The 57,132-nt window shown below is 64.4% G+C and carries 46 protein-coding genes and 2 pseudogenes (2 of these 48 only partly in view); 22 read left to right on the top strand and 26 right to left on the bottom strand.

Annotated features, from left to right (window positions below; all coding sequences use genetic code 11):
* The 6 genes from L6D80_RS04100 to L6D80_RS04075 form a co-directional block, all read right to left on the bottom strand.
* On the bottom strand, positions 1-957 hold the 5' portion of the coding sequence (locus L6D80_RS04100; protein ID WP_176514301.1) for an LLM class flavin-dependent oxidoreductase. The gene continues 132 nt to the left of window position 1, outside the view; 957 of the gene's 1,089 nt are visible here — the first part of the coding sequence; it begins with the start codon at positions 955-957; its stop codon lies beyond the left edge, outside the window.
* Positions 958-986: 29 nt separating this feature from the next.
* The gene (locus tag L6D80_RS04095) at positions 987-3,563 is read right to left on the bottom strand and encodes a TonB-dependent receptor plug domain-containing protein (protein WP_176514299.1); all 2,577 of its coding nucleotides are present in this window, start codon (positions 3,561-3,563) and stop codon (positions 987-989) included.
* A gap of 147 nt (positions 3,564-3,710) precedes the next feature.
* The gene (locus L6D80_RS04090; protein WP_054899770.1) at positions 3,711-5,264 is read right to left on the bottom strand and encodes an ABC transporter substrate-binding protein; all 1,554 of its coding nucleotides are present in this window, start codon (positions 5,262-5,264) and stop codon (positions 3,711-3,713) included.
* A 4-nt stretch (positions 5,265-5,268) separates the two neighbouring features.
* Entirely contained in the window at positions 5,269-6,468 is a 1,200-nt protein-coding gene (locus L6D80_RS04085; protein ID WP_176514297.1) for an LLM class flavin-dependent oxidoreductase, read from the bottom strand.
* Positions 6,469-6,480: 12 nt separating this feature from the next.
* Positions 6,481-7,704, bottom strand: coding sequence for a lipase family protein (locus L6D80_RS04080; protein ID WP_176514295.1), 1,224 nt, complete (start codon positions 7,702-7,704; stop codon positions 6,481-6,483).
* Between the two features lie 11 nt (positions 7,705-7,715).
* Positions 7,716-8,789, bottom strand: coding sequence for an ABC transporter substrate-binding protein (locus L6D80_RS04075; RefSeq protein ID WP_176514293.1), 1,074 nt, complete (start codon positions 8,787-8,789; stop codon positions 7,716-7,718).
* Positions 8,790-9,124: 335 nt separating this feature from the next.
* On the opposite strand from L6D80_RS04075, the gene L6D80_RS04070 reads away from it, so the two are divergent.
* The 6 genes from L6D80_RS04070 to nhaA all read left to right on the top strand — a co-directional run bounded on the left by L6D80_RS04070 (position 9,125) and on the right by nhaA (position 15,236).
* Positions 9,125-10,189: a sigma-54 interaction domain-containing protein gene (locus tag L6D80_RS04070; RefSeq protein ID WP_176514291.1), complete on the top strand. Its 1,065-nt coding sequence runs from the start codon at positions 9,125-9,127 to the stop codon at positions 10,187-10,189.
* Between the two features lie 144 nt (positions 10,190-10,333).
* A complete protein-coding gene (locus L6D80_RS04065; RefSeq protein ID WP_054899766.1) occupies positions 10,334-10,930 on the top strand; it encodes a paraquat-inducible protein A in 597 nt (198 codons plus the stop codon).
* Positions 10,927-11,571, top strand: a complete 645-nt coding sequence (locus L6D80_RS04060; protein ID WP_176514289.1) for a paraquat-inducible protein A — start codon at positions 10,927-10,929, stop codon at positions 11,569-11,571. Before L6D80_RS04065 ends, L6D80_RS04060 begins: the two co-directional genes overlap by 4 nt.
* On the top strand, positions 11,555-13,195 hold the full coding sequence (locus L6D80_RS04055) for a PqiB family protein (RefSeq protein WP_176514287.1): 1,641 nt from the start codon (positions 11,555-11,557) through the stop codon (positions 13,193-13,195). Before L6D80_RS04060 ends, L6D80_RS04055 begins: the two co-directional genes overlap by 17 nt.
* A gap of 21 nt (positions 13,196-13,216) precedes the next feature.
* Positions 13,217-13,747: a PqiC family protein gene (locus tag L6D80_RS04050; protein WP_176514285.1), complete on the top strand. Its 531-nt coding sequence runs from the start codon at positions 13,217-13,219 to the stop codon at positions 13,745-13,747.
* A 130-nt stretch (positions 13,748-13,877) separates the two neighbouring features.
* The gene (gene nhaA / locus L6D80_RS04045) at positions 13,878-15,236 is read left to right on the top strand and encodes a Na+/H+ antiporter NhaA (RefSeq protein WP_176514283.1); all 1,359 of its coding nucleotides are present in this window, start codon (positions 13,878-13,880) and stop codon (positions 15,234-15,236) included.
* 57 nt (positions 15,237-15,293) lie between these two features.
* On the opposite strand, the gene L6D80_RS04040 is transcribed toward nhaA, so the two are convergent.
* The 4 genes from L6D80_RS04040 to L6D80_RS04025 all read right to left on the bottom strand — a co-directional run bounded on the left by L6D80_RS04040 (position 15,294) and on the right by L6D80_RS04025 (position 20,653).
* Positions 15,294-16,808 carry a nucleobase:cation symporter-2 family protein gene (locus L6D80_RS04040; RefSeq protein ID WP_176514281.1) on the bottom strand — a complete coding sequence of 505 codons (1,515 nt, stop codon included), beginning with the start codon at positions 16,806-16,808 and terminating at the stop codon, positions 15,294-15,296.
* Between the two features lie 128 nt (positions 16,809-16,936).
* Entirely contained in the window at positions 16,937-18,295 is a 1,359-nt protein-coding gene (locus L6D80_RS04035; RefSeq protein WP_176514280.1) for an 8-oxoguanine deaminase, read from the bottom strand.
* A gap of 415 nt (positions 18,296-18,710) precedes the next feature.
* Positions 18,711-19,718, bottom strand: a complete 1,008-nt coding sequence (locus tag L6D80_RS04030) for a zinc-binding alcohol dehydrogenase family protein (protein WP_176514278.1) — start codon at positions 19,716-19,718, stop codon at positions 18,711-18,713.
* 137 nt (positions 19,719-19,855) lie between these two features.
* Entirely contained in the window at positions 19,856-20,653 is a 798-nt protein-coding gene (locus tag L6D80_RS04025) for an SDR family NAD(P)-dependent oxidoreductase (protein ID WP_176514276.1), read from the bottom strand.
* A 105-nt stretch (positions 20,654-20,758) separates the two neighbouring features.
* Between L6D80_RS04025 and L6D80_RS04020 the strand changes: the two genes are divergently transcribed.
* On the top strand, positions 20,759-21,703 hold the full coding sequence (locus tag L6D80_RS04020; protein WP_176514274.1) for a GlxA family transcriptional regulator: 945 nt from the start codon (positions 20,759-20,761) through the stop codon (positions 21,701-21,703).
* A 100-nt stretch (positions 21,704-21,803) separates the two neighbouring features.
* A complete protein-coding gene (locus L6D80_RS04015; protein ID WP_054899756.1) occupies positions 21,804-22,049 on the top strand; it encodes a hypothetical protein in 246 nt (81 codons plus the stop codon).
* 48 nt (positions 22,050-22,097) lie between these two features.
* Here the strand turns inward: L6D80_RS04015 and L6D80_RS04010 are convergent, their stop codons facing one another.
* The 7 genes from L6D80_RS04010 to L6D80_RS03980 form a co-directional block, all read right to left on the bottom strand.
* On the bottom strand, positions 22,098-22,832 hold the full coding sequence (locus L6D80_RS04010) for a Crp/Fnr family transcriptional regulator (protein ID WP_054899755.1): 735 nt from the start codon (positions 22,830-22,832) through the stop codon (positions 22,098-22,100).
* A 54-nt stretch (positions 22,833-22,886) separates the two neighbouring features.
* Positions 22,887-31,523 (bottom strand): glycoside hydrolase family 94 protein, encoded by an 8,637-nt coding sequence (locus tag L6D80_RS04005; RefSeq protein WP_176514272.1) that lies wholly within the window; start codon positions 31,521-31,523, stop codon positions 22,887-22,889.
* 127 nt (positions 31,524-31,650) lie between these two features.
* Positions 31,651-32,142 (bottom strand): DUF1543 domain-containing protein, encoded by a 492-nt coding sequence (locus tag L6D80_RS04000; protein WP_176514270.1) that lies wholly within the window; start codon positions 32,140-32,142, stop codon positions 31,651-31,653.
* Between the two features lie 69 nt (positions 32,143-32,211).
* Positions 32,212-32,628, bottom strand: coding sequence for a low affinity iron permease family protein (locus tag L6D80_RS03995; RefSeq protein ID WP_054899752.1), 417 nt, complete (start codon positions 32,626-32,628; stop codon positions 32,212-32,214).
* A gap of 118 nt (positions 32,629-32,746) precedes the next feature.
* Positions 32,747-33,604 carry an SDR family oxidoreductase gene (locus tag L6D80_RS03990; protein WP_176514268.1) on the bottom strand — a complete coding sequence of 286 codons (858 nt, stop codon included), beginning with the start codon at positions 33,602-33,604 and terminating at the stop codon, positions 32,747-32,749.
* A 50-nt stretch (positions 33,605-33,654) separates the two neighbouring features.
* Entirely contained in the window at positions 33,655-34,989 is a 1,335-nt protein-coding gene (locus L6D80_RS03985; protein WP_176514266.1) for an SDR family oxidoreductase, read from the bottom strand.
* Between the two features lie 71 nt (positions 34,990-35,060).
* Complete coding sequence (locus L6D80_RS03980) at positions 35,061-36,263, bottom strand: zinc-dependent alcohol dehydrogenase (protein ID WP_054899749.1); 1,203 nt, start codon at positions 36,261-36,263, stop codon at positions 35,061-35,063.
* Positions 36,264-36,557: 294 nt separating this feature from the next.
* Between L6D80_RS03980 and L6D80_RS03975 the strand changes: the two genes are divergently transcribed.
* From L6D80_RS03975 to L6D80_RS03950, 6 genes are read left to right on the top strand one after another with little or no spacing between them, the layout of a single operon-like run.
* Positions 36,558-37,409: an STAS domain-containing protein gene (locus L6D80_RS03975; RefSeq protein ID WP_176514265.1), complete on the top strand. Its 852-nt coding sequence runs from the start codon at positions 36,558-36,560 to the stop codon at positions 37,407-37,409.
* Positions 37,410-37,412: 3 nt separating this feature from the next.
* Positions 37,413-37,775 (top strand): STAS domain-containing protein, encoded by a 363-nt coding sequence (locus L6D80_RS03970; protein WP_054899747.1) that lies wholly within the window; start codon positions 37,413-37,415, stop codon positions 37,773-37,775.
* A complete protein-coding gene (locus tag L6D80_RS03965; protein ID WP_054899746.1) occupies positions 37,772-38,176 on the top strand; it encodes an anti-sigma regulatory factor in 405 nt (134 codons plus the stop codon). Before L6D80_RS03970 ends, L6D80_RS03965 begins: the two co-directional genes overlap by 4 nt.
* Positions 38,167-39,183 carry an ATP-binding protein gene (locus L6D80_RS03960; RefSeq protein WP_176514262.1) on the top strand — a complete coding sequence of 339 codons (1,017 nt, stop codon included), beginning with the start codon at positions 38,167-38,169 and terminating at the stop codon, positions 39,181-39,183. The genes L6D80_RS03965 and L6D80_RS03960 overlap by 10 nt, the downstream gene beginning before the upstream one ends.
* Positions 39,176-40,051 carry a sensor histidine kinase gene (locus tag L6D80_RS03955; RefSeq protein ID WP_054899745.1) on the top strand — a complete coding sequence of 292 codons (876 nt, stop codon included), beginning with the start codon at positions 39,176-39,178 and terminating at the stop codon, positions 40,049-40,051. The genes L6D80_RS03960 and L6D80_RS03955 overlap by 8 nt, the downstream gene beginning before the upstream one ends.
* Entirely contained in the window at positions 40,041-41,993 is a 1,953-nt protein-coding gene (locus tag L6D80_RS03950; protein WP_054899744.1) for a response regulator, read from the top strand. Before L6D80_RS03955 ends, L6D80_RS03950 begins: the two co-directional genes overlap by 11 nt.
* 55 nt (positions 41,994-42,048) lie before the next feature.
* On the opposite strand, the gene L6D80_RS03945 is transcribed toward L6D80_RS03950, so the two are convergent.
* Both L6D80_RS03945 and L6D80_RS03940 read right to left on the bottom strand, forming a co-directional pair.
* Positions 42,049-42,315, bottom strand: a complete 267-nt coding sequence (locus tag L6D80_RS03945) for a FecR/PupR family sigma factor regulator (protein WP_176514260.1) — start codon at positions 42,313-42,315, stop codon at positions 42,049-42,051.
* Positions 42,316-42,406: 91 nt separating this feature from the next.
* Positions 42,407-43,798, bottom strand: a pseudogene (locus tag L6D80_RS03940) (FAD-dependent oxidoreductase); the annotation flags it as partial.
* Between the two features lie 30 nt (positions 43,799-43,828).
* On the opposite strand from L6D80_RS03940, the pseudogene L6D80_RS03935 reads away from it, so the two are divergent.
* A pseudogene (locus L6D80_RS03935) lies at positions 43,829-44,182 on the top strand (sugar phosphate isomerase/epimerase); the annotation flags it as partial.
* On the opposite strand, the gene L6D80_RS03930 reads toward L6D80_RS03935, so the two are convergent.
* Positions 44,179-45,513 (bottom strand): MFS transporter, encoded by a 1,335-nt coding sequence (locus L6D80_RS03930; protein ID WP_176514258.1) that lies wholly within the window; start codon positions 45,511-45,513, stop codon positions 44,179-44,181. The pseudogene L6D80_RS03935 and the gene L6D80_RS03930 sit on opposite strands and share 4 nt — an antisense overlap.
* Before the next feature lie 299 nt (positions 45,514-45,812).
* Here L6D80_RS03930 and L6D80_RS03925 point away from each other — a divergent pair, with 299 nt between their 5' ends.
* The 4 genes from L6D80_RS03925 (at position 45,813) to L6D80_RS03910 (ending at position 49,369) form a co-directional block, all read left to right on the top strand.
* Complete coding sequence (locus L6D80_RS03925; RefSeq protein ID WP_054899740.1) at positions 45,813-47,360, top strand: sensor histidine kinase; 1,548 nt, start codon at positions 45,813-45,815, stop codon at positions 47,358-47,360.
* A 178-nt stretch (positions 47,361-47,538) separates the two neighbouring features.
* A complete protein-coding gene (locus tag L6D80_RS03920; protein ID WP_054899739.1) occupies positions 47,539-48,138 on the top strand; it encodes a hypothetical protein in 600 nt (199 codons plus the stop codon).
* Complete coding sequence (locus tag L6D80_RS03915) at positions 48,138-48,566, top strand: phage holin family protein (protein ID WP_054899738.1); 429 nt, start codon at positions 48,138-48,140, stop codon at positions 48,564-48,566. The genes L6D80_RS03920 and L6D80_RS03915 overlap by 1 nt, the downstream gene beginning before the upstream one ends.
* On the top strand, positions 48,563-49,369 hold the full coding sequence (locus L6D80_RS03910) for a DUF3618 domain-containing protein (RefSeq protein ID WP_054899737.1): 807 nt from the start codon (positions 48,563-48,565) through the stop codon (positions 49,367-49,369). Before L6D80_RS03915 ends, L6D80_RS03910 begins: the two co-directional genes overlap by 4 nt.
* A 53-nt stretch (positions 49,370-49,422) precedes the next feature.
* On the opposite strand, the gene L6D80_RS03905 is transcribed toward L6D80_RS03910, so the two are convergent.
* A complete protein-coding gene (locus L6D80_RS03905) occupies positions 49,423-50,769 on the bottom strand; it encodes a cation:proton antiporter (protein WP_176514256.1) in 1,347 nt (448 codons plus the stop codon).
* 131 nt (positions 50,770-50,900) lie between these two features.
* Positions 50,901-51,542, bottom strand: a complete 642-nt coding sequence (locus L6D80_RS03900) for an HD domain-containing protein (protein ID WP_176514323.1) — start codon at positions 51,540-51,542, stop codon at positions 50,901-50,903.
* Between the two features lie 143 nt (positions 51,543-51,685).
* On the opposite strand from L6D80_RS03900, the gene L6D80_RS03895 reads away from it, so the two are divergent.
* Complete coding sequence (locus tag L6D80_RS03895; protein ID WP_176514254.1) at positions 51,686-52,657, top strand: GlxA family transcriptional regulator; 972 nt, start codon at positions 51,686-51,688, stop codon at positions 52,655-52,657.
* 8 nt (positions 52,658-52,665) lie between these two features.
* Here L6D80_RS03895 and L6D80_RS03890 read toward each other — a convergent pair whose 3' ends face one another.
* Entirely contained in the window at positions 52,666-54,453 is a 1,788-nt protein-coding gene (locus L6D80_RS03890) for a thiamine pyrophosphate-requiring protein (RefSeq protein WP_176514252.1), read from the bottom strand.
* A 175-nt stretch (positions 54,454-54,628) separates the two neighbouring features.
* On the opposite strand from L6D80_RS03890, the gene L6D80_RS03885 reads away from it, so the two are divergent.
* Positions 54,629-54,907 carry a hypothetical protein gene (locus L6D80_RS03885; protein WP_176514250.1) on the top strand — a complete coding sequence of 93 codons (279 nt, stop codon included), beginning with the start codon at positions 54,629-54,631 and terminating at the stop codon, positions 54,905-54,907.
* Here the strand turns inward: L6D80_RS03885 and L6D80_RS03880 are convergent.
* On the bottom strand, positions 54,889-55,413 hold the full coding sequence (locus L6D80_RS03880; protein WP_054899731.1) for a hypothetical protein: 525 nt from the start codon (positions 55,411-55,413) through the stop codon (positions 54,889-54,891). The two genes, L6D80_RS03885 and L6D80_RS03880, sit on opposite strands and share 19 nt — an antisense overlap.
* 195 nt (positions 55,414-55,608) lie before the next feature.
* On the opposite strand from L6D80_RS03880, the gene L6D80_RS03875 reads away from it, so the two are divergent.
* Positions 55,609-56,331 carry a DUF72 domain-containing protein gene (locus L6D80_RS03875; RefSeq protein ID WP_176514248.1) on the top strand — a complete coding sequence of 241 codons (723 nt, stop codon included), beginning with the start codon at positions 55,609-55,611 and terminating at the stop codon, positions 56,329-56,331.
* Positions 56,332-56,383: 52 nt separating this feature from the next.
* On the opposite strand, the gene L6D80_RS03870 is transcribed toward L6D80_RS03875, so the two are convergent.
* Entirely contained in the window at positions 56,384-56,848 is a 465-nt protein-coding gene (locus tag L6D80_RS03870; RefSeq protein WP_176514246.1) for a hemerythrin domain-containing protein, read from the bottom strand.
* Positions 56,849-56,941: 93 nt separating this feature from the next.
* A protein-coding gene (locus tag L6D80_RS03865; RefSeq protein WP_176514244.1) for a xanthine dehydrogenase family protein molybdopterin-binding subunit crosses the window boundary here: on the bottom strand, positions 56,942-57,132 show its final stretch. It continues 2,011 nt past the right edge of the window; the window shows 191 of its 2,202 coding nt (coding positions 2,012-2,202); its start codon lies beyond the right edge, outside the window; its stop codon occupies positions 56,942-56,944.

Below are 57,132 nucleotides of genomic sequence, written 5' to 3'. Positions count from 1 at the left end.
ATAATCGAGCAACGCCTGGGCCACCGTTTCCGGGGTGCCTACCAGTGCCGTGGTATCACCGTAGGCGCCTACCGCCGTTGCCGTGGGCATCCACAGCGCACGGTCATGCCGATCGGCGCGGGCGGCTGCGGCGAGCAGGCGTTCAGAACCGGTGCCCTTGATGCGCTTGTGCCAGGGGCTGTCCGCCGCGTACTGGGGGTTGGCCTTGATTTGCGCAAGAATCTGTTCGGCACGCTGCCAGGCCAGCTCTTCGGTGGCCCCCAGGATCAGCCGCACCGACAGGCTGACCCGCGGTGGCGCCACGCCAGCGGCGCTGGCGGCGGCCTTGAGCTTGGCTATCTGTTCGGCCACCCCCTTCAGCGGCTCACCCCACAAGGCATACAGGTCGGCGTGCTTGACGGCGATCTGGTAGGCGATGTCGGAAGAGCCACCGAAGGAGATCGGGATGTGTGGCTGTTGCAAGGGTTTTACCGGTGAGAATGCACCTTTGACGTTGAAGTAGCGGCCCTGGAAGTCGAACGGCTCCTCGGCTGTCCAGGTGCGCCGGACGATCTCCAGGTACTCGTCGGTGCGGCGGTAGCGCTCGGTCTTGTCCAGCAGGGTGTCGCCCTCCTGTGGCTCGGCGCTGATCCCGGTGATCGCGTGCAGGCGGATACGCCCGCCGCCGGTGGTGTGGTCGAGGGTAGCGAAGGCTCGCGCCGCCACCGTGGGCGCGGTCAGGGCGGGGCGGTGGGCAATCATGAAGCCCAGGCGCTCGGTGTGCGCGGCGGCATACGCGGCAATCTGCAGGCTGTCGGCGCTGCCGGGACCACTGGCGATCAGTACCCGGTCGAACCCGGCGTGCTCATGGGCGCGGGCATGGTGGCGGATGAACGGCAGGTCGAAGTCGGGCGTGCGCACGCCGCGGGTCTCGGACCATTGACGGGGGAAGATCATACCGACGAATTCAATGGGCATTGGCGGAGCCTTTCAGGTGAGGGTCAGGGTCAGAACTGATAATCGACCTGTGCCAGCAGGGTGCGGCCAGGCATCGGTTGCAGGAAGGTATTGGTCGAACCGGCCAGGCCACTGACGAAGTTCAGCTCGTCGGTGACGTTGAGCATGCGCAGGGTGGCCCCCCACTGGGGCTGGCGGTAATACACGGCGAGGTCGAGGTTGTATTCGTCCGGCACCTTCACCGTCTTGCTCAGGTTCAGGTACCAGCTGCTGGTCCACCAACCGGACAGCGCCACACCGAAGCCTGAGTCGAAGCGGTAGTCGACATAGCCGCCGGCGTTGTATTCGGGAATCTGCACGGCATCGAACTTGCCAGAAGGGCGCTGATTGAGGCTGTTGTTGTCGCCAAACACGGTGCCGTTGTCGGGGATGAAGCCGGCCGAGGCGAATCCGGCCTGGCTGGTGAACTCGTTATAGGCGCTGATACGGCTGAGGTTGAGGCCGCCGCGCAGGTGGTCATCCTGATAGCGCAACGTTGCCTCCCAGCCTTTGACGATCAGCCGGGCGATAGAGTTGTTGCTGTCTGGGGCCTGGTCGCGGGCTTGTCGGTAGGCGGCCAAGGTGAGGAACAGCTGGTCGGGCACCGCCTCGACTTTCAGGCCCACTTCATGCAGCACGCTCAGGCTCTCGAAGGCCAGGGGGTTGAGCTGGTTGGCGCCGGCGCCGCTGCCCCAGCCCAGGCCGTTGGTGAAGAAGCCGGTGTTGACCGCCAACGAGCGGTCGAAGGTGTAGTACAGGGTGCTGTTTTCGGTGGGTTTGACGTAGGGGCTGACCTGCACCGAAAAAAGCCGGTAGTTGTTGGCATCCTTGCGCGGGTTGCCGCCGGCAAGGACGAAGGGGTTCTCGATGCGGGCGTCGATCCAGCTGCGGCTGGCGCCGACGTTCAGGCCAAACCGTTCACCCAGGCGCAGGTTGTGCTGGCTGAACAGGGTCTTGGTGGTCCAGGTGCTGTCGGCGGTGTAGGGGGCCACCGATTCGGCATACAGGCCGTGGCCTGCCGGGTACATGGCCGGCAGGTTGAGCCAGCCGTAATAGCTGGAAAACTGCGGCACGCCCGGCTGCCCGATCCAGGCCGCATTGCCGCCGGCCGGGTTGCGCCCGGCCAGGCCCAGCAGGTCGCCGGGGTTCTTCAGGCTGGGGTCGAGCGTGAGGTCGTAGGCGTTGATGGTGGAACCGAAGTTGTTGTTGGCGGCGATCGACTCGTTGGACTCGCGGCGGTAGATGAGGCCGGTGTTGCTGTCATCGACCAACGTCAGGTTGCCCAATTGCCATTGGCCGCGGGCGCGGAACTCGAAGCGGTTGTCGAAGATGTCGTCCTTGCCCTGCACCTGGAAGGCGCCCACCGCGTCGGTGGTGTCGGTGGAATGCTGGTAGAAGGTGCTGTTGGCCAGGGTGATCGACGGGGTCAGCTCGCCTTCGACCCGCAGTTGCGTGGTAAAGCGCCGGGAGCGGTTCTGGTCCTCGGCACGCTGCCCGGTCTGCGACGACAGTGAGGTCAGGCCATTGCCTGCCAGCGAAGGGTCATAGACCCAGCCACGCAGGCTGCCGGGGCTGGCCTGGGTGTTGGGTGAAGTGCCCTGGAAGCTGCCGTTGACCACCGGGTACTGGCCCTGGGCATTGCGCTGGCGCTGTACCCAGCCCAGTACCTGGGCGTCGGCGGCGCCGGAGGACAGTACCGGCGACCATAACGTGTTGCCGTTCTGGATGATCGGTGTGGCACGCCCGGCGTAGTACTTGCCATGGTCGACCAGGTCCTGGCTGGCACGGTTCCAGCCGTGGGTGATGTTGTAGTCGTAGTAGTTGTCGTAGGCGGCGTTCCAGTCCACCCGCAGGTTGTCGTTGCGCCAGGCCAGGGCGCCGTAGAACGCGTCGAAGTTGTTTTCGACGTTGTCGTAGAAGTCTTGCTGGCGCTGGCGGGTGATGCTGACCCGGTAGGCCAGGCTGTCGCTGAGCGGGCCGGTGTTGTCGACGCTGAACTTGGTGGCATCGCGCGACTGGCCATCGGGGATCCAACTGCCGATTTCACCGCTGAGCTGGGTACGAAAGCGGTTGAAGTCGGGCTTCTTGCTCAGGTAGTTGACGTAGCCGCCGCTGCCGCTGACCGAGCCATAGCTGACCGAGGAGGGGCCGGCGACGATGTCGGCGCCTTCGTAGGCGTTGAAGTTGGCCGGGTGACGGACCCCATAAGCGCGCTGGCCGTCCTGGAACACCTCGGTGTTCTGCCCACGCATCTGCGGGGCGATGCCGGCGTTCTGGCCACCGCCACGGGTAATGCCAGGCGCGTACTTGACCAGGTCGTCGGCGCTGCGGATTGGGTCGCGGGCCAGCTGCTCGGCGTTGATCTGGGTGACCGAGCGTGGGGTGTCGAGCACCTTCGCTTCGAGGCCGCCATAGATCGAGGCGGGTGGGCGCGTGGGCAGGGCGTCGTCATCGACCTGCTTGGCCTGCACGGTCACTGTCTGCAGTTGAGTGTCCTGGGCGTGAGCCAGGGGTGTGCTGGCCGCCAGGATGGCCAGTGCCAGTGCGCTAGGCTTGAATTTCGGGTGCAGCAAGGCAACGGGGAGCATGGGGGCTGGGCCTCGTTCGATTCAGGGAAATGGGAACAGCGAGGGCGCAGCCGCGCCTGCGGTTGGTGTTGATTTAGGGGGGCGTCTGTACCGGCCCTGGCGCCCGTCCGGCTTTAGGGCGGGAGCAGGCAGTAGACCGTCTGTAGATCAACTCCTGAGCCACAGGCGCTCGAACCTCCAGGTACTGAACAGTGACTGCTCCGCCTGCGCCCCGCCGACCCGGGTGCTGACGCTGTCGAGCAAATCGGCGTAACCCCAGATCAGCATGCCGCCGCGGTCGTACTGGATACGCTGCGCGCGGTGGACCAGCGCCGTGCGCTTGGCCAGGTCCGGCTGGGCCATGGCCGCGAGGAATGCTTCGCTGAACTCGGGGTCGTGGAAGTGGGTCTTGTTGGCCACGGCGAACGGCGCATCGGTATGGATGGCGCTGGCCAGAAAAGGCGCGCCGATGCTGCCGCCGGTGCTCAGTGTCCAGTCGTCGCGCTGCGGGCCCTGGAAGGTCGCCAGGTCCACCTGACGCACCGTGATCGTGACGCCAATGCGCCGCGCCTGTTCGGCCAGCACCAACGCAGAGGCAAGCCCCGGCCCAGGCGTGGTCACCAATTCCACCTGCAGGCCTTCCTGGCCTGCCTCCTTGAGCAACTGCGCAGCCCGTTGCGGGTCGTGCGGGCGTGGGCCCAGGCTGTGATCGAAGGTTGGATCGAACGGCGCATACAGGTCGTTGGCGACCCGGCCCTGGCCATTGAGCGCCCGGCGCACCAGCTCCTCGCGATCGGCCAGCAGGCGAAACGCCTGGCGAACCCGTGGGTCGTCGAACGGCGCCTTGGCGGTGTTCATGTCGAACGACAGCCAGTTGCCGCTCACCGATTTGAGCAACTGCAGGCGCGGGTCGGCCTGGAGCACCTGCAGATGTTCGGTGGACATCACGTTGGCCATGTCGATCTGCCCGGCGCGCAAGGCTGCCAGGCGCCCGGTCTGGTCCTTGAAGTCGATGATCTCCAGTTCATCGGCATACGGCTTGCCGGCTTTGTAGTAGTTGTCGAAACGGGTGAACAGCGAGCGCTGGCCGGGGGTAAAACTCTTGAGCTTGTAGGGGCCGGCACCGACTGGGTTGGTCACCGGGTGGTAGTCCACCGGCACGATGCCACCGAAGTTGACCCAGGTTTCGGGCAGCGGCAAGTAGCTGCGGCCATCGCGAAAGCCCAGCCGTACAGTGCGTTCATCGAGCTTGACCAGGTTGTCGCGGTCCACCCAGTGCAGCAGCGCGGCATACGGCGAGGCCAGCTGCGGGTCGGTGAGGCGCCGGATGGAGAAGATCAGGTCGTCGGCATCGATGGTCTTGCCGTGGTGGAATTCCAACCCCGGCTTGAGCCGCAGGGTCCAGCCGCTGGCATCGGCGTTGGGTTCGGCGAACTCGGCCAGCGCCAGGCGCGGTTGCATCTGCTCGTCCCACTCCCACAGCTTGCTGTACAGCGCAAAGCCTCGCACGATGCCGCTGCCGACCGGTTTGTGGGCGTCCAGGTTACCGCTCTGGTTGCCATCGATGATGCCCAGGCGCAGCCGCCCGCCCTGGCGCGGCTGGTCGGCAACTGCGCTGCCAGGGCTGTCGCTGGGGCCGCAGCCGGCCAGCAGCCCGCCGGCCAGCACCCCGGCGTGGCCGAGGAAGCTGCGCCGGCTCAATGGGTAACCGTCCCTGGCCATGGGCTCAGCCTCCGTTGCTGGCGTGCAGTTGCACGGGGGAAACGGCCGCCCGGGCGAGGGCGGCGCGTTCGCTGCGAAAGTGCGGCAGAATGTGCTCGCCGATGCGGTAGGCTTCCTCCAGGTGCGGGTAACCGGCGAGGAAGAACAGGTCGATGCCGATGGCGTGGTATTCACGGATGCGCGCCACCACGTTGCTGTAACTGCCGACCAGCGCGCAGCCTGGCGGGATGCCGATATAGCCGAAACCGGTCCACACATTGGGATGGATGAAGAAGTCGTCGAACGATTGCGCGTCGTCCTGGTCGCTGTAGCCATGCTCGTAGCTCAGTTTGCGCGCCGTGCGCAGGCCGGCATGCGCGACGCGCGCCTTGACCGTGCCTTTGGCCACGCCTTCGTCGAAGAAGCGTTTAGCCTCGGCCCGTGCGGCGTCTTCGCTCTCGCGGGCAATCACATCGATGGACAGGCCGAAGCGGATATCGGTGCGCCCCCATTTCAGCGCACGGGCGCGGATGTCCGCGATCAATGCGGCGATCTCATCCGGGTGTTCGGCGCGCATCAGGTAGAAGTCGGCATGCTTGGCGGCGAACTCGCGTGCCGCCACCGATGAGCCGGCAGTGCAGATCAGCGGCAGCTCGGCCTTTTTCAGCGGGCCCCGTAGGCCGCCGCCCTCGGCACTGTAGTAAGTGCCCTGGTAATGGAACTGCTCGTTGTGCCAGTAGCCGCGCACCACGTCCATGAACTCTGTGGCGCGGGCATAGCGCTGGTCATGGTCTTCGAAATCACCGACCTGGCGCTGGATGGCGTCGGAGCCGCCGTTGATGATGTTCCACACCAGGCGGTTGCCGGTGGCGCGCTGGTACGTCGCGGCCTGTTGCACCGCCACCCAGGGCGTGTAGTGATAGGGCTGGAACGCGGTGACGAACTTCAGCGTGCGGGTTTCCCGGGCAAGCAGCGAGCAGACCGTCCAGGGCTCCTCGCCGCTGGGCGCGTTGACCATCAATGCACCGCCGAAACCGTTGATTTCCGCCGCCCGGGCGATCTGCCCGAGGTAGTCGATATAAGTGAAGTGATCGCCGACAGTGAAGCCTGACACCGCACCGGTGCTCGGGCCGCCGGCGTGCCAGTCGCCGCGGTTGCGCGGGTCGCCGGGCAGGAACTGGGTTTCGCCATGCAGCGGCAGACGGGTGAAGAATTCGATACTCATGGCCTGGGCTCCTTACTGGACGGTTGGGCTGCAGTTGGGCGTGACCGGCAGGCCGTTTATTACCTGGCGGGCGAAGGGGATCGAGTCCTTCAGCGAGGCATTGACCGTTTCGCTGTGGCCAAGGCCCTTGTAGAGGTGGCCCTGGACCACCGAGCCGGCCTTGCAGGCGTCCTGCATCAGGGCAACCTGGGTGGCGGCGGCAGGCGTCTTATCCTCAGCCCCGGTGCCGATGAAGATCGGTTGTGCCAGCTTGAGCGTGGGGTACGAGACCTGGGCCAGCCAGGGCTTGAGCTTGTCGCCCTGGTAGTCCTTCTTGGCGTTGGCCGGGGTGAGGCCAGTACCGACCACGTCGCTGACCAGCGACGACAGGCAGGTCGTGCGGGCCTGCTCGAACAGCGGCAGGGCCTTGTCGGTATAGAAGTCGCGGGGGTCGATGCTGGGGTCGTACTGTTGTGCGGCGAGCAGGGTGTAGAAGCCGTAGGCCAGCGCCGGGTCGACCTTGTTCGGGTCCTGCTCACCGACGTTCTTCGACCCCACGGTATAGATCACGCCGGTGCCGATGCTGCCCTTGACGACGAGGTCGGGAGCATAGGTGGCAGCATAGGCACCGGCGGCGAAGGCGCCGGCACCGCCCTGGGACTGACCGATGATCAGCACTTTGTCGGCCAGCCCCGGCACACCTGCAACCACAGCCTTGGCGGCGTCGAGGATGCCGTAGGCCGCCATGCGGTTGTTCAGCAGCGGGTGGCCACCGGGCACGCCCAGGCCCTGGTAGTCCGTGGCGACGATGGCATAGCCCTCCTCAAGCCAGCGGTTGAGGTACTGCACATCGCGGTAGGAGCGGCCGGCCCAGGACGGTGCGCAGATGTCTGCCACGCCCACGGTGCCGTGGCCCCAGCTGGCGACCGGCCAGCCACCGGCAGGCGCCTTGCCCTTGGGTATGAACAGTGCCCCGGACACCACGATTGGCGTCTTGCCGTCGATACCGTCCAGGGAGGTGTAGAGGATGCGCTGGGCACTGGCTGCGTTCGGCAGGCTCAGCGCCTGCTCCAGCGGTTCGCTGCGCAGCAGCTTGCCAGGCGTTGCAGGGATGGCCTTGGACCAGGTGTAGAAGCTCGACACACGGCCGTCGCCTTGTTGCGGGTCCGGCTTGGGGGCAAAGGTGTCGGCGGCCATCGCGCCGATGGAAAAGGCCAGGGCGCTAAGGCTGAAGGCGAGAGAAGCAGGCAGTTTCATGGGGAATACTCTTAAGGTTGTTGGCTGAGTTGGGCGTCCAGCGACGGCCAGTAATGAGTGAGTTGCAAGTCGACCAGCGCCTGGCGGGTGAAGCCGGTGGCCAGGTCGTTGCTGATGTCGTAGGGCGCGCGAATCAGGCGGTTGTCCAGGGCGTACTGGCCCAGGGCGTCGTAGTGGGCCTTGAGCTGGGCGTCGCTCTTGGGAGCCCAGCGGGTCTTCCAGGCGATCGGGTCGTCCTGGTCGTCACGGCGCAGCACGCTTTCGCTGACACCGGCACGGGAGGACAGCGCGTAATAGCCATCGCGGTTCTGCTCCTGAGAGATCCACCAGGCGGCACGAACCCAGGCCGTGGCCACCAGTTGCGTGAGCTGCGGGTACTGTTCGACGAACGTGTCGGTGCCCCACAGGTCCGAAACCAGTCGCCAGTCGGTGGCGCCCTGCTTGGTGGACCAGAGAATGCGTGCCACGCCTTTGTCTTCCAGGGCGTAGGCCTCGTTGAGCAGCACTGCCGCATCGACCTTGCCGGCCGCTACGGCCGCTGCGCCCACTTGCGGGTTGAGGTTGGCGATCTTGAAGTCGTCGAGCTTCAGCCCTTGGCTTGCAAGGTAATTGCTGAAGGCAAATTCCCATGGGCGACCGCGGTGCAGCGCCAGGCGCTTGCCTTTGAGGTCCTGGATGCTGTGCACGGAGGCGCCGGCGGGTACCACCAGGTAGATGTTGTTGCCGCTGCCACCGGGCACGATCAGCTTGCCCGGCACGTGGCCGGCCCCGGCGATGACCGAGGGCAAATCGCCGCGTACGGCGAAGTCGAGGCTGTTGTTGCTGAAGCCTTCGTTGATCTGCGGCCCGGCGCCGGCATGGGGCAGGGCGGTCCATTGCAGTTTCACACCGCGGGCCGCCAGTTGTTGCTCCAGCCAGCCGTCCTCAATCACGCGGCCGGGAATGCCGCCGAACACCGGCGCCCCGCCCTGGGTGAAGGCGACGATGGCAATGCGTACTGCGGCCGGTGAATCGGCGGCCAGTGCGCTCAGGCTCAGGAACAGGCCGCCCAGCAGGGCAAGGCCGTGACGCCAGGGTTTGATCATGTGCAGCTCCAGGCAGGGGTTCAACAGGCCCAGGCCGCATGTTTGAGCGCCCCAGGCATTTGCAGGGCCTGGAGCGAAATACATGCCATGTCGCGCAAATAAGGCTGTAGCCCTTGTGTGGCGAGGCTTGCAGTAGGGCGGGCGGTGCGATGGCGGGACGCTGGGTTGCTGATCGGCAGGCAAGGCACTGCTGCTCGATTGCTGCTCTGGCAGCAACCCGGTGTTGAAAATTCGAATAGTTCTGAATGGAATATTCAAATATTAATTAATACGTTTTTGATCTAATTTGTTTCATGCACTATGAGGGCGCGCTTCAACTGCCAGGAAAGCCCCCCATGTCGCTGATCACCCATCCCAATGCCCGCGAGCTGACCAAGTCGGTGCGTGCCACCGTGCTTGTGTTCAAGGACCCACGCTCCCAGGAACTGCTCAGCCGCATCGAGCGCCTGGCGCCAAGCGAAGCCAACACCCTGATCATCGGTGAGACCGGTACCGGCAAGGAGCTGGTGGCCCGTCATATCCACCACCTGAGCCGCCGGGGGCGCGAGCCGTTCGTTGCGGTCAACTGCGGCGCGTTCGCCGAAACCCTGGTCGAGAGCGAGCTGTTCGGCCATGAGAAAGGCGCGTTCACCGGTGCCACCTCGAACAAGGCTGGCTGGTTCGAAGCGGCCAACGGCGGCACCTTGTTCCTCGATGAGATCGGCGACCTGCCACTGAACATGCAGGTCAAGCTGCTGCGGGTGTTGCAGGAGCGCGAAGTGGTGCGGCTAGGCTCGCGCACGCCGATCCCGATCAATGTGCGCCTGGTGGCGGCGACCAACGTGAACCTGGCCGATGCGGTGGTGGCCGGGCATTTTCGCGAAGACCTGTTCTACCGCCTGCACGTCGCGACCATTCGCCTGCCGCCGCTGCGCGAGCGGCCTGGCGACATTCTGCCGCTGGCGGAGTTCTTCATCGAGGAGCACTGCCGTCGCCTGGGCTATGACCGCGCATCACTGAGCCTTGAGGCGGAACGCAAGCTGCTGGCGCACAGCTGGCCGGGCAACATCCGCGAGCTGGAAAACGCCATCCACCATGCCCTGCTGGTGTGCCGGCAGCAGGTGGTGGCACCGGGCGATCTGCACCTGGTGGACATGCGTCCGCAAGCGCTACCCCAGGCGGCGGCCGTGCCCGCCGGGCTGCCCGCGGCGAGCGCCGTGCCGCCCAGCCTGCAAAGCGCGCTGCACGCCCTGTTCGAGCAGAACATCGCCAACCTCTACGAGCACATCGAGGAAACGGTGTTTCGTGAGGCCTACCGCTATTGCCACGGGAACCAGCTGCAGACCGGGCGCCTGTTGAACATCAGCCGCAACATCGTGCGGGCGCGGCTGGAGAAGATTGGCGAGCTCAGCAAAGCCTGATGGGGCCAATACAGGCATGAAGCCTGGAAATTGACTAGTCTTGCCTGCCATGTAGCTGTCTTCTTGATGGACTCATTGGTGAATGCAGGCATTTGCGCTGCCATGTGCTGCTCGCATGGGCCGGGGTGCCTGCCAGGACTGGATATGGCCCAGGCGGATGACTTGATCATTTGCGAATACTGCGACGCGGTGTACCAGCGTGCGCCTTTGCAACGGCACCAAAGCGCGCTGTGCCTGCGCTGTGGCGGCGTGCTGTACCGGCACAACCCGCTGAATGTGCAGCAGCGCCTGGCGCTGTGCTTGACTGGGGGCGTGCTGCTGGTGTTCGCCAATGCCTACCCAGTGATGACCATCAGCATGGGGGGCTTGAGCAATTCGGCCACCTTGTGGGATTCGGTGATGATCCTCAGCCACGGCAGCATCACCTTCATCGCCCTGGTGCTGGCGCTGGCAATCATTTTCGCGCCGGTGCTGCAGATAACCCTGTTGTGCTGGGTGCTCTGTTTTGCGCTCAAGGGGCGCCGCGCACCGGGCTTTGCCAGCTGCATGCGCGCGCTGGAAGGCCTGCGCCCGTGGAGCATGCTTGAGGTGTGCCTGCTGGGTGCGATGGTGGCGGTGATCAAGTTGGCGGGGTTGCTCGATGTGATTCCCGGCATAGGGCTGGTTGCCCTGGCGGCCCTGAGCCTGCTGCTGATCTTCATCGCCGGTCGTGATATCCGTGACCTGTGGGTGCAGGTATGAGCGCGCCGGCGCTGGCCGAGGCGCTGCACCTGTGCCTGTGTCATGGGTGTGGCCAGGCCTGCAAGCTGCATGCGGGCATTCAGCAGTGCGGGCGTTGCGGCGCACCGTTGCACCGGCGCAAGGCCAACCCCATTGCCCGGGGCTGGGCCTTCCTGATCGCGGCATTGATTTTCTACGTGCCAGCCAATGCGTTGCCGGTGATGCGCACCGAGATGCTCGGGCAGGGCAGTGACAGCACCATCGTGGGCGGGGTACTGGAGTTCTGGGAAGCCGGTGCCTGGGACATTGCCCTGATCATCTTCATCGCCAGCATCGGCGTACCGGCAATCAAGTTCGTTTCCCTGGGGCTGTTGCTGTTCACCGCCCAGCGGCGCAGTCAATGGGCGCGTCGCCAGCGCTCGAAGCTGTTTCGTTTCGTCGAGCTGATTGGCTACTGGTCGATGCTCGACGTCATGGTGGTGGCGCTGGTAGCTGCATTGGTGCAATTGCGTGGCCTGGGCACCATCGAACCGCGGCCGGGTATTCTGTTCTTCGGCCTGGTGGTGGTGCTGACCATGCTGGCTGCCATGAGCTTCGACCCACGCCTGATCTGGGACGAACACCCACACGACAGGGAGCACGGTGATGGCGCTGGAAACTGAGAGGGGCGCCGAGCCCGGCCAGGCGCAGGTGCGCACGCGGCGCTTGAACGTGTCACTGGTGTGGATCGTGCCGGTCCTGGCGCTGCTGGTAGGGGCCTCGCTGGTGGTGCGCAACTGGATGGAACAGGGGCCGGTGATTTCAATCTCGTTTCGCACCGGTGAGGGCCTGGTGGCACACAAGACCCAAGTGCGCTACCGCAGCGTAGTGATTGGCGAGGTCAGCTCGGTGGAGCTGGCCCCCGATCGCAAGGGCGTAGTGGCCAAGGTCGAGCTGTCGAAGGAGGCGGAATCGTTCGCCACCGAAGGTGCGCGCTTCTGGGTGGTGCGCCCGCGAATTGGCGCGGGGGGCGTATCGGGGATCGATACCCTGCTGTCAGGGAGCTTTATTGGCGCCGATGCTGGCGAGTCGAAAGCCCCCGAGAAACACTTCACCGGCCTCGAATCGCCGCCGCCCATCACCTACGGCGAGAAGGGCAAGCGCTTCGTGCTCCGCGCCAGCGACCTGGGGTCGCTGGATATCGGCTCGTCGCTCTATTACCGCAGGATCCCGGTGGGCGAGGTGGTGTCCTATGCCCTGCAAGAGGACGGCCGTGGGGTGGACATCGATGTCTTCGTGCAGTCGCCCTACGACGCGTTCGTCACGCTCGATACGCGGTTCTGGAATGCCAGTGGCATCGACATGCAGATCGGCGCCAACGGCTTGAAGGTCGAGACTCAGTCGTTTTCCTCGATCCTGATGGGGGGCCTGGCCTTCGGTACGCCCGACTACGCCGCCACCGCCGCGCCTGCGGCCGACCAGCAGGCGTTCGAACTGTTCGCCGACCGCGACACGGCCCTCGCACCGCCCTCTGGCAAGGCCCAGTACCTGCGCCTGCGTTTCGACCAGTCGATGCGCGGGCTGTCGGTGGGCGCGCCGGTGGAGTTCAAGGGGGTGGAGTTCGGCCGGGTGACGTCGATCACGCTGGACTACGATCCGAAAAAGCAAATATTCCCGGTGGTGGTCGATGCGGCCGTTTACCCCCAGCGGTTGGGCCCGGTGCACCAGAAAATGCTCAAGGTGTTCAACCATACCGAGGGTGACACCGCCGGGGCCCGGCGATTGATCGGTACCTTCGTCGAGCATGGCCTGCGTGCCCAGGCCCGCAGTGGCAACCTGATCACCGGGCAGATGTTCATCTCCCTGGACTTTTATCCGGACGTGCCGAAGGTCGCCTTCGACAGGGGCGCCGACCCCATCGTCATCCCTACCGTGCCCGGCAGCCTGGAAAAACTGCAAGAGCAACTGCAGGGTGTGCTCGATCGCATCGCCAAGCTGCCGCTGGAGAGCATTGCCAGTAACCTGGACGGCACCTTGCGCGAGCTGCGCCGTACCGTCAAGCGCGTCGATGGGCAGACCCTGCCGGGGGTCACCCGCACCTTGGACGAGCTGCAGAAAACCCTGCGCACAGCCAATTCGGCGATCGCCGACGACTCGCCGCAACGCGAAAAACTGGGCGACACGCTGCAGGAACTGGAGCGCATGTCACGTTCGCTGCGCGACTTGGCGGATTACCTCGGCCGCCACCCCGAATCGATCATCCGTGGCCGGCCGAAGGCGGCAGGCGCGGACGATGTGAAACCCTGACCACGCCCAAGGAGAGAGCCGATGCGCACGCTGCCAACCCTGTTGCTGGCCCTGCTGGTGGTGCTGACCGCGGGCTGCAGCAGTGCGCCCAACAACTACCACACCTTGGTCGCAGCGCAGCCGAGCCGTGCAACGGGGGAAAAGTTCCAGGTCGAGCGCGTCAGCCTGCCGCCCCAGGTGGACCGCCCGCAACTGGTGATACGCCAGGGCGCAAGCAGCCTGGTAATCCTTGAAACCGAATGGTGGGGCGCCAACCTGGTGGATGAGTTTCGCAGCGCCCTGCAAGACCAGCTGGGCGGGCCGGTAGGCGGCCTGCCGCGGGCTGTGTTGCGCGTGGATGTGCAGCGTTTCGACACCGTGCCTGGCCAGTACGCGCTGCTGGATGCGGTATGGCGGCTCAAGCGCCAGGGCCAGGACGAACTGACCTGCCGGACCTCGGTGCAGACCCCGGCGCAGAACAGCATCGCCAGCCTCGTCGACGCCCAGCAGGTCAACCTGCAGAAGCTGGCCAGCGCCGTGCGGGCCAGCGCAGCGGGGTGCCCGGGGCCGTGAGCCGAGCGGGCGTCTGTTGGAGAAAGGGCAGGTTATCCGCTAGAATGCCCGCGGGTGCTAGCTGCATGATGCAGTGATGCAGGTTAAATAACTACGCAGGTCGGGCCGCCATGCGGGAGTGCTTGCGCCCATGCAAAAACATGTAATGCCCCGTGCCCAGCGAATCGCCCAACGCGCGTTGGCCAACTTTCAGCGTTTTCTGCACATCGAGGCCGTCAGTGGCATCGTGCTGCTGATCGCTGCCGTGGCCGCGCTGATCTGGGCCAACTCGCCAGCCGCCCACAGCTACGACGCCCTCTGGCATACACCGGTGACCCTGGGTGTCGGTTCCCTGGTGTTCTCCCAGTCCCTGCATTTTTGGATCAACGATGGCCTGATGACCATCTTCTTCCTGGTGGTGGGGATGGAAATCCGTCGCGAGATTCATGAAGGTGCGCTGTCCAGCCTGCGTCAGGCCACGCTGCCCATGGCGGCGGCCGTCGGCGGTGTGGCTGTACCGGCGCTGATCTACCTGGCGTTCAGCCATGCACCTGCCGAGCAGCAAGGCTGGGCAGTGCCCACGGCCACCGACATCGCCTTTGCGGTGGGTGTGCTGGCCTTGCTGGGCAAGTCGATCCCTTCGAATGTGCGGGTATTCCTGCTGGCCCTGGCGATCATCGATGACATCATCGCCGTGCTGATCATCGCCTTCTTCTACTCAGGTGGCCTTGATTACAGCGGCTTTGGCGTGGCCGCCATCGGCCTGCTGCTGGTGGTCGGCATGCAGAAGGTCGGCATTGGTTCGGCCTATGCCTATGTCATTCCAGGCGCCATCACCTGGGTGGGGATGTTGATGACCGGCGCCCACCCGACCTTGGCCGGTGTGATTCTCGGCCTCATGACACCGGTCAGGGCCATGCCGTTGGGCGAGCGCCCACTGGATGCCGTCAACCGATTCACCAACGAGCTGCTTGGCCACGCGAAAGCCCCACAGGCCGATGCCGGCGACCTGTTGAGCCCGTTGAAGCACCTGCGCCTGGCGCAGCGTGAAATGGTACCGCCGGTCATTCGCGTGCAGGGCAGCCTGCACCCGTGGGTGGCCTACGTGATCATGCCGGTGTTTGCCCTGGCCAACGCCGGCGTGGGGCTCTCGGGTGTCGACCTGAGTGCCGACGGCCCGTTCTGGGTAATGGTTGCTGTGGCCGTGGCGCTGATCGCCGGCAAGCCGCTGGGCATCATCACGGTCAGCTGGCTGATGGTGCGCCTGGGCTGGTGCGCATTGCCGGCAGGGGTGACCTGGCGCGGTATCACCCTGATCGGCCTGTTGGCGGGTATCGGCTTCACCATGTCGATCTTCATCGCCAACCTGGCCTTCGCTGACCCAGGCGCCTTGGGCGCCGCCAAGCTTGGCGTGTTGTCGGGGTCTGTGACCGCAGCGGTGCTTGGCCTGGCATGGGGCACCTGGAGCCTGCGCAAGGCCGCCAGCGCCGCGCGGGTGGAAGCGGGCTGATCCCCTGGAGGTTGCAGCGGTGGTAGAAAAGCGACGCTTGTGCGTCGCTTTTTTCGTTCAGTGCACCTGCTCGGGGCGCTTCCTGCGCGGCGTCGCGGTCTCTGGATGGTCATCATCGGCCTCCAGGATCGGCACCTCGTTACCGTCGCAGTCGAACAATTTGCCATCGCGGAAGAAATCACCTTCGTTGAGCCCGGCGATGTCGCGGTAGCGCAGGGTGCGTTCACTGGCGGCGACGAACACCGACTGCTGGTCGGAATTGCCGGCCCGCAGGTGGTTGAACAGCAGGTTGAGCAAGATGGCCATGATCGCTGCCGAGCTGATACCCGAGTGGAAAATGGTCTCGACCCAGGTCGGGAAGTGGTGATAGAAGCCCGGTGCCGCGATCGGGATCATGCCGAAGCCGATCGAGGTGGCGACGATGATCAGGTTCATGTTGTTGCGGTAGTCCACCTGCGCCAGGGTGCGGATGCCACTGGCCGCGACGGTGCCGAACAGCACCACGCCGGCACCCCCGAGCACGGCGGTAGGCACTGCGGCAATCAGCCGGCCCATCACTGGCAGCAGCCCGAGCGTTACCAGGATCAACCCTGTGCTGGCGACCACATAACGGCTTTTCACGCCGGTCACGGCGACCAGCCCTACGTTCTGCGCAAAGGCGCTCTGTGTAAAGGAGCCGAACAACGGCGCCAGGACGCTGGAAATCATGTCTGCCCGTAGGCCGTTGCCCAGGCGTTTGGCGTCCACCTTGGTGCCGATGATCTCGCCTACGGCAAGGATGTCGGCGGAGGTTTCGACCATGGTCACGATGATCACGATCAGCATCGAGATGATCGCCGCGATCTGGAACTGCGGTGCGCCCAGCGGCAGGACTTGCGGCAGCGCAACCAGTGGGCCATCGAGCACGCGGGAGAAATCAGTCATGCCGAACGCCGTCGCTACCAAGGTGCCGATGACCATCGCCAGGAGGATCGACAACCGCGAAATGCTGGCGCTGCCCAACTTGCTGAGCAACAGCACGGTGGCCAGGGTGAACGCCGCCAGGGCGATGTTCGACGTGCTGCCGAAGTCGGCGGCCTGGCTGTTGCCGCCCATGGCCCAGCGCGCGGTGACCGGCATCAGCGTCAAGCCGATGATGGTAATGACGATGCCCGTTACCAGCGGTGGGAAAAACTGGATGATGCGCGAGAATAACGGCGTGATCAGCAGCCCGATCAACGACGCCGTGATTACCGCACCGAACACCACCGACAGGCCGACCGAGCCGTTACTGCCGATGATCGCGAGCATGGTCGCCACGCCGGCGAAGGACACCCCTTGAACCAACGGCAGCTGGCAGCCGAAGAAGGGGATGCCCAGCGTCTGCAGCAAGGTCGCCAGGCCGCCGGCGAACAGTGAGGCAGCGATCAGCAGGCCGATGTCTGCCGCAGCGATGCCGGCTGCCTGGCCGAGGATCAGCGGCACGGCGACGATGCCGCCATACATGGTCAGCACATGCTGCAGCCCATAGGCCAGGTTGGCGCTGGCGCCGAGGTTCTCGTCTTCCGGACGAGGTGTAGCGGGAGAAGTCATGGTGGATAGCTCGCTTTTGTTTTTGTAATGCGTCTAGCAGCACGGTTTCAGTCGCGGTTGTGGAACGGTGTGTACACAATCGGCTGCGGGCCGTTGCGCCCGTGGTGGCGCGCACCGGCCCGCACCGGTCACTCGCCGGTAACCAGTTGCCGAGCCAGGCGGTTGTGGCGCTCCAGCACCACGGGCAGGTCAACCGTGGTGATGCGGCCACCTCTGACCACCACGCGGCCGTTGATCACGCTGGTGTCGACGTGGGTCGGGGTACAGAACACCAGGGCAGCGAGTGGGTCGTGCAGGGCGCCGGCATAGGCCACATGGCCGAGGTCGAAGGCCACCAGGTCGGCGACCATGCCCGGGGCCAGGGCACCGATGTCATTGCGGTTGAGTACCTTGGCACCGCCGAGGGTGGCGATTTCCAGCGCCTCGCGCGCGGTCATCGCATCAGGGCCGAAGCCTACCCGCTGCAGCAGCAGGGCCTGGCGCACTTCACCGATCATGCTGGCGCCATCGTTGGACGCCGAACCGTCGACCCCCAGGCCCACCGGTACACCGTGGTCGCGCATCTTGCGCACCGGCGCGATGCCCGAGGCCAGGCGCATGTTCGAGCAGGGGCAGTGGGCCACACCGGTCCCGGTCCGGGCGAACAGCTCGATGCCGTGCTGGTCAAGTTGCACGCAGTGGGCGTGCCAGACGTCGTGGCCGACCCAGCCCAGGTCCTCGGCGTACTCGGCCGGGGTCATGCCGAATTTTTCGCGGCTGTAGGCGATGTCATTGACGTTTTCGGCCAGGTGGGTGTGCAACGACACCCCGTAGCTGCGAGCCAGGACTGCGGCCTCGCGCATCAGGTCACGGCTGACCGAGAAGGGCGAGCAGGGCGCGACGACCACACGCAGCATCGAGCCATGGCTGGCGTCGTGGTAATCCTCGATCAGGCGCTGCGACTCCTTGAGGATCGCGCTTTCCGTTTCCACCACCGAGTCCGGCGGCAAGCCACCCTGGCTGCGCCCCACGCTCATGCTGCCGCGGGCGGCATGGAAGCGCATCCCGATTTGCGCGGCGGCATGGATGCTGTCGTCGAGCTTGCAGCCGTTGGGGTAGATGTACAGGTGGTCACTGGAGGTGGTACAGCCCGACAGCATCAGCTCGGCCATTGCCGTCTGGGTCGACACGGCGATCATGTCAGGGGTCAGCCGGGCCCAGATCGGGTACAGGTTGGTGAGCCAGTTGAATAGCTCGCCGTCCTGCGCGGCCGGCACCACGCGGGTGAGGCTCTGGTACATGTGGTGGTGGGTGTTGACCAGGCCTGGAATGACCACTTTCCCGGTCATGTCCAGTACCTCGTCGGCCTGTTGTGGCAGTTCGTCGCTGGGGCCGACCTGCTTGATCAGGTTGTCCTCGATGTACACGCCACCGTGTTTGATCTCGCGGCGTTCGCCGTCCATCGTCACCAGCAGTTCGGCGTTTTTTATCAGCAAAGTCTTGGGCATTGGTGTTCCTTTCCCGTGATGGGACGGGTTGCAATTCGTCTGTGCAGACGCCCGGTTTTCGATTTGGAGCCAAACCCTGGAAACCAGGCGCTGTGTGTAAACACGGCATGGGCAGCCGGGCCGGTCAGAGCCGCCGAGCGCGCGGCGGCGCCGAAGCACACAAGCTCGGTGCAAGGCGGCGGTGGGTGAGGCAGGAGAATGGGGCAACGGCGAATGCGGCGATTGGCGCACGGTGCTCAAAGGGGGCGAGCAGGTTGGGGAAGTGCATGGCTTGTGCCTGTCGCTATACGCAACGGCGATTACCGTTGTCGTAGGCGCGGCATAATGTAAACAGAATTACCTTGTTTTGTATACGATGAATCTGAAGCGAGCTCAGCGGCGCGCCGAACCTCTCAAAGGGCACGCCGCTGGGGGGTCAGAAACCTTCCAGCACGATCTTGCCCTTGGCTTTCCCGCTTTCGATCACGGCGTGGGCGCGCTTGAGGTTTGCGGCATTGATGGTGCCCAAGTGCTCACCCAGGGTGGTCTTGAGCACGCCGTCGTCCACCAGCGCGGCGACCCGTTCCAGCAGGCGGTGCTGTTCGATCATGTCCTCGGTCTTGTACAGCGAACGGGTGAACATCAGCTCCCAGTGCAGCGACAACGATTTGCGCTTGAGCGGCATCACATCCAGCTGCGCCGGGTCATCGATCAGGGCCAGTTGCCCTTGGGGGCGAAGCACCTCGACGATCTGCGGCAGGTAGGTGTCGGTGTGGGTCAGGCTGATGACATGGTCAACTGTGTCCAGCTGCAGCGCCTGCAGCTGCGGTGCCAGCAAGGCGCTGTGATCGATCACATGATGGGCGCCGAGTTCGCGCACCCAGGCTTGGGTTTCTGGCCGCGACGCTGTGCCGATCACCGTCAGCTGGGTAAGCTGGCGAGCCAACTGGACCAGAATGGAACCCACGCCACCGCCCGCGCCAATGACCAGCAGGTGCTGCCCTTTCCCACCGCCTTCCTCCACACCCAGCCGGTCGAACAGCAGTTCCCAGGCGGTGATCGAGGTCAGGGGCAGGGCAGCAGCGCTGGCGTTGTCCAGCGTGCGCGGCTTGTGCCCAACGATGCGCTCATCGACCAGGTGGAACTCGCTGTAGCTGCCCGGGCGATCGATAGCCCCGGCGTAGAACACTTCATCACCCGGCTGGAACAACGCCACTTCACTGCCGACCTGGCGCACGACACCGACCGTGTCCCAGCCCAGCACCTGGGGCTGGCCAGCGCTGCTGCGTGCGCGCACCTTGGTATCGACCGGGTTGACGGCGATGGCGTGCACTTCGACCAACAGGTCGCGGGCACCGGGCTTCGGTTGCGGCACGTCCACTTCGTACAGGGCCTTCGGGTCGTCGATTGGCAAGCCGGGTTGCTCGAATACAATGGCTTTCATGGGGCTAGATCCTTTACACAGCAGGGATGTTGTCAGCCTAATCGCCTTGGTCTATCGCAAAAACAGGGGAATCAGAGAAAGACTTTCAGTATTGGAGTGAAAATTGGCCGGCGGCCTTCCCTGGCAACGGTGGCTGTTCACTTACCGTTGTAGCGCGGTGCCAACTGGTTGTTGGAAAGCTGGCCGATCAAGGCCTGGCGGCTCGCTTCGTAGGTATTGAACGCTTGCAGGTCATGCAAGGAGGGGATGGAAATCAGCACACGCTCATCGAAGTCTTGGAGCGCTCCGTCAACCAAGTCCGTGGCCGACATCACGATCGCCGGGTCGAGGTTTTCCACCGGCAGGCCACCGATCTGCCAGAAGTCCGTGGCGGTCGCACCGGGCAGAACCGCCTGCACCTGGATGCCCAACCCGGCCAACTCCTTGTGCAGCGACTGGCTGAACGCAGTGACGTAGGCCTTGCTGGCGCCATACACGCCATTGAGCAGCTCGGGCGCCAGGCTGACAACGGAAGAAATGTTGATCACCGCGCCCTGTTGCCGGGCGACAAACCCAGGTACCGCCGCGTAGGTCAGGCGGGTGAGGGCAGTGATGTTGAGGCCGATCATCTGGGCCATGCGCTCGACATCGCTGTCCAGCAGCGGGGTGTGGGTGCCGATACCGGCATTGTTCACCAACAAGGTGATGCTGGCATCTTCGCGCAGTTTGCGCTCCAGGCGGGCCAGGTCCTGGGCATGGCTCAGGTCGGCAGGGAACACTTCGACGTGTTGCTGGGTGTCGTTGGTGATGCGAGTGGCAAGTGCGTTGAGGCGGTCGCGGTTGCGAGCGACTAACACCAGATCATAACCGCGGCGTGCCAGGGCTTGGGCATAGACCGAACCGATGCCGGTGGATGCGCCGGTGATCAGCGCGGTGCCTGTGTGAGTCTGCGTCATGGTCAAGCTCCGTTGTTGGGGTTGAAGCCATGATGCCGGGCATTGCGAATGTCTTGAATGACGCATAAGGTAGTGTTTCAGGACATTTGAAGTGGGAGCCCAGGCATGCACCGAGTCGGCTATCTGATCCCCGAGGGTTTCCAGATCATGTCACTGGCGACCCAGACCGTTTTCGAGCTTGCCAACATTGCCGCTGGCGCAGGGGTATACCGGGTCGAGAACTATTCCTTGCACGGTGGGCCGGTGCGTTCCTCCCTAGGGATGCACATCGACACATTGCCGCTCACCGCTGCTGGCCTTGCCGATACCTGGATGGTGGCCGGCACGCTCACGCCGCTGACGCCACCCAGCGATGAGGTGCTGCACCAGGTGCGCGGCTTCGTCGACAGTGCCCGGCGTACCGCCGGGCTTTGCACCGGCACCTTCGTGCTGGCCCAGGCCGGGGTCCTGGACAACCGCCGCGCAACCACGCACTGGGCGTATGCCAAGGCGATGCAGCAGGCGCACCCCAGGGTGGTGGTGGAAGAAGACCGCATCTTCATCGTCGACGGACCGGTATGGACCTCGGCAGGCATGACCGCAGCGTTGGACATGGCCCTGGGCATGCTCGAAACGGACTTGGGCGTGGAGCTTGCCCGTTCGGTCGCGCACAAGATGGTCATGCACCAGCGGCGCTCCGGTGGGCAGTCGCAGCATTCGGAGTTGTTGGCCCTGGCGCCGAAGTCCGACCGGATCCAACGCGCCTTGGATTACGCCCGCAGGCACCTGAACCGGCCGCTGAGCGTCGAAGAACTGGCCCAGGTCGTGCACCTGAGCCCACGACAGTTCGCTCGGGTGTTCACCGCCGAAACCGGGCAGTCGCCTGCCAGGGCCGTGGAAAGCCTGCGCCTGGAAGCGGCCCGCCTGATGATCGAGCAGAGCCGTCACAGCCTGGATACCGTGGCCAGAGAAACCGGCTTCAGAGACCGTCGGCATATGCGCGAGGTGTTCATGCGGGGCTTTGGCGTGCCGCCGCAAGCGGTGCGCCGGGATGCCCGCCGCGTGGTATAGCCCGGGCCGGGGCAGGTCAGTTGGTCCGATATAAAACCTACCGCGGTGGACAAGGCGCACACTCTAGGAGCTCAGGACTTCTGGGCATTGAGAGGTGCGTATGACCACTGGCAAGAGCTTCACAGAGATCGAGCCCCCAGTCGCCAAACCGGGTGAGGACGAAGACTGGCCAACCGGGGAAGACGATAGCGAGGAAGACCAACGCCCCCAGGCAGAAGACCGCGACGATCATGTAGACGACACACTGAGCAGAGAGAGCGAACGTGGCTCTGGCCACCCCGACCCGTCGCGGGCGTCTGAGGCGGAGCGGTACAGCTATCAGCCCTGGCAGAAAATGCGGCCATAAGGCGTTGGCGTCAACGTTTCGGGGCTGCACGGCAGCCCCTCGCAGGGTTCAGGAACGGGCAGGGCGCGCCGGCGGCAAGTAGGGCAGCAGGCGCTCGGTTTCTTTCTTGACCACCGCATAGCATTCGCAACTGAGCTGTTCCAGGTGGGCCCTGTCCAATACCTTGATGTGGCCGCGGCTGTACTCGATCACTCCCAATCGCTGCAGTTTGCCGGCGGCATCGGTCACACCCTCACGGCGCACGCCGAGCATGTTGGCGATCAGTTCCTGGGTCATGCGCAGCTGGTCGCCAGGCAGGCGATCCAGTGACAGCAGCAGCCAGCGACACAGTTGCTGGTCGATGGAATGGTGCCGGTTGCACACTGCGGTCTGCGCCATCTGGGTGATCAGCGCCTGGGTGTAGCGCAGCATCAGCATCATCAGCTCGCCATGGCGGTTGAACTCATCCTTCAGGGCTTGGGTGGGCAGGCGATAGGCGTGCCCGGCGCTTTGCACGATCGCACGGCTGGGTGTGCTTTCGCCGCCCATGAACACCGCAATGCCCACCAGCCCTTCATTGCCCACCACCGAGATTTCCGCCGAGGCGCCATTCTCCATCACATACAGCAATGAGACGATCGCATCGGTCGGGAAATAGACATGGCGCAGGGTGTCACCCGACTCGTAGATCGCCTCGCCCAAGGCCAGGCTCACCCGTTCCAGGTCCGCCTCCAGGCGGCTGAGCGTTTGCGCCGACAAGGCCGCCAGCAAGTGATTTTGTTGGAGTTTGCTGGCAGGTTGCATGCTCGGGACCCGGAAGGCAGCGATTGTCGCAACAAGCGTAGACCAGCAGGCGGTTCAGTCCATGGGCAAGGGGGAGGGCTGGCATTGGGCAATTACCCGGTGCAGTGTGCCGTCATCCGTCAATGGCAGTGTGGGCTGGGTAAGCAGATGGCCGTCCAGTGTCAGGGTCAGCGCGGTGTCGGCGCTGTTATGCACTTCGATGCGGTACGGGGTGTTACCAAAACGGTAATGCACGGTATACCCCGGCCAGCCCCTGGGCAGCAGCGGCTGGATACGCAGGGTGTCACCACTGCGGTGCAGGCCCAGCAGGCTTTCGATGATCAACCGGTACATCCAGCCTGCCGAACCGGTGTACCAGCTCCAGCCACCCCGGCCTGCATGGGGGGCCAGCGCATAGACGTCGGCGGCCATGACGTATGGCTCGATCTTGTAGGTGTCGATCAGCGCGCTGCACCCTTGGCGCACCGGGTTGATCATGCGCAGCAGCGCCCAGGCCTTTTCGGCGTCCCCCAGCTGGGCGTAGGCCATGCCAGCCCAGATTGCCGCGTGGGTATATTGCCCGCCGTTCTCGCGTACGCCGGGCAGGTACCCCTTGATGTAGCCGGGGTCGAGGCTGCCCTGGTCGAAGGGCGGCTCGAGCAGCTTGACGATGCCGATATCGCGGCGCACCAGGTACTGGTCCAGCGCGGCCATCGCAGTACGCGCACGTTCCGGCGAAGCAACCCCGGACAGCACCGCCCAGCTCTGCGCCAGGGAGTCGATGCGGCACTCCTGGTTGCTCGCCGATCCCAGCAGTTGCCCATCATCGAACCAGGCGCGACGGTACCAGCCGCCGTCCCAGGCATGCTGCTCAAGGTGTTCGGCCAGGGCGCCAGCCTGGCGCGTGCACTGTACGGCGAAAGCGCCGTCGCCGTGGCGCAGGGCAACGCTGGCAAATGCGCGTAACACCTCGTGGCCGAAGAAGCCCAGCCATACGCTTTCGCCGCGGCCCTGTTCACCGACCCGGTTCATGCCGTCGTTCCAGTCACCGCTGCCCATCAAGGGCAGGCCGTGCTCGCCGCATTGCAGGGCATGGCCCAGCGCGCGCCGGCAATGCTGGTACAAGGTCTCGACCAACGGGGAATGGGCGGGCAAGTCGTAATAGGACTCTTCACCGGCATTGAGCGCACGGCCCTCGAGGTAGCCTGCGGGTTCGTCCAGCACGCTGTAGTCACCAGTGATCGCCACATAACGGCTGGTGGCCAGCGGCAGCCATAGCAGGTCGTCCGAGCAGCGGGTGCGTACGCCGCGCAGCAGAGGGGGGTGCCACCAGTGCTGCACGTCACCCTCGGGATACTGGTGGGCGGCACAGGTCAGCAGGTGCTGGCGTACCAGCGCCGGCGCGGCGTGGACCATCGCCATGCTGTCCTGCAATTGGTCCCGATAGCCAATCGCCCCCCCGGACTGGTAGAAGCCGCTGCGCGCGAGGAATCGGCAGGCCATCACCTGGTACAGCAACCAGCCGTTGGCCAGCACATCCAGCGCCGGTTCAGGGGTTTCGATCTGCACCGTGTCCAGGGTCTTGCGCCAGTAGGCGCGCACTTTGTCGAACTCTTCCATGGCCGCGCGCAGCCCGCGGTAGTGTTGCACGCAGCGGCTGGCGGCCTTGGCGCCCTGTTCGGCGCCGAGGCGGAACACCACCTCGCCCCGTTCGCCAGGCTGCAGCAGCAGGCTGACCTGCAGCGCTGCGCAGGGGTCGAGCCCCGCGCCGGTACGCCCGGACAGGCGCGCCTGGCGCAACCCGGCCGGCGCCTGGCAGGTGCCGTTGCGGCCGAGGAACTCGCTGCGGTCACAGGTGATGCCCTGCACCGGCAAGTCGCAGTCGACAAAGGCCACATACCCGGAAAACTCCAGGCTGTAGCTGTTGCGGGCAAACAGCGCGCCGCTGACCGGGTCAGTCTCGCTGACCACGTGCATGGCCGCCTTGCTGCGCAGGTCGCCCAGCACCCACTCGACGAAGCAGGTCACACTCAACCGGCGCGCACGGGCCGAACGGTTGTGCAGCTTGAGCCGGTTGAACTTGACCGGTGCATCCAACGCCACATGTACCCACAATTCGCTGCACAGCTCGTCCTCGGCATACTCGAACACGCTGTAGCCGAACCCATGACGTGTGCGGTAGCGGCCGGGGCCGGGGCATGGCTGCGGGGTCGGCGACCAGTACTGCCCGCTGTCCTCGTCACGCAGGTAAAAGGCCTCGCCGCTGGGGTCGATGACCGGGTCGTTATGCCAGGGCGTCAAACGGTACTCGTGGGCGTTTTCGTGCCAGGTATAGGCACTGCCGGTTTCGGACACCACGCTGCCGAACCGTGCATTGGCCAGGATGTTGACCCAGGGCGCCGGTGGTGGTTTGCCAGGGGTATGGCCGATGATGTACTCGCGGCCATCGGCGCTGAACCCGCCATACGGGTTGGCAAGCCTCAGGGCAGGTGGTGCCGTCACCGCTGGGTTGTCGGCTTGCACCCGCGCCATCGCGGGCGTGGGCTCGAAGGCCGCCGGCGAGGCTGGCGGGCGGCGATGATGCAACTGCTCGGCCAGGGTACCGCGGCTGTCGCTGAGCACAAGGCGGGCCACGGAAAGGGTCAGGCAACGGTCTTCTTCGCACAGCTGCTGCGCAGGGCGCACGAAGATCCCGCCGGGGCGATCGAGCAGGGCGGCTTCGCTGCCGGAGGTGACGATGCCCATGATCAGCTCCTGCAACTGCTGGCGGTAACCGGCCTGGTCTTCGTTCCAGATCACCAGGTCGAGCACCAGGCCTTTCTGCCGCCAGTAGGCATGGGCCAGCACCAGTTGCTTGACCAGCTGGATGTTGGCCGGGTCACCGATCTGCACCAGCACGATGGGCAAGTCCCCAGACAGGCCCTGGCCCCACAGGCCGGACTGGCTGCGGCGGTTGCTGGCCAGCAGGTTGGCGCTGGCACGCAGGGCGGCGTTGGGGTAGATGACCGAGGCGGCCATCTGCTCGAACAGCCGGGCATCACTGAGCGAGCCGTTGAGCTGGCGCAACAGCACCTGGCTGTGCGGCCAGGCCAGGTCGAACACACGGTCGGCCAAGTGCCGGTCGCGGTATTTGGCGATCAGTTGCAGGCACGCTTCGCGGCTGTCGGCCACGCCGCTGACCAGGTCAACCGTGGCGGTCTGGCCCGGCGCCAGGACGATGCGGCAGCGGATCGCCACGATCGGGTCGAGTACCGCCCCGGCGGTGCCGGACAGCGCTTCGGTTTCCCGGTCCAGCGCTGCCGGGGCCGCCAGGGTGCGGTTGCGCCCGATGAAGCGGGCCCGGTCGGTTTCATAGGAGATGGCCTCGATATCGGCGCCATGCACCGCCAGTACATGGCACATCCAAGGCACGGCATCCTGCAGCGAGCGGGGTCGGCGGGTGCAGAGGATGGCTTGCAGCGGGCGGATCAGCTCGGTCTGCACGAACAGCTTGCTGAATGCCGGGTGCAGCGCATCGCTCAGGGCCGGTGCCAGGACCACTTCGGCGTAGCTGGTCAGCTCCAGAGTGCGCTGCTCCTCGCCATGGTGGGTGAGGTGCAGGCGCCGCAGTTCGATGTCGTCCTCGGGGGACACGGCTATTTCGCTATGGCAGTCAAAGCCACGCTCGCGCACGCGAAACTCGGCTCGGCCATCGCTGAAGATCGCTTCCTGGTGTTGGCTGCGGTGCCGGGTGGGTTGATAGGTCGTGGACCAGTACGCACCGCTGGCGACGTCGCGCAGGTAGCAGAAGTTGCCCAGCTCGTCGTGCGTGGGGTCTTCGCGCCAGCGGGTGACGGCCAAGTCGTTGCGCTGGCTGTAGCCGCTGCCAACGTGGTTGAGCATGACGTGGTAGCGGCCATTGGAGAGCAGTTGCACGGCGGGGTGGCGGCGGTTGGGTTCGCTGAACACGCGCAGCCGTGTTTCCCCTGCGCGACCGGTGCCCTCCAGGGCCGGCGCCTGCAGGGTGTGCAGATACGGTGCAGCGGTTTTCGGCACACGTTCCTGGAGCAGCAGCATGCTGGCCTGGAACTGCGGGTCCGAGGCGAAGCGCCGTTGCATGGGCTTGTCCAGCAGCAAGGCGGTGAGGGCCAGAAAGCTCATGCCCTGGTGGTGCGCCATGAACGAGCGGATTACCACCTTGTGCTGCCCAGGTGGGAGCCGAGCTTCGCTGTAATCCACGGCCTCATACAGCCCATAGCGCCCAGCCAGCCCGAGGCGGGCGAGGCGCTGCAAGTTGTGGCAGGCTGCGTTCGGCGCCACCAGCAAGGCGAGTGTGCTGGCGTAAGGGGCTACCACGCGCTCCTCGCCCAGACCGCGCTTGAGGCCCAGGCCGGGCACGCCAAAGGCGCGGTACTGGTAGTTGAAGTGGGTGTCCAGCGCGTTGTATGCCGATTCGGAGACGCCCCAGGGGATACCCAGCAGGTTGCCGTGCTCGATCTGCCGGTTGACCGCGGCCTGGCAGGTCTGGTCAAGCAAGGTGCCTTCGTAGCTGGGCATGACCAGCAGGGGCATCAGGTACTCGAACATCGATCCGGACCAGGACAGCAGCACCGGCACACCGGCATTGCTGGTCAGCAGCCGGCCCAGGGCGAACCAGCTGGCCTGGGGCACCTGGCCTTGGGCGATGACCACGAAATTGGTCAGGCGCATCTCTGAGGCCAGCAAGTCGTAGAACGACGTGTCCAGGCGGTGTTCATCGACGTTGTAGCCGATGGCGAACAGGTCGCGTTGGCTGTCGTAGAGGAAGGTGAAGTCCATGCTGGCCAAGGCTGCAAGGCGCAATGCCAGGCTCTGCGCCTGGGCGATGCGCTGGCAGGCCAGGGCGCGTACGGCAGTGACTGCTGCGCGTTCGGCCGGTGGCCACTGGCCGGGCTGCAGCTGTGCCAGTTGTCGCCAGCTTGACGCTGCCGGTACTGCCACCTCACTGTCCGGCGGCAGTTGCAACCCTTGCAGCTCGCTGCCCAGGTCCTCGCACTGGCCTCGCAGCGCATGCAGCCAGAACAGGCAATCGTCGCCCTGTAAGGCGTCGGCGGGTTCAGGTGCGCACTGGTCGATCAAGTCCTGCAACCGTTCGGCAAGCACTGTGAGCAACCGGGGCAGCGGCTGGTCGGGGTGCTCATGGGCTTGCAGCACCTGTTGCTGCAGGGCTTGGACATCGCGACTATCGCGCCCTGCGTTGGTAAACGCTTCGCGCAGGATATCAAAGGTGTCCAGCAGACCCTGGGTCAGCCGGTGGGCCGGCACCGGCACATCGGCCAACGCCAGCAGCCCTGGCCTGAGTGTGAGCAGCAGGGCGGCCAGGTTGCCGCTGTCCACCGCAGACACGTACAGCGGTGGCAGCGGTTTGAGTGCCTGGGTGTCGTACCAGTTGTAGAAGTGGCCCTTGTAGCGCTCCAGGTGATCCAGGGTGTCGAACATCCGCGCCAGACGCTCAAGCAGCCGACCGCTCGACAGGTAGCCGAAATCATAGGCCGCCAGGTGTGCGAGCACGGCCATACCGATATTGGTTGGCGAGGTGCGGTGCGCGATATTGGCGAACGGCGGCTCCTGCAGGTTGTCCGGGGGCAGCCAGTTGTCGGCGGGCCCGACATGGTGGTCGAAAAACGCCCAGTTACGCCGGGCCAGCCTGTGCAGAAAGCGTAAATCCTCCGGTAGCGGTGTGAACCCACTGCCAGCGCGCGGGCTGCTGAGCCACCACGCCAGCGCCGGGCCGAGCAGCCAGAGGATGAGGATCGGCGCGGCCACCAGCAGCGCAGCCGGGCGCATCAGCAGCAGGGCCGCCAGGCTGAGGGCCAGGGCCGGTTGTATCCATTGCTCGGTATACACTGCCTGAAGAGTATCGGCGCTGGTCCGTTCCTCGGCTTGTGAGGGGTTCCACTGCAACAGCCGACGTTTGCTTACGGCCAGGCGCCACAGGGTCCTGGCGATGGCGTCCAGGCTGTAGCGGGTCTCGAACGGCAACCAGGCCAGTGACAGCCCGGCCCGCAAGAAGTAGATGCCCGAGGTGCGCAGTGAAGCCCTCAGGTGTTCGCCCAGGGCGACCTCGGCCGTCTTGTGCAGCAATTGCAGCAGCGTGTCGAGCAGCGGTCGGGCCAACAACAGCCCCAGCAAAGCGAGGGTCCAGTAAGGCGCCGAGGCGCTGGCCAGCCAGCCCCACAACAGGGTGCACAGCAGCGCTGCCGGCTCCAGGCTGCGGCGCAGGTTGTCGAAGATTTTCCAGCGCGACAGCGCGCTCAGCGGGCTATGGGTATCGCCCTGCGGAGGCCTCCCCAGGCGCGGCACAAGCCACGGCAGCAGTTGCCAGTCACCGCGTATCCAGCGGTGACGGCGCTTGGCGTCGGCGCTGTAGCGTGCCGGGTACCCTTCGAACAGTTGCACGTCGCTGAGCAGGCCGGAGTGGGCGTAGCAGCCTTCGATCAGGTCATGGCTGAGCACCCGGTTATCGGCAAAGCGGCCATCCAGTGCGCGCTCGAACGCGTCCACTGCGTAGATGCCTTTGCCAATGAACGACCCGCTGAGGAACAGGTCCTGATAGACGTCGGAAACGGCCTGTGTGTAGGGGTCGATACCCGCATCGCTGGTGAACAGGCGGGCGTAGGCCGAGCGTGTGCCCGTGGGTAGGCTGATGCCAACCCGCGGCTGCAGGATCGCGTAGCCTGAGCGGATCCGGCCGGTATGTGCGTCGAAGCGTGCCCGGTTCAGCGGATGCTGCAAGGTGCCGACGAATTTTTGCGCCACATCGCGTGGCAACTGGGTATCGGTGTCCAAGGTAATCACATAGCGCACGCGGCCCAGCTTGCGCAGGTCGCCGACGATCCGCAGGAAGCACTCGGCACCGCGCCCGCGCAGCAAGGCATTGAGCTCGGCAAGCTTGCCGCGCTTGCGTTCGCGGCCCATCCAGCATCGCTCGGTGGCGTTCCACACGCGGGGGCGATGCAACACAAAGAAGCGTTCGCAGTCGGCGCTTGGATACTTGGCGTTCAAGGCGCGGATGCCATCGCTGGCGAGGTCGAGCAGGGGGATGTCTTCGCCGCAGGTTTGTTGCGCGGCATCGACGAAGTCACTCAGCAGGGCGAAGTGCAGGTGCGCATCCTGATTGGCCAGAAAGCGCACCTCAAGCCCTTCGACCAGCGCCTCCACATCGCTGCGGGTGCTCAGCATGCAGGGCACCACGACCAAGGTTCTGGCGCTGGCAGGTATCCCGGCGGCGTAGTCCAGGCGTGGCAGGAACGACGGTTGCACGGTCAGGGTTACCAGCCAGTTCACCAGGCCAATGGCCAGGCGGCTGGTGGTCAGTACCACCGGCAGGGCCATCAGGGCCAGAATCCACATCGCCCAGCCTTCGGCGGCCATGCCGGCGATGAAGCCCCAGGCCAGCACGCACGACAGCAGCGCAGAAGGCACCAGGTAGAACGCCAGCGGGGCACGGTGCAACAGACGCTGCCAGCGCTCGGCAAGGCTGACCCGTGCCGCCAGTTGCTTTTCGAGCAGGTGCAGGCCGCTACCTGTCAGGTAAAAGCCGACGTGCCGGGCTTGCTCGTCGGTCCCGGCACCTGCGGCTTGGGCAAGCTGAACTGCCTGGCGTGCCACCTGTTCTTCGCTGAATGCGCTGTGCCTCGCCAGGCGTTCGACGATGTGGCGGTAATGGTCGCGGCTGGCGAAGTCCATGGCCGGGTACACCGCTGCCGGGTCCTGGGCCAGTTCGTGCTCGACATGGCTCAGGTGCTCGACGAACAGCCGCCAGTCAATGCTCGACAGCAGGCGCAGACTGCCGATGCTGTTGCTGATGGACACCTGGTCGATCGCCTGTTGCTGCGCATCGAGCTGCACATTGCGCTCGATGCTCAGTGCCGACTCGCTGAGCATCTGCTCGATCCAGGCCAGCGGCTGAGTCAGGGTGGTGCTGTGGCCTTGCAGGCGCCTGGCCAGCTCAGCCACGAACGCTGCGTTCATGGGCGGTTCGGAGCGGGCCATGTCGGCCACCACCAGTACCACGCTCTTGGCATCGTGCTCGGCGGTTTCGATGAGGGTATCGGCCCAGCCATTGGCCAGGTCGCGGTCTGCCCAGTTGGCCATCACCCGGGCCGCCACCCGGCGCAGGTTCTCGATCAGCGCCAGGCGTAGCATGATCGGTATCGCCCAGAGCTCGCCGAGGGTGAGCGTGGCGGTTTGCTGATAGGCTTCGACCAGCTGGCTCAGGCTTTTGGCGTCGACCCGGCCATCACCGTGGCAGATAGTTTCCAGCGCGATATCGTAAACCCGTGGCAGGCCACTGGACGCACCGGTGTCCAGCCGTGGCAGTTGCAGGCTGTAGCCTGTGGGCAAATGGCGCTTGGCGATGCGGATATGCGACTCGACCAAATAGAAGTTGTCGAGCAGCCATTGCGCGGCAGGCAGCGCCGGGCGCGAGCCGGGCAGGGCACCGGCGAGGGCGGCGCAACTGGTGCTGAGCATGCGTTCGTTATCGGCCAGCCGCTCAAGCAGCGAATCGTCGGCCGGCAGCTGGCTCAGACGGTGCTGGCTGGCCAGCCAACTGCCGTGATCGGCCAGTTGTTCGGCGCTGTAGAGCTCTGAGCGCAGCAGGCTTTCGTAGGTGAACGCGTGCCGCGGTGCAGGCCAACGCTGAGCCAGGCGCTGAACGAAGGCAAGGGTGCGATGCCAGGGATTGTCCATGGTGTGCTGGGGTACCGTGAGCTGGCCGGTCAGACCCTCAGTCTGGGCGGCTGGCCCAGGATGGGTCTGTGCGCTAGCGAACAAAGGCGTGATTCGCTACCGCGCCTTTCAGGTCAGCCTCAGCCGCTTACAGCAGGATGTAGTCGCTGTATTGCCGGATACCGCGGTGGCTGCCCTCGACCAGGTGCACGTAGCGGCCCGCGATCAGGTCGACCGGCAGGCAGTCGTCGATATCCAGTACCGCGTCGGTGTGGGGCTTGAGCCAATCGGCCAACAGGTGCTGCTTGCCCAGGCGCTTGGCCTCGGCTTTGTCCTTGGCGACCACCAGGCGGTAATGGTGCGCTTCGCCGAAGCGCTGTGGCTCGTAACCCCCCAGGTTGATGAAAAACAGGCGTTGGGCAGTGGGGCCTGGGGCCAGGTGGCTGAGTTCGACGCGGTAGTGGTCGACGCCGTCTACAGCCAGCCAGGAATCGATATGCAACCCGGCGCGGCTGCCGAACCAGGCTTCGCGCAGTTGCGGGTAAGCCTGCTCCAGCGAAGGGGCCTCGACGAACACGACATCGTGCACTTCGATATTCGCCCTGGGGTGCCGACCGCCCAGCATTACAACGTACAGCATCTTCGCTCCTTGGTTCGATGTGCGGGCCTGCTCAGGCTACCCGCTGCACCTAGGGTATCAAGCCCGCCGCTAGCGCTGCAGGTTTTGGCCCTGTGCGGGGTCGCTCGCCGGCGCGGGCGGGCAATCGGCTTGACGCTCGCACTGGCTACCCATGGCCCGGTATTCCTTCCTGAGTTCACGTATCTGGCGGTTGTCCAACGCTTCTAGGTCAAGCACGGACTGCTCTGCGGATTGGGTCGCACGGATCAGCTCATCGAGTTTTACATGAATGATGTCGTTGTCCCGGTTCTGCGTGTTCTGAATCAGAAAAACCATCAGGAACGTAATGATCGTCGTCGTGGTGTTGATGATCAGCTGCCAGGTGTCGTTGTAGTGAAACCATGGCCCGGATATCGCCCACAAACCGATCAGCACCACTGCGACGAGGAACGTGCTGGGTTTGCCGGCCTGATTGGCCAGCCATTGGCAGAATTTTGCGAATTTCACGGTGTGCCTCCCTATGGACCTGAAAGGTCAGACCACAGCGAAGGCCGGACATCTTTTTTACATTCACCTGCTTAGCCACCCAAAGCCAGCCGGGGCTGGCCTCGGGTGGGGTGGCAGTTCAAAGGATGGGCTTGCCACCGGTAACGGCATAGCGCGAACCGGAGATGTAACTGGCTTCATCGGAGCCGAGCAAGACGTAGATCGGCGCGACCTCGACCGGTTGCCCCGGTCGCCCGAGCGGGTAGTTGGAACCGAAGTGCTTCACCGCTTCATCGGGCATGGTGGCCGGGATCAACGGTGTCCAGATGGGGCCGGGTGCCACGCTGTTGACCCGTATGCCGGTTTTGCCCAGCAATTGGGCCAGGCCGGCCGTGAAATTGGCAATGGCGCCTTTGGTCGTCGCATAGGCCAACAGCTTGGGCGATGGGTCGTCGGAGTTGACCGAACTGGTGTTGATGATCGAACTGCCTTTGGGCATCGAAGGCAGCGCCCGCTGGCAGATGCGGAACATGGCGGTGATGTTGACATTGAAGGTCATTACCCACTCGTCATCGTCGATTTCATCAAATGTCTCGTGGGACATCTGAAACGCCGCGTTGTTGACCAGGATGTCGATGCGCCCGAACTGCGCCACCGTCTTGTCGACGATGTCGTAGCAGTGCTGCTTGTGCGCCAGGTCACCGGGCAGCAACAGGCACTGGCGGCCAGCGGCCTCGACCCAGCGTGCGGTTTCCTGGGCGTCGTCGTGCTCATCCAGGTAGGCAATGGCAACGTCTGCACCTTCGCGTGCATAGGCGATGGCCACAGCCCGCCCGATGCCGCTGTCGGCGCCGGTGATCAAGGCGATCTTGCCTTCAAGGCGACCGTGGCCGGTGTAGCTTTGCTCACCGCAATCCGGGTACGGCTCCATCTTGCGTTGCGAACCTGGAACGCTTTGCGGCTGAGTGGGGAATGGCGGGGTAGGGTAGTCACGCATGGTTGAATGCTCCTGCAGTGGGGAAGGTCATGGCTGTTCGGGTGCAAGGTCTAATTGCGCCTGCGTCGCGTGCTGGCGAAGGCGAAGCCTGCAAGGATGCCTACCAGGGCGGCGCCCACCAGGAGCGGCGTCCTGTCTTTGGGGGGCTGCCAATCCCCGGTCACGCTGCGCCGACCGCTGGGCGGTTCGAACAGGTTGCCGGAGGAGATCGCGGCGCTGGGGCTTCGGCGCAGGCCCAGGCGGGTCAGCCAGCCCGACAGGTGAGGCAGCCCAGGAATGAGGTAACTGGCCAGATGGGCAATGCGTGCGGTGGCGCCCACGGTGGTATGAGCACGGGGTGAAATCGCGCAGGCCACCATCGCTTTGGCGACCCGCTCTGGGTCGTAGATCGGCCCCGGCGGCGTCAGGGCATGGCCAGTGTAGTTACCGCCATCCCTGAACCCAGGCGTGTCCATCACGGCGGGGTAGATGTCGCAGACGTGGATGTCGGGGAATTCGGTCAGCTCCCCCCTGAGAGCCTCGGTAAGGCCGCGCAAGCCGAACTTGCTCGCCGAGTAGGCCGCTGCATAGGGTTGCGCCACCCAACTGCCCAGGGACAGGGTGTTGATCAGCACGCCGCTGCCTTGTGCCTTGAAGTAGGGCATGGCGACGTAAGCGCCGCGCAGGTAACCGACCAAGTCCGTCTGGATAACCTGCTCATGCGCCTGCAGGGGCGTTTCCTCGAACGCGCCCACCGCGCCTACGCCTGCGTTGTTGATCCAGATATCAATACGGCCGTGGCCGAACGCTGCCGCACGCGCTGCCAACGCTTCGACCTGATCGCTACTGGAGACATCGGTTTTAACGGCGACAGCGTCTGTACCGCAGTCGGTGCACTCATCCAGCACCTCGAACAACGCCTCTTCATCCCGTGAAGCCAGCACCAGGCGTGCACCTTTGCAGGCAAAGGCATGGGCTGCGGCGCGGCCTATGCCACTGGAAGCGCCGGTGATCACCACCACTTTGCCGCGTAATGGGCCTTTGATGGGCGTTGCCGGGCCGACGACGGGGAGCGGGCCCTCTTCGCTGTGCGTGGGGAGTGTGTCCAAGGGGGGCAGCGCAGCGCTGGCCTCCAGGCGGGCGAGCTCAAGCACCGTGCCATCCACCAGGGTCAGGGTCAGCCCCTCGATGGTACCGGCCAGCCGGTCGGCAAACACCGGTTCGCCCTCGGCATCGAGGCTGTCATAGATGAACCGGGTGCCTTCCAGCCAGCCCACGGCGGTCAACAGCTCCGGGCCAAGGAAATACTTGCCGTCCAGGAAGAATCCTGGGAACTGATGGGCCCGCTCGACGTTTTCCACGCGGTAACGCTCGCCGGGTTTCATGCCTGTTGCTTGATCGATCATGGTTCAAGCCTCTGTGTGCTGATGTCTTTGGCCCTGGCCTTTGCCATGGGCCATGGCCTGTCTGCCGGGCTTCACACGTGGTCCGTGCCCAGGGTGCCGGGGGCAGCGCCTGGCACAAGAATGACCTTGCGGCAGTTGTCCTCTTTTTGATCGAACAGCTTGTAGCCCAGGGCGGCCTCTTCCAGTGCCAGGCGATGGGTAACGATCAGTTCGGGCTGAAGGCGGCCTGCCTCGATATGCTCCAGCAGTTCGGGCAGGTACTTCTGGACATGGGTCTGGCCCATCTTGAAGGTCAGGCCCTTGTCGAAGGCATCACCGAACATGAACCCATGAATGAAACCGGCATACACCCCAGGCACGCTAACCACGCCCCCGCGGCGTACTGCGGCAATGCTCTGGCGCAAGGCCTTGCCACTGCTGCCTTCGATTTTCAGCGCGGTCATGACCGTTTCGGCGGCGCTGCCTTTGGCTTCGAAGCCGACGGCGTCGATTACCGCGTCCACCCCACGCATGCCGGGTGTCTGGCGAATGATGCTGTCGGCAGGGTCGTCATCGCGCTCGAAATTGATAGGGATAACGCCGTAGGCGTCGCGTGCGTAGGCCAGGCGGTAGTCGTTGTCGTCGACCATGAAAACGGTCTGGGCGCCAAGCATCCGTGCACAGGCGGCACTGAGTAGGCCCACGGGCCCTGCGCCATAGATGGCCACCGACGAGCCTTGGCCAACCTCGGCATTGATCACGGCTTGCCAGGCGGTGGGCAGGATGTCGGACAGAAACAGCACCTTGTCGTCAGCCAGGGTGGTCGGCACCTTGAAGGGGCCGACGTTGGCTTTGGGTACCCTCACATAATCGGCCTGGCCACCGGGGATGCCGCCGTACAGATGGCTGTAGCCGAACAACGCGGCGCCAGGCGGGATTCCTTTCTTGTTGATGATCGAGCCGCGCCCGGTGTTGGTGGTTTCGCAGGCAGCGAACAGCGCGTGCTGGCAGAAGAAACAGCTGCCGCAGGCAATCACGAAGGGGATCACGACCCGGTCACCGACCTGCAGGTCGGTGACCGCGCTGCCGGTTTCTTCCACGATGCCCATGAATTCATGACCGAAGATATCGCCCGCTTCCGTTTGCGGGATCTTGCCCCGGTACAAATGCAGGTCCGAACCGCAAATGGCGGTGGCAGTTACCTTGAGGATGATGTCATCCGCTTGTTCGATGCGGGGATCGGCGACGGTATCTACCCTGACGTCGTTTGCTCCGTGGTAAGTCAATGCGCGCATGGGACCAACTCCTGCAGGCTGGGTTTTTTGGTGGTCTATGCAGGGGAAGCCGGCAGACGGGCCAAAGTTCATTGCAACTGGCCAAGTGGGCTCAATCACGGCTGCGGGCGTGGGGAAAATATTCACCAGGTTGCCCACACCCGGCGCTCGCGTGGCCTAGAGTTAGCGGGACGTGATATGGCGCAATGCAATTATTTGCCAACGGTCACAACTATTCACACCGGCAGCTGTCAGTTTTGCGAGCCGGTACATTCATTGGGGTACCGGCCACGTATTTTCAGGAGCGAATGTCACATGGCAGCACTGCAGAACAGCACGTTGGAAGCGATTGTCGGCAATCAGGTCCAGTTGCTGGGAGACTGGCTTGCTGCACTTGAAGCCAATGGCGCGACACGCAACATCCGGGAACAGGAGCTGCGCCAGGAAACACGGGAGTTTCTGCAATTGGTGGTTGATGGCCTGCGCAGTGAAAGTGGCGGCGACATTGCCACCGAAGGCTGGGAGCAGACCCGTCGCTTCCTGGAAAAGCTCTCTGCCAGCCGCGCCCAAATCGGCCAGGAGTCGCACCAGACCGCCTATTTCATCTTTGCCCTTAAAGGCCCGTTGTTCACGCTGTTGCAGGCTCATTACCGTGAACAACCGGCGCTGCTTGCCGAGCAGCTCTGGGAAATTTCTTCACTGTTCGATGCCTTCGGCCTGCATACCATCCGCACCTACCAGAAAAACCGCGAGGCGGTGATCAAGCGTCAGCAGGAAGAGCTGCTGGAGCTGTCCACGCCGGTGGTCAAGCTGTGGGAGGGGGTGCTGGCGTTGCCCCTGATCGGCACCCTCGACTCCCAGCGCAGCCAGACGGTGATGGAGTCGCTGTTGCAGCGCATCGTCGACACCGGGTCGGAAATCGCCATCATCGACATCACGGGTGTGCCTACGGTCGACACCCTGGTGGCCCAACACCTGCTCAAGACAGTCACCGCCATCCGCCTGATGGGCGCCGACTGCATCATCAGTGGCGTGCGCCCGCAGATCGCGCAGACCATCGTGCACCTAGGCCTGGACCTGGGCACATTGACAACCAAGTCCAACCTGGCCGATGCCCTGAAGCTGGCGCTGTCGCGCCTGGGCACTGCCCTTGGCGAGCGGGTGTGAAGCATGGAGCGTATTCCCATCCTGCAAATGGGCGAGTTCCTGCTGGTGACTATCCAGGTGGACATGCATGACCAGTTGGCCCTGCGCCTGCAGGACGACCTGACCGACCGTATCGACCAGACCTCCGCCCGTGGCGTGCTGATCGATATCTCGGCGCTGGACATGGTCGATTCGTTCATCGGCCGCATGATTGCCAGTATCTCGGGCTTGTCGCGGATCATGGACGCCGAAACGGTACTGGTTGGCATGCAGCCGGCGGTGGCGATCACCTTGGTCGAGCTCGGCCTGACCCTGCCTGGGGTCAGTACCGCATTGAACGTCGATCGCGGCATGAACCTGCTGCGTCAGCGGGTAGGGCGCACATGAGCATTCGCCAGAGCGGCAGCCAACCGGTGCGTATCGAACAGGACGTGGTACTGGCTCGCCAGTTGACCCGCAAACTTGCCACCGAGTGCGGCATGCGCTTGGTCGACCTGACCAAACTGGTGACGGCCGTGAGCGAACTGGCGCGCAACACGGTGGTGTATGGCGGGGGCGGCGACATGGACTGGCAGGTCCTCGAAGAGACCGGGCGGGTTGGCCTGCGCCTGGTGTTTCGCGACGAAGGGCCGGGTATTGCCGACGTCAAGCTGGCCCTCACCGACGGCTGGACCTCAGGCGGTGGTTTGGGCCTGGGGCTGACGGGTGCCAGGCGCCTGGTCGATGAGTTCGAACTGGACACCGCTCCTGGGCAAGGTACCCGGGTAACGATCACCCGATGGACATGAACCTTGTCGCTAGCCTGACCCAGGTCCTGCGCATTGATGATTCCAGCCAGGTGGGCCATGCCCGGCGGGTGGTACAGAAACTGGCCGAACAGCACGGTTTCGACGCTGCCGATGCCGGACGGGCGGCCATTGTTGCCACTGAGCTGGCCAGCAATGTGCTCAAGCATGCCGAGCACGGTGAACTGCACCTGCGGGCGCTCGTCCATGGCGCCCAGCAGGGCATCGAGTTGCTGGCGGTGGATCGTGCGCAAGGCTTCGATGTGCACAGTTGCCTGGTCGACGGCTATTCCACCGGTGGCACGCAGGGCATTGGCCTGGGGGCGGTCAGCCGCTTGGCGCAGGTGTTCGACGTGCATGCCGACGCACGCGGCGCCGTGGTGCTGGCGCGCCTGTACAAACATGGCGACAGCGCTCGGGATGTGCGGGTCGGGGTGAGCCAGCATTCGCTGCACGACGACCCCGCCTGTGGCGACACCTGGCACGTAACCCTCGGCGACCAGCGCCTCAGTGCCCTGGTGATCGATGGCCTGGGCCATGGGGTGGAAGCCGAGCGGGCCGCCAAAGCCGGGGCGCAGGCGTTCGCCGAAAGCCCTTTCAGTGCGCCCGAGCACCTGCTGGTCGCCCTGCACCACGCCATGGGCGGCACCCGGGGCGGCGCCGCCGCCATCGCTCAGTACGAGGGCGCCGGCGACCGCCTGGCGTTCATCGGCATCGGCAATATCGGCGCGGCCCTGGTCGGTGGCGATCGGTCACGAGGCCTGGCCTCGCATCCGGGCATCGTTGGCGGCCAATACCGCAAAGGCCAGGTGTTCGACTACGCTCACGTGAAGGGAAATCTGTTGATCATGTTCAGCGACGGCCTGCAGTCCCGTTGGAACCTTCAAGCTTATCCTGGCCTTGCGCGCCGCCACCCGGCAGTCGTTGCCGCCGTGTTGCACCGCGACTTCTGCCGCGGGCGGGACGATGTGACGGTGCTGGTCATCGACCTGGAGACTGTGCATGGCTGAGCCATCGCTCGACAATGGCGCCGAACAGGCCGCCTGCGTGGCACGCCTGCAGGCCGAGAACCAGGCCCTGCGTGCCGAACTGGAAGAAACCAACCAGGGTGTGCTGGCGCTTTATGCGGAGCTGGACATCCAGGCCGAACAATTACGCCAGGCGTCGGACCTCAAAAGCCGCTTCCTTTCCTATATGAGCCACGAGTTCCGTACGCCGCTGGGCTCGATCCTGAGCATCACCAGCCTGCTCGCCGACGAGGTGGATGGGCCGTTGAGCAAGGAGCAGCAGTTGCAGGTGGCGTTCGTCAGCAGCGCCACCCGCGAGCTCAGCGACATGGTCGACGACCTGCTCGACCTGGCCAAGATCGAAGCGGGACGGATCACCATCTCGCCCGCCTGGTTCGACATGCTCGACCTGTTCGCTGCCCTGCGCGGGATGTTCCGGCCGATCGTCGACACGGGGGCGGTGGACCTTATTTTCGAAGAACCCCAGGGCTTGCCGCAGCTGTATACCGATGACAAGAAGCTGGCGCAGATCCTGCGCAACTTCATCTCCAATGCGCTGAAGTTCACCACCCGGGGCGAGGTGCGGGTGTCGGCAAAATTGCATGGCAGCGACCAGATACGGTTTGCCGTGAGTGACACGGGCATCGGCATTGCCCCAGAGCTGCTGGAGGGGTTGTTCGAAGACTTTACCCAAGTGGATTCGCCGCTGCAGAAACGCCTGCGTGGCACGGGGCTGGGGCTGTCGCTGTGCAAGCGCTTTGCGGCGCTGCTGGGAGGGGAAGTGGGTGTAGACAGCGCGCCTGGGGTGGGCTCGTCGTTCTTCGTGATCATCCCCCTGGCGCTGGCCCAGGAGAGCGCAGATGAACCCTGACATCCGCCTGCTGATCGTCGACGACAACGCCGCGACGCGCTATGCGCTGCGTCGGCGCCTGGCGCTGCACGATTACCAGGTGCTGGAGGCAGGCACCGGTGGCGAGGGCCTGGCGCTGATTGGCAGCGAGCAGATCGATGCGTTGATACTGGATGTCAACCTGCCCGACATGAGTGGGTTCGACATCGTCCGGTTGCTGCGCGCCGACCCGGCCACGGCGCTGTTGCCAGTGATCCACGTCTCGGCGGCCTCGATCCAGACCGGCGATATCATCACTGGCCTGGATGCTGGGGCCGATGCCTACCTGGTACACCCCGTAGACCCGGATGTGCTGGTGGCGACGTTGCGCACGCTGCTGCGGGTGCGCGACACCGAACGTGCGCTGCGCGACAGCGAGGCGAGTTTCCGCGAGATTTTCACCAACGTTTCTGCCCCCATCGCGGTGCTGGATGCCGGGCTCAAGGTGCATGAGTGCAACCAGGCGTTCTATGCGCTGATTCAGGACAACCGCAACCCGCACGCGCTGCAGGAATGCTTTGCCGAGGGGCAACACAGTGCCCTGGCCACCTTGCGCGAGCACTTGGCTGGCGGCCAGCGCTGGCGCGGCAACCTGGCGATGACGGTAGAAGGCTTGCCCAGAGACACCGAATGGCAACTGTCGCCCCATCGCGTGCCGGGGCTGTGCCTGGTGTTTGTCGAGGATGTCACTGAGCACCGCCATCGCGAGCGCTCGCATCTGGCGCGCCTGGACGACGCCAACACTCAGCTGGCCCAGGAAATGGCGCAGCGGGCGCAGACTGAGGCGCAATTGCTGCAACTGCAGAAGATGGATGCCCTCGGCAGCCTCACCGGGGGCATTGCCCACGACTTCAACAATCTGTTGACCGGCATCATCACCAGCCTGGAGCTGATCCGCAAACGGGTGGCGCAAAACCGCCTGGAAAAGGTGCCGTGCTATGCCGACGCGGCGCTCAGCTCGGCGATGAGCGCCGCGTCGTTGACCCATCGATTGTTGGCCTTTGCTCGCCAGCAGCCGCTGGATACCCGCCCGGTGGACATCAACGAGCGGGTGCGGTCCCTGGAAGAGCTGATCACCCGCACCATCGGCGAGCGCATTGCCTTGAAGCTGGAGCTTTCCAGCCAGCCCGCGGTGGCGTTGGTCGACCCGATTCAGCTGGAGAGCGCGGTGCTCAACCTGGTGATCAATGCCCGCGATGCGTTGCCTAAGGGTGGGCATATCTGGGTGAACACCGGGGCGACGTGGTCCCATGCCGACCCGAACCTGCAGGACGGCCCGTATGTGGCAGTGACGGTGCGCGACGATGGCAGTGGTATCGAGCCGGCGTTGCTGGAAAAGGTATTCGACCCGTTCTTTACCACCAAACCGGTGGGGCAGGGCACGGGGCTCGGTTTGTCGACCATCTACGGCTTTGCCCGCCAGTCCGGCGGGCACGTGGCGATTCGCAGCGCACTGGGGCTGGGCACCGAGGTAACGTTGATGCTGCCGGCCAGCAATCACCAAGTGCCCCGCGAGGAGCGCCGGCCAAAGCCCGAAGAGCAGGGTAGCGGCGAGCATGTGCTGGTGGTCGAGGACATGGCCTCGGTGCGCCTGTCGGTGGCCGAAGTGCTGGCCGATGCGGGCTATCGTTGCACCCTGGCCGAAACCATTGAGCAGGCGTTGGATCATTTACGCGAAGACACCGGCATTGCGCTGTTGCTGACCGATGTCGGGCTGCCCGGCATCAGTGGCCGGGAGCTGGCCGACATGGCGCGTATCTATCGGCCAGGCCTGCCCGTGCTGTTCATGACCGGTTACGCCGAGCCAGCGCTGGACCGCCAGGCGTTTCTGGGCACGGGAATGGACATTCTGATCAAGCCGTTCCAGATCGGCGAGTTGCTGGAAAAGGTACGGCGGACCCTGGGTTTGCTGGCTGCAGGCTGAGCCTGTGGGTCCGACGCTGCCGGGCCCATATAGCAATATCTCCTACGCCAGGCGGCTAACTGTCCAGCGTCCCTTCCTTGCGGGGCGCAGGGTGGGTGAGAAGCTTCTTTGCGCTGGCCAGGTGGTTGGGAAGCTGGTCACTGAGCGCCCAGATCTCGAGCATCTTGGCGTACTCGAAGGCATGTAGCGGGTCGGCCTGGAGCCAGTGCTCGAACGCGGCATGGTCTTGTGCGGTGCATTCGTCGTCGTGCAGACGCAGGCACCACGTCGAGGCTTCGGTGATGGCGGTGTCGCTTGGCTGTGCGGGCGGGGGTGGTTTCATTTTCAGCTACCTGTGTGACTCGCAAGCCACACTAAGGAAGCGTTTGGCAAAAAAACGTTAAAAAAACATCATCAATTTCAACATCCTGCCATTACCACGCTGCCGGTGTCGGGGTGCTGGCGCCGGTCGTGGCCTGCACCCCGGCGATATGCCGCCCGGCCACATAGCCAAAGGTCAGCGCGGGACCAAGGTTGATGCCGCCGGAGGGGTACCAGCCGCCGAACACGCTGGCCATGTCGGTCCCTGCCGCATACAGGCCTTTGATGGGCTGCCCATCGGCGTCCAGCACCCGTGCGTGGCCATCGGTGCGCAGGCCGGCGAACGTGCCGAAGCACCCCGCCTGAACCTTCACCGCATAGAACGGCCCATGCTCGATTGGCGCGACGCAGGGGTTGGGCCCCTGGTGCAGCGGATCACCCTGTTTGCGCGCGAACGGTGTGGATCCGCGGCCGAATGCCGGGTCCTGGCCATGACGGGCATGGCTGTTGAACTCGGCCACCGTGGCGCGCAAGCCGGCCGGGTCGATACCGCAGGCCTGGGCAAGTTGTTCGATGCTGGCGCCGCGCTTGAGGTATCCGCTGCGCAGGTGCGGCCATACCGGCAGCGGGGCCGGGCGGGCATAGCCAAGGCCATAGCGGCGCAGAAAACGGTGGTCGCAGACCAGCCACGAACAAGCGTGTTCGCCCGCCGGTACGGCCTCGAGCATCGCCGCCACGTAGTCGTAGTAACCCTGGGCTTCGTTGACGAAGCGCTTGCCGTTGGCCAGGACGCCGATGATGCCCGGCTTGCCGCGTTCGATGATGTGCGGGAAATGGCCGATGCTGCCGTCACGGTGTCGCACCTTGGACACCGGCGCCCACGCCACCGCCGACTTCAGGTCGGTTGCGACGACACCGCCAGCGGCCTCGCCAAGGCGCAAGCCATCGCCGGAGCACGATGTCGGGGGCAGGGCGAGAAGGTCCTCGGCGGCGGTGCCGCCGGCAAGCAGTTGCTGGCGCCGCACAGCGTCGTGGGGGAAGCCGCCTGCAGCGAGCACTACGGCGTTGGCACGAACCGTCAATTCACCCTGCGCGGTGCCGACCACCGCCCCGCGCACTTCACCGCCTTCGAGCAGCAGGCGCTTGGCCGGGGCCGATTCGATCAGGCGTACACCAAGGTCTTCGGCTGATTTGGCCAGGCGTGCCACCAGCGCCACGCCGTTGACCAGGTGCATGGCCCGGCCATGGCGGGCCAGGTGATACAAATGGCGACCGAGGCGCTTGCACACCTGCCCGAACGCGCGCGGCGAACGGGTCATGTTGAGAAAGGCAGCCAGGTCGGCACCGGCCATGATTGGCATGCCCATGAACGAAGTTTCGCGCAGCGTCCTGCGCAGGCGCGGCAACAGTGCGCCCACTTCGCGGGCATCATAGGGGGCGGCGATCACCTGATGCCCACCCGTGGCAGCGCCAGGGGTGTCGCCGTGCATGTCGGGGATGGCATTGAAGCCGAATGCGATGTTCTGGTCATTGGCTCCGGCGGCGTGTTGGTGGATGCATTCCATTTCAACCGGTCGGCGTCATCGCTCGAAGACCTGGCGCGGCTGGCGCCGCAGCGCATGCGTTACGCCCAGCTCTGCGACGTGGCCGGGCCAGTGCCGGCCGACCTGGACGAAATCCTGCGCCAGGCCCGCAACGAGCGGCGTTTCCCGGGGGAGGGCGATGCGGACCTGGTCGGCCTGTTGCGTGCGCTGCCAAAGGCTGTGCCGTTGAGCCTTGAGATCCCGACTCGACAATTACTGGAGCAGGGGGTGAGTGGCGAAGCGCGAGCGCGCATGGCGCTGCACAAAGCCCGAGCCGTGCTGGCACGCACATCGCTGCTCGATTAGGACGTTCCAGCCGTTTCGATCTGGCGCGGCGCCATGAAATACAGCCAGATCAACCCCAGGAAATACATCAGCGGGATCAGGGTAAATAACACGGCATAGTTGTTGTGGGTGAGGGTCAGCACGCTGCCGACGATCTGTGTCATGAACATCCCGCCGACGGCTGCGCACAAGCTGCCAAAGCCGAACACTGTGCTCACCAGGTGCTTGGGCGTGTAGTCCATGACCAAGCTCCAGATGTTGGCTGTCCAGGCCTGGTGCGCGCCCACTGCCACGGCGATGGCCAGCACGGCCATCCACAAGCCACTGGCGTGGGCGGCAAAGACCACGCTCAGGATGGTGCAGGCGAAGATCAGCATCGAAATCAGCCGGGCGCGAGTCGCCCGCACGCCCCGGCCGATCAGCCAGGACGACAGGATGCCGCCGCCGATGCTGCTGAAGTCTGCGGTGAGCCAGATCAGGATCAGCGGTATGCCCATCTGCGTGACGCTGATACCGAGATTGTACTGCTGGTTGAGAAACGGCGGCAGCCAATACAGGTAGAACCAGAACACCGGCGCTGTGATCGCGTACGCCACGGCGAACGCCCAGGTGCCACGCTGACGCAGGATGCGCCTGAACGGCAGCGGCGAGGCGTGCGGTTCTACCTCCTGCTGGATGTAGTCAAGCTCACGCGGGGCCACGCGCGGATGGTCTTCTGGATTAAAGTAGTAAAGGCCCCACAGCACCACCCAGACCAGCCCCAGGCTACCCATGGCGATGAATGCCGCCTGCCAGCCCCAGGCTGCCAGGATCAGCGGCAGCAGGGCCGGGGTGACCATCGCGCCGACATTGGTGCCGGCGTTGAACAGGCCAGTGGCGATGGCTCGTTCGCCAGCCGGGAACCACAGGCGCGTGGTCTTCACGCATGCCGGATAGTTGGCTGCCTCGGTCAGGCCGAGGATGAAGCGGCAGACCATGAACCCTGCCGCCGAGGTGGCCAGGCCATGGGCACCGGTGGCAAGGCTCCACAGCAGCACCGCAACGAAGAACGCGTGTTTCACGCCGACCTTGTCGATCAGCCTGCCCTGCAACAGGAAACCTATCGCATAGCCCACCTGGAACCAGAAGTTGATGTCGGCATAGTCCATGGCCGTCCAGCCCATGTCCTTGGCGAGCACCGGCTGCATGATGCCGAGGGCGGCGCGGTCGATGTAGTTCAGGGTGGTGGCGAAGAACACCAGGGCGAGCATGCCCCAACGGGTCTTGCCGACGGCCAAGGCGTGGCGAACCTTGTCACCGACGCAGCCGTGGGCTGTAAGGGGGGTGGCAGTATCAAACTTGGAAGGGGTCATGGGGACATCATTTTTTTGAATTTGATGTGAGCGGCAGCAGCTGCGTCGCGGTTTTGCCTGGGGCAGGGCAGGGCTCGCCGACCCGTCAATGGTGCGCAGTCTGGGAGTGACCGTCAATTCGCGTACCGGGCAACTGTTCGATAACCGCACGGAGTCATGCCGGTCATCGTTTTTCCGCTTGGTTGCCCTGGCGTGGAGCCGATCAGCGTGGGGCGACGGGCCACCTGTCTTTCGCCCGTACAGTTGTGTAGATTGGTTGAAGTGCCTGACTCCTATCACCTGGTGAGCAGCAAATACCCATGCAACAGTCCCCTCCAGACGAAACCATTCGTGCAGCGCTGCAGAAGTCCCATGCGCGCCTGCGCAAGCAACATGAACTGGTAGTCGAGTTTGGTGTGATGTCGCTCAAGGCATCCGACCTCGATGAGTTGCTCGACCAGGCGTGTGCAACCGTCGCAACGGGCATGCGAACCCGCTTTGCCAAGGTGCTCATGCCCATTGCCCAGAGTGACGAATTATTGCTTTCCCACGGTGTGGGGTGGGACGCGGCCGACATCGGCAGCGCACGGATAGGGGGCGATGAAGCCAGCCCGGCGGGCTATGCCATGGCCACCTACCGGCCCGTGCTGTCCAACCATTTAGGCCTGGAACAACGTTTTCGTACCCCTTCGCTGCTCAAGAAGTACGGCATCGAGCGGGCGATAAACGTGCCTATTCGTGGTATTTCGGCGCCGTTCGGCGTGCTTGAGGCCGATAGCGGCAACGGCGACGATTTCATCGAAAGCGACCTGGTGTTCATGGAGGGTATCTCCAACGTCATTTCCATGGCGGTGGAGCGGTTGGCTGCGGGGGCGCAAACCCTGCGCCCAGACCCCTATTCGGAAAGCGTGCTCAATGCGAGCCCCGACTGCGTGAAGATTCTGTCAGCAGGCGGCGCAATCGAGTTCATGAACGAAGCTGGCCTAGGCCTGATGCAAATCGGTGACCTGGCTCAGGTCAAAGGCCGGGTGTGGTCACAGTTGTGGCCCGAGGCGTCCCAGGGCGTGGTGGATGCCGCCCTGGCCAAGGTGGGCAGCGGTGAAGCGACGCGTTTCGAGGCACTATGCCCCACCCTGCAGGGCGAACCGAAATGGTGGGATGTCACGGTCGCGCCCATCCTTGGCGGCCAGGGTACAGTGGACAAGATCATCGCTGTGTCCAGGGACATCACCGAGCGGCATCACTACGAAGCCCAGCTGTTGTCGTTGATCGATGCCCAGCACACCCGGCTCACCGAAAGCGACTTTCACCTGGAAGAGATCCATCACCGCGTCAAGAACAGCCTGCACCTGGTCAACACCCTGCTTTTGCTCCAGGCAAACCTTGCGGCCGACGAAGCGGTCAAGCTGCAGCTACAGACCGCCGCCGGGCGCGTGGTGACCATTGCCAGCGTCCATGAGCGGCTTTACCAGAATGCGGAAACACAGGCGGTCCGCGCCGGCGACTACCTGGCTGCGCTGTTGGGCGACCTTGGCAAATCGATTGCCGACCGGCAGATTCTGCTGCAGGCCGACACGTTCGTGCTGCCGCCCGAGCGGATGGCACCGCTTGGCCTGGTGATCTCCGAACTGATCACCAATGCGCTCAAGTATGGCAAAGGCACCATCGGCGTGAGCGTGAAGGACGCTGGCGACCATGCCTTGATCACCGTTACCGACGAGGGTGACGGCTTCCCCGCGTCGTACCCCAAACCCACCGGCACAGGTTTGGGCATGCGCCTGGTGAAGAGCTATTCGGGTTACGGTACTGCGGCGATCAGCGTTGATCGCCGTGAAAAGAGCACGATCAACGTGCGCTTCAGGTTGTGAGGCCATCCGTCACTTCGCACCTGCCAACCTCGCCCCGGTAACCCTTGCGCAAGCCATTGGTGCCCAGGGTAGGGGTTACCGATCATTCTGACTGAACTCCACGCGCGCGCCCTGCGTCCCCCGAATGAAGGCACACAACCCGGCACTTGCCGGCTCTTCATCAGCGAGGGACACGACCATGGAACGCGATCAAGGCTCGGCATCGCCGCCGGGCAGCACCCAGGACCACTTGCACGCCATAACCGACGAAGCAGGTGCCCTGCTAAACGAAGCAAAAGTTCAAGGCGCCGAGCAGTACGAGCATTACCGCGACACGGCAGCCGATCAGCTCGACTCCTTGCAGGAAGGCGCCCGCTCGGCAGCGTCGGCGTTGGAGGGCAAGGACACGCTGGGGCTTTCCCAATACCTGACCCAGGCGGCCGAATGTGTGGGCAGCTTTGCCGAGCAGATCCGCCACGAAAGCGCAGAAGACCTGCTGCATCGCGGTTCGCGCCTGGCGCGGGACAACCCTGGGTTGTTCCTGGCGGGCAGCGTGGCGATCGGCTTCGCCTTGTCGCGCTTTCTGCGTGCCAGCGCCAGTTCCACGGCAGGGGCATCCACCGCACCGCCTGCTTATGGTGCCAGTGAGCCCTACCACAGCAGCGCGCCCCAGCCAGACCGTGCCAGCGATGTCTCCACCCACAAGCCCTATACCCCGGTCGACCCGGTCGGCATGGGCGCTGGCGCGCCGGTAAGCGGCGGCCCACTGGAGCGTGACCCGCTCAAAGGAGGTGAATGATGAACAAGGACCCTTTGCAGGTGAGCCCTGGGTTGCACACGCCAGCGGATGACCCGGTCGGTGTAGGTGGCCTGCTGCGCCAGTTGATGCGCGAAGTGCCCGAGCTGTTCAGCAAGGAACTGGCCTTGGCCAAGGCCGAACTGCAACACAACCTCAACACCTTGAAGGCAGGTACCGCGGCGGTGGCCGCTGGCGCCATCGTGCTGCTGGCGGGCTTGATCATCCTGTTGATGGCGGGGGTGTATGCCCTGGCGTTGGTCGTTGCGCCGTGGCTGGCGGCGCTGATCGTGGGCGTGGTCACGATGATTATCGGTTTCATCATGCTGCAGTCGGGCAAAAAGCAGTTCGAGCCTTCGCAGCTGACCCCTGATCGCACGCTGCATGCCATGCAGCAGGACAAGGATGCGTTGAAGAGGAAACTGCCATGAGTACCTCCTTTGAACACGATACGCACAAAGACCCCGACCTGCTCGAGCAGGAGATCAACGCCAAGCGCGAGCACATCAGCGACCTGGTCGATGCCTTGGAGCAGCGCCTGAGCCCGGGCCAGTTGATGGATCAGTTGCTGGCCTATGGCAAAGGCAATGGCGGGGAGTTCTTCCACAATCTGGGCACCACCTTGAAGAACAACCCGGTGCCCACGGCGCTGACAGTGCTCGGCCTGGCGTGGTTGGGTGTCAACCAGAATCGGCCATTCAACCCTGGCCCCGCCCATACCGGGCCAGGGCTGGGTGAAAAGCTCGGTGAAGCGGTCGACAGCGTGAAAGGCGCTTTTGCCCACGCCGGCGAAGCACTGCACGGCGCCGGCGACAGCATGCGCGGCAAGGCCCATGACTTACGTGACCGTGCCAGTGACCTGGGCCAGGGCGCGCGAGCGTCGGTGCAAGGTTCTGCCGACAGCCTGCGCGACGCCGCCCATCAGGTCGGTGATCAGGCCACGGCGCTCAAAGGGCAGTTTGATCATTTGCTCAAGGAGCAACCCTTGGTGCTGGCGGCGCTGGGTATCGCCTTGGGCGCAGCGTTGGGCGCCGCCTTGCCCGGTACACGTAAGGAGGACGCGTTGATGGGGGCCAGCAGTGACCGGTTGACCGATACCTTGAAGGCCAAGGGCGAGCAAGCCAAGGAGGCGGTCAAGGAAAAGGTCCGGGAATCGACTGCCAAAGAGGTGCCGGCCGGGGCCCACAGGGCAGGGGATACCGACCTGTCTTCGGGCTTGGGCTTCCCTTCCTGAGCTTTGCGGCCTCCACAGGCTCTGGCCGACCTGTGGAGGCTGTTGGGCAGGCATCAACGGGTAGGACGCGCTCGGCCGGTTTCGTAACGGGCCAGCAACGGTTGCACACTCAACCCGTGTACCAGCACGCTCAGCGCCACCACCGACAGGGTGAGGTTGGTGCAGGTCAAGGCAACGGCAGGCAGCAGGTCGTGGTTGAGGGCGTAGAACAGGTAGTACAGGCTGCCGATCCCGCGGATCCCGAACCAACCCAGCAAACCGCGCTGTGGGAGGTCCAACAGGCTACCCCACGGTATCAGCAACGTGCCCAAGGGACGAATCAGCATGAACAGCACCCCAGCCACGATCAGCGCTCGCCAGTCCCAGTGTTCGATCAATACCACACCGAGCAAGGTCACCAGGAACACCTCCATCGCCCGCTCCACCAGGCCGCCGAACGCCAGCATGTCGCCCAGCATGATGCCCGCCGCGACCTGGCTGTCTTCCAAAGCATCCAGGTCGCCCTTTACCGCATGTTCAGGCGCGACATGCTGGTGGCCGACCACTGGCTGCACCAGGTGCTCGGCCGGTTCATGCGGGTCGGGGCTGGTGTGCACTTCGGCCTGGCGCAAGCCAAGGCCTGCTGCGAACACGGCGAGAAAACCGTAGCCTTGGATCAGCTCGGCAACCACATACGCCAGGGCAATCAGGGCCAGTGTCAGGTAATCGTTAGGTGACACGGTGCTGTCGTCGTTCTGAATGCGCAGGTACAGGGTCAGGTGGCCCAGCCCGCGCCCCATCCAGTAGCCACACAGCAGCCCCGCAGGCACGGCCCACAGCACATCCTGCAGCAGCCAGGGGCCGAGCCACTGGCCGCCTGCCTCCCCCTGTACAAGCAGCAGGCCGAGAATGACGAAGGGGAAGGCCACGCCATCGTTGAGCCCAGCCTCACCGGAAAGGCCAAAGCGGACCCGGTCATAGTCCTGTGCGTCGTTGACCTGCACCAGGGTGGCCAGCACGGGGTCGGTTGGGGCAAGAATGGCGCCGATCAATACCGAAACGCCCCAGCCCAGGTGCAAGCCGAAATGCAGCAGCAGGCTGACACCCGCAATGCACAGCAGCATCAGCGGCCCGGCCAGGCAAAAGGCGACTCGCCAACTGCGGCTGCTCAGCGGCAGCCGTAGCTTCAGGCCGCTGACGAACAGCGAGAACAATACGGCGACTTCGGTGAGGTGTTCCATCCAGCGGCTGGACTGGCCAAGGTCCAGCTGCAGCAGGCCCAACCCGGCAGGGCCCAGGACAATGCCCAAGCCCAGGCACATCACGGAGGTGGTGACCGGTATCCAGCGCAGGTAAGAGGAGGTGAGCGCCAGCAGCAGCAACACGGCCCCTAGCATGGCGACCCAGACAATGAAGCTCATGTGCGCAATGCCTCCACAGAATCTGGGCCAGGGCCATGATGCTGTGACTGCAGGCACGCGGTGCGCGTTCGGCGTGTAAGGCCAAGCACCGCAAATAAACTGCCGGGCCATCAGCCCGGCAGCCGTATGGCTCAGCTCGGCCAGCAGGACTGGCGGATGATGCTGCAGAAATTGCCCGGGCGAAACGCGGGTTCCTTGTCGGCAATCACATCCGCCTTGACGTTGCCAAAGGTGGTTTGAGGCTTGTGACGAATACCTTCGTAAAACGCCTGAATGATCGCCTCCTTGAAGTGATCGCCGCGTGGGTGCGCCTGGACGACCGCATCGCGCTCGGCAATGCTCAGGCCTTCGTGGTGCAGGCCCAGTACGTCCGTTTCAACGCCGGCGGTGACCAGCGCGATCAACGGGTGCATGTGCTCGGGAATGCCAGGTGTGGTGTGCAGGGCGATGGCTGTCCATACGCGTTCGATATCGCGCTCGTCGATACCGTGACCCTGCAAAAAGTCGCGGGCGACATTGGCGCCATCGACCTCGAAGCGGCAGCAGGCGCTGCTGTGCTGATGGGTCAGGCCCATGTCGTGGAACATGCAGCCGGCGTATAGCAGTTCGCTGTCGAAGTTGAGCCCGCGGCGCCGGCCGGCCAGCGCCGCAAAATAAAAGACCCTGCTCGAATGATGGAACAGCAACGGCGTGGCGGTATCGCGAACCCGCTCGGTGATTTCCCGCGCCATGCGGCTGTCGGGTACTTGAATACCAGCAAGGGTAGCCATGATTGAAACCTCAGTGGGGAATGACGTGGTCAGTCTGCGGCCCTGAGGCTGTGTCCTCAATTGACTTGTTGCGTCAAATACTGCCATTGTCAGCGTGATCCGGCCTTGCGCCGGACCCCTCTGCTTGCCTGCACCCCGGAGCCTTCATGCCGCCTGCACCGCGTACCCTCGCCATTCTCGCCCTGCCGGGTGTCCAACTGCTCGATGCCTGCGGGCCGCTGGATGTGTTCGCCGAAGCCAATCGGCAAGCAGGTCATGAAGCCTACCGCTTGCGTCTGCTGGCTTGTGAGCCTGGCCCGCTGGTCAGCTCTTCCGGCACTCGCCTGGTGCCCGATGGCTGGATAGGGGAAGCGCTAGAGGCTTTCGACACCTTGCTGGTGGCCGGTACGCCACAAGCGGCCGACCTCTACCTGCGCCCCGGCATCCTGGAGTGGCTGCGGATACGGGCGGGGGCGTGCCGCCGTTACGGCTCGGTGTGCACTGGCGCCTTTGCCCTGGCGGCCGCCGGCTTGCTCGATGGCCGCCGCGTGACTACCCACTGGGCCGTTGCCGCGCCGCTGGCGGCACGCTATCCCCACGTGCAGGTAGAGGCCGACGCTATCCAAGTGCATGACGGTAACCTGCGCACCGCCGCAGGCGTCACTGCCGGCCTGGACTTGGCCCTGGCGCTGGTAGAGGAGGACCTGGGGCCTGCCATTGCCCAGCAGGTGGCCAGCCAGTTGGTGATGTACTTCAAACGCCCAGGTGGCCAGTTGCAATTCAGCCGGCAGGGCGCGACGTCGCCTGTGGGGCGTTCGGCGCTGCAGTCATTGCAGCGCTACATTGCCGCCAACCCGGCACTGGACCACACCATTGCGCAGCTGGCATCGCGCATGGGGTTGAGCCCGCGCCATTTTGCCCGGGTGTTTCAACAGGATGTAGGCATGACCCCGGCTGCCTGGGTGGAACTGGCGCGGGTCAATGCGGCGCGTGCGCTGCTCGAGGGCGGGCGGGACGCCCCCAAGCAGGTGGCGGCGCTGTGCGGGTTCGCCAATGCCGATACGTTGCGCCGCACATTCGTTCGCCATGTCGGCGTGACCCCGGCGGAGTACCGCAAGCGCCATGCGCCTTCACGCTGAAGGCACCGTCACTTTCGCCCAGGCAGCACAGCGCCGAGCACCTGTTTTGCAGCTTGTACGATGATCCCAGCCTCGTCGGGATCGCCCTTGAGCAACGTGCCGGCAAACGCCTTCGCCTGCTCCAGGGTGATGTGCGGCGGCAGTGGCGGCACGTTGGGGTCGGTCTTGAACTCGATCAGCACCGGGCAGTCGGCGGCCAGCGCCTGTTCCCATGCACTGGCGACGTTCTCCTCGCGGTCGACGAAGATACCCTTGAGCCCGATGGAGAAGGCGAACAGGTGGTAGGGCACGTCAGGGATCGACTGTGAGGCCTCGAACTTGGGGTCACCTTCCATGACCCGCTGTTCCCAGGTGACCTGGTTTAGGTCCTCGTTGTTGAACACCGCGCAGATCCATTTCGGGTTTTCCCACTGCTGCCAGTACTTGGCCACGGTAATCAGCTCGGCCAGGTTGTTCATCTGCATCGCACCATCGCCCACCAGGGCGACCACTGTGCGCTGTGGGTGGGCGAACTTGGCCGCAATGGCGTAGGGCACCGCGGCGCCCATGCAGGCCAGGCCGCCAGACAGCGAGCATTGCATGCCTTGGCGGATCTGCAGGTCGCGTGCATACCAGTTGGCGCAGGAGCCGGAATCACTGGTGACGATGGCGGCGTCAGGCAGACGCGGGGACAGCTCGTACACCACACGCTGCGGGTTGATCGGGTCGGCCTTGGCCATGGCGCGTTTTGCCACGGTCTTGTCCCAGCGCGCGCGCCAACCCTCGACCTTCTTGCGCCAGCGCCGTTCGGTCTTGTGTTCGAGCAGGGGGAGCAACTCACGCAGGGTTTCAGCGGCGTCGCCGACCAGGTTGACCTCCATCGGGTAGCGTAGGCTGAGCATGTCCGCCTGCAGGTCGATCTGCACGCCACGGGCCTGGCCTTCCTTGGGCAGGAATTCGGCATAGGGGAAGCCGGAGCCGATCATCAGCAAGGTGTCGCATTCAGTCATCAACTGGTAGCTGGGCTCGGTGCCCAGCAGGCCGATCGAGCCCGTGACCCAGGGCAGCTCATCGGGCAGGACTGCCTTGCCCAGCAGGGCCTTGGCCACCCCTGCGCCGAGTTTTTCGGCAATGGCGAACACTTCCTCTGACGCTTGCAAGGCGCCGGCACCGACGAGAATGGCGACCTTGCGCCCGGCGTTGAGCACCTCGGCGGCGCGCTGCAAATCGCCGTCATACGGCACCACTTTCGGCTTGCTGTAGCCAATGCCCGAATGCAGGGTGCCGTGGGCCCGTGGCGGTTCGTTGTAGGGCAGGTCCTGCAGGTCGTTGGGAAGAATGACCGCCGTCACTCGGCGCTCGCCGACGGCCGTGCGCACGGCGCGGTCGAGCAGGTGACGCACCTGCGAGGGGGTGGAAGCCTGTTGGACGAAGGCACCGGCCACGTCCTTGAACATCGAAACCAGGTCCAGTTCCTGCTGATAGTGCCCGCCGAGGGCACCGCGTGCCTGCTGGCCAACGATGGCCAGCACTGGCATGTGGTCCATGCGCGCATCGTAGAGGCCGGTGAGCAGGTGGGAAGCACCGGGCCCGGAGGTGGCGATGCACACGCCCAGTTCGCCGGTGAACTTGGCATGGGCGCTGGCCATGAACGCGGCCATTTCTTCGTGCCGGGCCTGGATGAACTCAATCTTGCCGTTGGCCCGGCTCAGTGCGCCGAACACACCATTGATGCCATCGCCTGGGTAGCCATAGATGCGGCGCACGCCCCATTGGTACAAGCGCTCAACCAGAAAGTCGCCTACCGTGCCTGTCATTGTCGTCTCCCTGTCAGTCGTAGTTAGGGTCTGGACTGAGTGCCGGCGCGGAAAGTTTCAACCGTGTGCGCCCTGGTCGGCTGGCCGGAACCTGGCAACCGTCCATGCCTGAAAGCTGAACCCTGGTCGCCGTGCCGACTCCATGGTTAAACGCTGGCACCGAAGGGGGTGCGACATGAGGGTTTTCGACGCGTCCTTGACGTTGCCGGAACAGGAACGGCTGCAGGGGCTGGTGGCGTGGTATCGCCTGCTCGAAGACAGGCTGCTGCGCATGGAGTGCCCGGATGACTACCACGCCGAGCTGGCGCGCAGGGCCGATGAGATGGATCGGCTGGGCCTGATCAGTTTCCGCGAGTGGCGCCACTTGCGCGTCGAAGCCCATCGCGCCTACCTGGACGCGGTTGCCGGGCGGGATTACCCGTGCAGTGTGCCGAGTCAGGCCAGCTGGATGTAGACCGCGTAGATGCCCAGCAACATCCAGAACACCAGGAAGATCCAGGGCGTGCGCAGGGAGAACAACAGCGATTTGCGGTGCCCGGCGCGGGAGGTTTCAGCTTCACAGAACAGTGGCGACTCATCATACGCCAGGCCCATTAGCGGCTCGCTACGCAGCAGGTGGCTCTGCTTCAACTGCCAATGGTCAATGACCGTGTAGGCGGCGTGGATGCCCGGCCAGGCATTCAGCGAACTCAGCACCCCGAGCAAGGCCAGGAACGCTGGCACTATCAGCGTGAACATTTCGCCCCAACCCTGGTTGGTGTTGTTCATCGAGGACACGAAGGCGATGACCAGGAACGACTGCGCCGCCAGGTACGCGTCGGTACGGTTTGCAAGGATACTGGTTTCGTACTGGATCTCCCGACGATAGAAGTCCAGCCGCTCCTTCGGCGAGCCGAACATCCTGACATTGTGCTCGTCGATTTCGTGTTCGGGTGTGCTCGGTGTGATGATTCGGGGCATTCGACAGCTCCTGCAAATTCGCAACAACCAGGCCCGCGTGTCGAGCCTCATGGTTAGGGAAGCCTGAACCCCGTGCAAAGTTCAGCGCCGGTTTCCAAGACGGGATGTACGGCATTAAGGCCCTGCCGCCGCGATGGAACGCCGTACCCCGCCGGCACTCATAGCAACAAATGGGCTATCGGCAGGAGCGCTGCAATGATCCATCTCGGCTGTGCCGGCTGGAGCCTGTCCAGCCACGAGGTGCACGCATTTCCCGGTAGCGGCAGTCACCTGCAGCGCTACGCCGCGCAGTTGAACGCGGTTGAGATCAACAGCTCGTTCTACCGCCCGCACCGGCCGCAAACCTATGCCCGCTGGGCTGCATCGGTGCCCGAAGGCTTCCGCTTTAGCGTCAAGCTACCCAAGGCCATTACCCACGAGCTGCGCCTGCAAGGTTGCGAAGCATTGCTGGATACCTTTCTCGGCCAGTGCGGCCAACTGCAAGGCCACCTCGGGTGCCTGTTGGTGCAGTTGCCGCCGTCATTGGCGTTCGACCGTGAGGGGGCGCAACGCTTTTTTGCCAGCGTACGGCAACGCTATACCGGCGCGTTGGCGGTGGAGCCCCGCCATGCATCGTGGCAGGCGGCGCAGCCGATGCTGGTGCAAATGCAGGTGGCCCAGGTTGCCGCCAGCCCACCACGCTTGGTCATCGATGCTCAGCCAGGAGGTTGGCCGGGATTGGTGTATTGGCGCCTGCATGGGGTGCCGCGGACCTATGCCAGTGCCTATTCAGCGGCGTTTGTGCAGCAAATGGCAGTGCTGCTCACCGCCAGCGCCGAGCAGGGTGTGCCAACCTGGTGCATCTTTGACAACACGGCGTCCGGTGCCGCCTTGGGCAATGCCTTGGCGACACTGGCGTGCCTGAACGCAGCGGGGTGACATTGTGAGCACCGTGGGAGGCGTTGCGCGCCACCCAGGGCGCACGTGTTGGTCAAGCGGCGCGCTGGTCGCCCTTGTGCATCTTCTTGTGCGCCAGCATGGCTTGCCCCATCTGTTCGAGCTCTTCTTTGCCCAGCAGCTTCTTCGCGGTCGGGAACAGTTCGCCTTCCTCTTCTTCGATATGGTGCTCGAGCAACTCTTTCATGACCTTGACGCGCCCGGCGAACTCAAGCGTACCGGCCTCTGTGTGCAGCAGGTCAGGCAATACCAGCGAATCGACGGTGCGGTGCTCTTCCTTGGCCTCGTAATACATCTTCGCTTCTTCCTTGCCTCCCGCCTGTTTGATGGCCGGGTAGAGGATTTCTTCCTCCAACGCGGTGTGCACCTGCAACTCCTGTTCGATGCGCTGCAGCAGCTCGGTGCGTCGTTTCACTGCGCGCTCGGTGGTGGCGGAGAGTTCTTCCAGCAGCTTCTTCACCAGCTTGTGGTCTTGAATCAGCAGATCGATAGCATTCATGGAACACCTCATCGCGGTGGTTGGAACTGGGCTTGCCTGGGGTTGAGTCGACGGCTTGGGCAAGGGTTCAACACGGGTGATGGCTGGTACGGGCTACAGCACCTTGTCGAGCGTTATTGGAAACTCCCTGACCCGCTTGCCCGTCGCATGGTAGATGGCATTGGCCACGGCGGCTGCCACCCCGACGATGCCGATTTCGCCAACGCCCTTGGAGCCCAGGTCGTTGACGATATCGTCGGGTTCGTCGACGAAGATCACCTCGATATCGGCAATGTCCGCCTGCA

The sequence above is a fragment of the Pseudomonas ceruminis genome (assembly GCF_021602025.1).
GTDB lineage: Bacteria > Pseudomonadota > Gammaproteobacteria > Pseudomonadales > Pseudomonadaceae > Aquipseudomonas > Aquipseudomonas ceruminis.
This window is presented reverse-complemented; position numbering and strand designations above follow the sequence as displayed.

Coding starts and splice junctions, on each gene's coding strand:
- L6D80_RS04095 (WP_176514299.1), bottom strand. CDS start 3,563: ATGCTCCCCGTTGCCTTGCTGCACCCGAAATTCAAGCCTAGCGCACTG.
- L6D80_RS04090 (WP_054899770.1), bottom strand. CDS start 5,264: ATGGCCAGGGACGGTTACCCATTGAGCCGGCGCAGCTTCCTCGGCCAC.
- L6D80_RS04085 (WP_176514297.1), bottom strand. CDS start 6,468: ATGAGTATCGAATTCTTCACCCGTCTGCCGCTGCATGGCGAAACCCAG.
- L6D80_RS04080 (WP_176514295.1), bottom strand. CDS start 7,704: ATGAAACTGCCTGCTTCTCTCGCCTTCAGCCTTAGCGCCCTGGCCTTT.
- L6D80_RS04075 (WP_176514293.1), bottom strand. CDS start 8,789: ATGATCAAACCCTGGCGTCACGGCCTTGCCCTGCTGGGCGGCCTGTTC.
- L6D80_RS04070 (WP_176514291.1), top strand. CDS start 9,125: ATGTCGCTGATCACCCATCCCAATGCCCGCGAGCTGACCAAGTCGGTG.
- L6D80_RS04065 (WP_054899766.1), top strand. CDS start 10,334: ATGGCCCAGGCGGATGACTTGATCATTTGCGAATACTGCGACGCGGTG.
- L6D80_RS04060 (WP_176514289.1), top strand. CDS start 10,927: ATGAGCGCGCCGGCGCTGGCCGAGGCGCTGCACCTGTGCCTGTGTCAT.
- L6D80_RS04055 (WP_176514287.1), top strand. CDS start 11,555: ATGGCGCTGGAAACTGAGAGGGGCGCCGAGCCCGGCCAGGCGCAGGTG.
- L6D80_RS04050 (WP_176514285.1), top strand. CDS start 13,217: ATGCGCACGCTGCCAACCCTGTTGCTGGCCCTGCTGGTGGTGCTGACC.
- nhaA (WP_176514283.1), top strand. CDS start 13,878: ATGCAAAAACATGTAATGCCCCGTGCCCAGCGAATCGCCCAACGCGCG.
- L6D80_RS04040 (WP_176514281.1), bottom strand. CDS start 16,808: ATGACTTCTCCCGCTACACCTCGTCCGGAAGACGAGAACCTCGGCGCC.
- L6D80_RS04035 (WP_176514280.1), bottom strand. CDS start 18,295: ATGCCCAAGACTTTGCTGATAAAAAACGCCGAACTGCTGGTGACGATG.
- L6D80_RS04030 (WP_176514278.1), bottom strand. CDS start 19,718: ATGAAAGCCATTGTATTCGAGCAACCCGGCTTGCCAATCGACGACCCG.
- L6D80_RS04025 (WP_176514276.1), bottom strand. CDS start 20,653: ATGACGCAGACTCACACAGGCACCGCGCTGATCACCGGCGCATCCACC.
- L6D80_RS04020 (WP_176514274.1), top strand. CDS start 20,759: ATGCACCGAGTCGGCTATCTGATCCCCGAGGGTTTCCAGATCATGTCA.
- L6D80_RS04015 (WP_054899756.1), top strand. CDS start 21,804: ATGACCACTGGCAAGAGCTTCACAGAGATCGAGCCCCCAGTCGCCAAA.
- L6D80_RS04010 (WP_054899755.1), bottom strand. CDS start 22,832: ATGCAACCTGCCAGCAAACTCCAACAAAATCACTTGCTGGCGGCCTTG.
- L6D80_RS04005 (WP_176514272.1), bottom strand. CDS start 31,523: ATGGACAATCCCTGGCATCGCACCCTTGCCTTCGTTCAGCGCCTGGCT.
- L6D80_RS04000 (WP_176514270.1), bottom strand. CDS start 32,142: ATGCTGTACGTTGTAATGCTGGGCGGTCGGCACCCCAGGGCGAATATC.
- L6D80_RS03990 (WP_176514268.1), bottom strand. CDS start 33,604: ATGCGTGACTACCCTACCCCGCCATTCCCCACTCAGCCGCAAAGCGTT.
- L6D80_RS03985 (WP_176514266.1), bottom strand. CDS start 34,989: ATGATCGATCAAGCAACAGGCATGAAACCCGGCGAGCGTTACCGCGTG.
- L6D80_RS03980 (WP_054899749.1), bottom strand. CDS start 36,263: ATGCGCGCATTGACTTACCACGGAGCAAACGACGTCAGGGTAGATACC.
- L6D80_RS03975 (WP_176514265.1), top strand. CDS start 36,558: ATGGCAGCACTGCAGAACAGCACGTTGGAAGCGATTGTCGGCAATCAG.
- L6D80_RS03970 (WP_054899747.1), top strand. CDS start 37,413: ATGGAGCGTATTCCCATCCTGCAAATGGGCGAGTTCCTGCTGGTGACT.
- L6D80_RS03965 (WP_054899746.1), top strand. CDS start 37,772: ATGAGCATTCGCCAGAGCGGCAGCCAACCGGTGCGTATCGAACAGGAC.
- L6D80_RS03960 (WP_176514262.1), top strand. CDS start 38,167: ATGGACATGAACCTTGTCGCTAGCCTGACCCAGGTCCTGCGCATTGAT.
- L6D80_RS03955 (WP_054899745.1), top strand. CDS start 39,176: ATGGCTGAGCCATCGCTCGACAATGGCGCCGAACAGGCCGCCTGCGTG.
- L6D80_RS03950 (WP_054899744.1), top strand. CDS start 40,041: ATGAACCCTGACATCCGCCTGCTGATCGTCGACGACAACGCCGCGACG.
- L6D80_RS03945 (WP_176514260.1), bottom strand. CDS start 42,315: ATGAAACCACCCCCGCCCGCACAGCCAAGCGACACCGCCATCACCGAA.
- L6D80_RS03930 (WP_176514258.1), bottom strand. CDS start 45,513: ATGACCCCTTCCAAGTTTGATACTGCCACCCCCCTTACAGCCCACGGC.
- L6D80_RS03925 (WP_054899740.1), top strand. CDS start 45,813: ATGCAACAGTCCCCTCCAGACGAAACCATTCGTGCAGCGCTGCAGAAG.
- L6D80_RS03920 (WP_054899739.1), top strand. CDS start 47,539: ATGGAACGCGATCAAGGCTCGGCATCGCCGCCGGGCAGCACCCAGGAC.
- L6D80_RS03915 (WP_054899738.1), top strand. CDS start 48,138: ATGAACAAGGACCCTTTGCAGGTGAGCCCTGGGTTGCACACGCCAGCG.
- L6D80_RS03910 (WP_054899737.1), top strand. CDS start 48,563: ATGAGTACCTCCTTTGAACACGATACGCACAAAGACCCCGACCTGCTC.
- L6D80_RS03905 (WP_176514256.1), bottom strand. CDS start 50,769: ATGAGCTTCATTGTCTGGGTCGCCATGCTAGGGGCCGTGTTGCTGCTG.
- L6D80_RS03895 (WP_176514254.1), top strand. CDS start 51,686: ATGCCGCCTGCACCGCGTACCCTCGCCATTCTCGCCCTGCCGGGTGTC.
- L6D80_RS03890 (WP_176514252.1), bottom strand. CDS start 54,453: ATGACAGGCACGGTAGGCGACTTTCTGGTTGAGCGCTTGTACCAATGG.
- L6D80_RS03885 (WP_176514250.1), top strand. CDS start 54,629: ATGAGGGTTTTCGACGCGTCCTTGACGTTGCCGGAACAGGAACGGCTG.
- L6D80_RS03880 (WP_054899731.1), bottom strand. CDS start 55,413: ATGCCCCGAATCATCACACCGAGCACACCCGAACACGAAATCGACGAG.
- L6D80_RS03875 (WP_176514248.1), top strand. CDS start 55,609: ATGATCCATCTCGGCTGTGCCGGCTGGAGCCTGTCCAGCCACGAGGTG.
- L6D80_RS03870 (WP_176514246.1), bottom strand. CDS start 56,848: ATGAATGCTATCGATCTGCTGATTCAAGACCACAAGCTGGTGAAGAAG.